The organism is Streptosporangium sp. DT93, assembly GCF_049844535.1.
Taxonomy (GTDB): domain Bacteria; phylum Actinomycetota; class Actinomycetes; order Streptosporangiales; family Streptosporangiaceae; genus Streptosporangium.
On record NZ_JBNCLF010000029.1, the window covers coordinates 1 to 54,752 of the forward strand.

A 54,752-nucleotide genomic window follows, 5' to 3' on the forward strand; every position below is an offset into this window, starting at 1 on the left:
ACTCCACCTCCGGGGCTCGATCATGTGGCTGAAACTCCTCACCTCAACCACATGATCCGAACCTCGAACAGTTCCTAACCCGCTTCGGTCGTGCTGCCCGAAGGCGTGCGTGACTGGCGGCGCATCGCCAGCACGATGTCCCCGATGACGACCACGGCCAGTACGCCCGCGACGACCGTCAGCCAGGGGATGCCCGCCACGACCCCGAGCACTCCGAGTGCGATCACCGCGACCAGCGCGAACGACCCGAATCGGATGTGCGCGACATCGCGCGGGGTGCCCCTGACCATCGGCTTGCCGGACGCCGAGGTCGTCTCGGGCATCTGTCCTTCGGAAGTCATATGTCCCCTCCTTGCTTTTGAATGCACCCTTTACCCGGATGTGCCCCTCTCATGTGTCCGGTTCACACCTGGCGTGCCCGTTCGAGGGCCTCGGCCAGTTCTTCGGGAGCCGACACCGTCAGGGTTGCGCCCGGATGCGTCAGGAAACCACCGGGGACCAGAGCGGGCACCGGGGTACGGAACCGGACGCACAAGCCCTTCCTGGCGTTGGTCCCGAACGTCACGCCCCGGTCGGCCAGCGACAGGTGCGGCCCGATGACCTTCCAGGACGTGTACGGGCCGGTCACGGTGGTGTCCAGGACGTTGGACAGCGGCGTCCGCAGCGACCAGTGGCCGAAGCGGACCACGAACGCGTCCTCGTGGATCTCGGCGAAGGCCCTGTCGGGGGTGATCCCGATCAACGAGAGCGGGGTCCGCCAGGCCGGGTCGAAGTCGAAGCCGAAGCGTGTCATCGCCGTCAGCGTTCCCAGGGGGCGGTCTCGCCCATCTTTGCGTAGTACTTGGCCAGGTGCGCCTTGATCCTGCCGAGTTCCTCCTCGGGCACGTTCACCCCGCCGCGCGCGCCCTGCAGGACGCCCCCCGCCGCCCGTACGGCATGCGGGACGACCTTGAGTTCTCCGCCGATCACGTCGGCGATGGGCAACTTGTAGCTGCCGAACTCCTCGGGCTGGTCGCCGTCGTACCAGAGGTGCGCCTCCCGGTAGCGGGCGTTGGGCTCCTCCTCGGCGTCGGCCCAGGAACGGACGCGCTTCTCGGCAGCGTCGCCGTCCCACGCCCTGTCGCCGTCGGCCAGCGGCAGGTCCTGAAAACGGGTGACCGTCATGTCCTCGCTCCTTTCGTCGGTGATTCCCTACCCGATCAACCGGTCCCATGCCTGGCGGCGACATATTTAGGGTTTGCCGGGGGAGGGGGTCGCCATGACCGAGAACCCTGAGATCAGCGAAGACCCGACCCGGCGCGACGTCCCGGAGGAGCAGGTTCACGAGGGCGACGTGCCGGACGGGGCGCCCGAGGGGGAGCCTCGGGCGGGGGCAGCGGAGCGGGCATCCGAGGAGGAGGCATCCGAGGGGGCCACACCGGAGCGGGCATCCGAGGGGGAGACGCCGGAGCGGACGCCGCCTCCCGCGGGACCGCGAGGCCCCGACGGGGAGAGCCGGGTCGTGGCGGAGCGGTCGGGCTCGGACACCACCTTCCCGGCGCGCCCGCTGCTGGCGGATCCGGACGACGCGCGCCGCCTCCCCGGGGAGGAAGGCCCCGAGATCGAGGACGACTCCGAGGACGCCTCCGCCGAGCGGGAGCCCGGCGAGCACAGCGAGCAGGAGTCGGGCGGGACGGACGGTGCGACAGCCGGGGACGGCGGGGACGGCGGGGACGGCGGGGACGACGCGGAGAGCGCGCCCGAGGGCGGCAAGGGTGCCGGTGGCGCCGACGGCTCCGGTGGGACGGCCGAACCAGAGGTGGGCCCGGCCTCCTGAGGGTTCTCGGCGCGGGTCTGGGCACCGGAAGCTCCCCGGGGGCTCCGGGGGCCGTGTTCCTTCAGGGGCTGGGCCGGTGGTCCCGGGAACGTCTGTCATGTCCCCCGCAGGACGGTGTCCCTGGAACGCATGTCACCGGCTCCCGGAGCACGGTGTCCAGGGAACGTCCGTCACGGCCCCCGCGACCCGGTGTCCGTGGAGAACGGCGCGATCGTCGCCGGCACCGCCGAGGGGAATGTCCGTCACGGCCCCCCGCGACCCGGACACGGCGACGGGGGTCCCGGAGTCTCCGGGACCCCCGTCACGGGGCTGGCTCAGGTCAGCTCTTGAAGGCGTCCTTGACCTTCTCCGCGCCGTCCTTCAGCTTCTCGCCCGCCTGCTTGAGGTGGCTCTCGCTCTGGTCGGTGCGGCCCTCGGCCTCGAGGCGCTCGTCACCGGTGGCGCGACCCGCGCCCTCCTTGAGCTTGCCCCCGATTTCCTCGGCCTTGTTGGAGATCTTGTCGTCGGCACCCATGGTGTCATTCCTCCCGTTTGTGGAACTTCGTCCATGCACCTGTAACCCCTGTCCTGCATCGAGGGAGGTAAACATGCCCGGTCGCGACCCCCGCCGCGACAGGGCCTGAGCGACGAGATTCAGGACGGCCTGACGGCCGGGGGGTGGGGCCGAGAGGCGGAAGACGGGGTCGGGAGAGCAGGGGAGTGACGGGGAGACCGAGGAGGGACCGGAGGAGGCGCGGGGAGACGAGAGGAGAGGGAGGCGGCCGGACGAGGATGAGCGAGGACGGGGAGACAGGGTGACGCCGGGACGGAATCGACGCGTTCCCCTCCTCCGCCGAACGATCCCGGCCGGACCGGAAGGCGACCCCGTGAAAACGGGACAACGGCGCTGCGCTTTCGGCGAAAAGCGCTCACAGCGAACGAGCGGAAATCACCGCCCCGGCCGGGACTATGGTCGCGGGTGTTCGTTGTTCCGCAGACCATGGGTCCGGAGTGGGTGGAAGACATGAGTGGTCCACAGATCGTCCCCGAAGATCAGCTTTACCAGCGGTTGCTGCGCAAGCGGATCGTCGTGCTCGGCAGCGAGGTCGACGACGAGGTCGCCAACAGGATCTGCGGCGAGCTGCTCCTGCTGGCCGCCGACGACGACCGGCGTGACATCTGGCTCTACATCAACTCGCCCGGCGGTTCCGTCTCGGCGGGCATGGCCATCTACGACGTGATGCAGTACGTGCCCAACGACGTCGCCACCGTGGCCATGGGCATCGCGGGATCGATGGGACAGTTCCTGCTCTGCTCGGGCGCGCCCGGCAAGCGCTTCATCCTGCCGCACGCCCGGGTGATCATGCATCAGCCCTCGGGAGGGCTCGGCGGCACGGCCGCCGACATCGCCATCCAGGCCGAGCAGATGCTCCACACCAAGCAGACGATGCGCGAGCGGATCGCCTTCCACACCGGGCAGCCGCTGGAGCAGATCGAGCTGGACTGGGACCGCGACCGCTGGTTCACCGCCACCGAGGCCAGGGACTACGGCCTCGTCGACCAGGTCATCCAGAACACCAACGAGGTCGTCCCGAACGGCTGACACGCTTTTCCGGGGTGATTTCCCGCCGGAACGACTTCCGGCGGAGACCGACGTCGCCGGGGCGATTCCGCGTCCCGCGACATCACTTTCGAAATGCGATGGCGGTCATTTCCGATATCGGCCTGGAATGACCGCCACGCCATGGGACGTCCTCGGCGGGGCGCCCCGCGGCCGTCTCAGTGGTGGCAGAGCAGGCAGCGCACGGCGTGTTCGAGCGATCCGGCGTCCACGATGGGCGAGGGCCAGGGCAGGCGGATCAGCGTCGGATCGTCGATGCCGCACCGGACGGTCGCGCCGAAGCGGTCGAGCTCCCACAGCCATGCCCCGGGCACCGGAGAGGCCAGCAGCGAGCTCAGGGCGGTCTCGAGCTGCCTGCGGTGCGCGCCGTTGACGTGGTGGAGCATGCGTTCGGCCTCGCCCATCAGCGGGTCGGGGGTCGCGCCGAGGTACTCCTCGGCGTCCAGCACGCCCGACTCCGGCCCGGTCAGGTAGATCACCCGGCCGACGTCGACGCGGAGCAGCCGGGGTCCCGCCGTCCCCTCCAGCACCTCGAACAGCGCCTCGTCGGGGCAGCGTTCGGCGATCTCCACCGCCGTCTCCCGTACCTCGTCGGCGGGCACCGCCTGCACCCAGCCCTGCACCTTGAGCAGGCCGCGCGAGAGCTCGTGCTCTCCCAGGGAGCGCGTCGACGTCAGGTCCACGGTCACCACCGGCTCGTCCCGCGCGTCGTAGATCGGGTCCCCCGGCAGGACGAGCAGCACCGGACGGCCCGCGCCGTCGACCCCTCCGCGGGCGGGCGTCGCGGGGCCGTCGGCCCCGGAGATGGAGACATGGGTGGGGGCGGCGGTGGCGGCGAGGGTGCGGACCCGCTCGGGGACGGGCGGGGCGGTGACGGGCTGCATGGACAGGCTCTCCTTGAGGTGAGGGAGATACTTCTGTATAAGATAAGCCTTGCCTAACTAAGGCAAACCTAACCACACAGGAGTGAGCATGCGCTACACCGGACCCAAGGTGCGCCTGTCCCGCAGGGCCGGCGTCCCCCTCACCCGCAAGGCGGTCCGATACTTCGAGCAGCGCCCCTACCCGCCGGGCGAGCACGGACGTAAGACCAACCGCCGGCAGACGGGCGACTACGGGCTCCGGTTGATGGAGAAGCAGAAGCTCCGCTGGTACTACGACGTCTCCGAGCGGCAGATGCGCCGTTACTGGGACCTGGCGCTGCGCAGCCCCGGCCGCTCCGGCGCCGAGCTGGTGGTGCTGCTGGAGACGCGCCTGGCCTCGCTGGTCCTGCGCTCCGGGCTCGCCCCGTCCATCTACGCCGCCCGCCAGTACATCGCCCACGGGCACATCACCGTGGACGGCCGCAAGGTCGACATCCCCAGCTACCTCGTCAAGCCCGGCCAGGTCATCGCGGTCCGCGAGAAGTCACGCAGGATGCAGCCCTTCGTCGCCGCCTCCGAGGGGACCTACGCCGACGACCGGATCGCCCCCTATCTCGACGTCGACCACGCCGAGCTGCGCTTCACGCTGTTCAGCCGCCCGCTGCGCGAGCAGATCGCGGTACCCGTGGACGAGCAGATGGTGGTCGAGTTCTACTCGCGCTGACCCGCCGCCGACCCGCGACGCCGGCCCGCTGCCCTCCGGGCGGCGGGCTCACCGGTGCGACCTCCCGCCTCCGCGCCCGTCGCGGGCAGCCGGTCCCGTAGTTCCCGTACCTCGGCCCGCAGCGCGGCCAGCTCGGTGAGCACGGCCCGCCCCACGTCCTCGGTCGCCTGTACGGACTCCTCGGCGTGCTCCTCCTCCATGGCGCTGACCACCACGGCGATGAACAGGTTCAGCACCACGAAGGTGCAGACCAGCATGAAGGCCACGAAGAACACCCAGGCCCAGGGGTGGGTGTTCATGACCTGGCGGGTGATGTCGGACCAGGCGTCGCCGGTCATCATCTGGAACAGCGTGAACAGCGAGGTGGGCAGGTCGCCGAAGTAGGCCGGCGCGGTGACGTGGTAGAGCTTCGTGCCCATCACGGCCGCGACGTAGAGCACGAGTGCCAGCAGCAGCACGATCGAGGTCATCCCCGGCATCGCCGTCAGCAGCGCGGTCACCACCCGGCGCAGGCTCGGCACCACCGAGATCAGCCGTAGCGCCCGCAGGATGCGTAACGCCCGCAGCACCGAGAGCCCGCCCGCCGTGGGCAGCAGCGAGACCGTCACGATCGCGGTGTCGAACAGGTTCCAGGGGTTGCGGAAGAACCTCGGGCCGTAGGCGTACAGCTTGCAGCCCAGTTCGGCGACGAAGACGTAGAGCGCCAGGTGGTCGACGACCGTGAGCGCCGTTCCGTACCGCCGCACGGCCCCGGCCGAGGTCTCCAGCCCCAGCGTGGCCGCGTTGATCACGATGACCGCGACGATGAACCGCTGGAAACCGGGCGTTTCAAGGGTGGCGCGGAGACGCTCGCGCACCGGCACGAAGGCTCCCGGGGGTCGGAACGGCCGAGGACAAGCCAAGATCATAACGGTTCGGTGCAGACCCGGATCCGCCACCCGGGCGCGTTACCCGGATCCATCGCCGGAACGGCGCCGTCCTGACACGTGACCCGAACAGAGCCATCCGGACACGTCACCCGGACGCGTCACTCGGACACGTCGTCTGGGACCGTCACCCGATCTCGTCACTCGGATTCGCCGTCGGGACGCGCCGCCGAAGCCGGGACCGGAGAGCCGGGGTGCCGGGCGCCGTAGTCGCCGATGCCCGACTCCAGCATCTCGAAGGCGCGTTCGGCCTGCCGGCGCAGGCCGGGGGCGATGGCGTCCACGGTCTCGCCCGCCAGCATGCGCTCGACGGCGTGGGTCACCAGCCGGTCGACCACCGCGCTGACCTGCGCGGCGACGAGCGCCGGGGTGAGGTCGCCGGGGCCCGCGCCGACCTCGTCGGCGAGCGTCGCGGCCAGGGCCCGTTCCCGGGCCTCGTTCATCTCCCGCAGCCGCGCGTTGAGCGAGGGGCTCCGGGACGTCATGAGCATGCGCGCGAAGGCGTCGCCCCCCTCGTGGAACCCGTAGCGGTGGTGGCGGGTGTCGATCGCGTCCAGGAAGTCGCGGCGCAGCGCCTGCAGCGCGCTCTCTCCGGGGTGGCGCTCCCGGACGACCCCGCTCAGCAGGTTCTCGACCTCCCCCTGGCGGTCCAGGAGCAGGTCCTCCTTGGTGCGGAAGTAGTTGAAGACCGTGTTGACCGACACGTCGGCGGTCCTGGCCACCTCCGCCACCGTCACGTTGTCGAAGCCCTTCGTCACGAAGAGCCACGTGGCGATGTCGGAGATGCGCTGCCTGGTCTCTCGCTTCTTGCGCTCCCGCAGGCCCTCGCTCATGAACTCATCCTAGGTGCCGAACAAATTTTGTAGTGACACCAAGTTTGGTGTTACTTTACTTACGGAGGCGATCACATGATCAGGACATCAGCTCTGAGCAAGACCTTCCCCGGGGGCGTCGAGGCCGTCCGGGGCATCGACCTGGCCGTGGAGGCGGGGGAGATCGTCGGGTTCCTCGGCCCGAACGGAGCGGGGAAGACGACCACGATGCGCATGCTGACCACGCTGCTGCGCCCCACCGGTGGCGGCGCCACGGTCGCCGGGCACGACCTGCTCGCCGACCCCGCCGGGGTGCGGCGGCACATCGGCTACGTGTCCCAGAAGGGCGGGATCGCCCCGGCGAACCCCGTGGGGGAGGAGCTCGAACTGCACGCGACGCTGTACGGCATGCGCCCGGCACGGGCGCGCGAGCGGGTCGCGGAGGTGCTCGACCGGTTCGGGCTCACCGGCCTGCGGGACCGGCCGGGCGGGGCCCTGTCCGGTGGCCAGCGCCGCCGGTTCGACCTCGCCTTCGGGCTGGTCCACGACCCGGCCCTGCTCTTCCTCGACGAACCCACCACCGGCCTGGACCCGCAGACCAGGGCGGGCCTGTGGGACCACATCAGGGCCCTGCGCGACGGAACGGGACTGACGGTCTTCCTGACCACGCACTACCTCGACGAGGCGGACCTGCTGGCCGACCGGCTCCTCGTCATCGACCACGGCGTCATCGTCGCCGAGGGCACCCCGGCCGAGCTCAAGGGCGACACCGGAGGCACCCTCGACGACGTCTTCCTCGCCATCACCGGCCGTTCCATGAGGGACGACCCGCCGGAAGGCGATCCGCCCGCCACCGACCCGTCCGCCACCGACCCGTCCGCCACCGACCCGTCCGCCGCCGGTCCGTCCGGTGACCGGCGCGTGGCACAGGTGGCCGGTGAGGAGCGGTGAACGGGGCGATGAGCGTCTTCAGGGAGACCTGGCTGATCTTCCGGCACAACGTCCGGATATCCCTGCGGCAGAAGGCCGGGATCGTCTTCGGGGTCCTGCAGCCCATGCTCTACCTGGTGCTGTTCGGCCCGCTGTTCGCCACGATCGGGACCTGGGAGACGCTCATCCCCGGCCTGCTGGTCCAGGTGGGACTGTTCAGCGCGGGCCTGGCCGGTTTCGGCATCGTCTTCGACCTCCAGTCGGGCGTGCTGGAACGGCTGCGGGTCACCCCGGCGCACCGGATCTCCCTGCTCCTCGGCCGGGTGCTGTCCAACTCGCTCACCCTGCTGATCCAGTCGACACTCCTGATCGCGGTGGGCTACGCCTTCGGGCTGCGCGCGGCGCTTCCCGGCGTGCTGCTCGCGCTGGCCATGATGACCCTGCTCGGCGTGAGCCTGGCCGCCCTGTCCAACGCGATCGCGCTCACCATGAACCCCGACGCCTTCGCGCCGGTCATGAGCACGGCGATCGTCCCGCTGCTCCTGCTCTCCGGCGCGTTCCTGCCGATGTCGATGGCGCCCGGCTGGCTGGACGCGCTCTCGCGCGTCACCCCCTTCCGGTACGTGCTGGAGGCCATGCGCGAGCTGTTCGCCGGTCACTACGCGACGTGGACCGTGGGGGTGGGGGTCGCCGTGACCGTGGCCCTGTCGGTGGCCTGCGTGACGGTCGGGACCCGCGTCTTCAGCCAGGAGAACGCCTGACCGTCCGAACGCCCGGCGCTCCGGGCACCTGAGGAGCCGGGCGTTCACCCGCCCGCCGCGCCGGGATCGGCACGGCGGGCGGCCCCTTCCACGTCCTGCCGAGCGGGCCCCACGGCCCTCTTCCGTTTCCCGACGAGGGGGCGTCTGCCGTGTCCCGATGAGCGGCCCCTCCTGCACCTCTCTTCCACGTCTTCCACGTCTTCCACGTTCCGATGAGTGACCCTTCTCGCGGGCCTCTGCCATGTCCTGATGAGCGGCCCCTTCACCCCCACCCGCTCACCGGGCCGCGACCGCTCATCGGGACGGGGGGCTCACCGGGACGCGCCTACCCCTTCCGGTTCGGCCGGAGCCCGGACCGCGGTCCTCACGAGCGCCAGGACGATCAGACCGGCCACGACGCCCAGCACGCCGGCCGCCAGCAGGGTGACGTTCAGCCCGTGCGCGAAGGCCTCCCGCACGACCTGGCCGTGCCCCTGGCCGACCGGCGCGTGGGCCCGGCCGCTGATCAGGGCACCGGCGGCGGCTCCGGCGCCCGGCGTCCCGCCGTCCAGGCCGTCCGCCACGCCGGAGTGGAAGACCCCTCCCAGGATCGCGACGCCGAAGGCGAACCCGAGCTGCCGGAACGTGTTCACGGCACCCGCCGCCATGCCGCCGCGCTCCTGCGGGACCGCCGCCATCGCCGCCGCCGACAGGGACGGGCTCGCCACTCCCACGCCCAGGCCCACGATCGCCAGGCCGGGAAGGAGGGCGGCCCATCCGGAGCCGGCCGTGAGCACCGCCTGGGCGAACGCGCCCGCACCGATGATCAGCAGGCCGACGCCGACGACCCTGCCGGGCGGGGCGTCGTGGAGGAGCCGCCCGGCGGCGGCCGCGACGACGAAGGCGGTGACGCTCATCGGGAGCATGACCAGGCCCGCCTGGATCGCGTTCAGCTCCAGGACCGTCTGCAACCAGAGCGAGACGTAGGCCAGGTAGGCGAAGGCCGCCGCGGTGAGCAGGGCCGCGCCGATCATGATCCCGGTGAACACGCCTCCCCGGAACAGCGACAGGTCGAGCATCGGGTCGTCGCTCCTGAGCTCCACCGCGACGAACAGGGCCAGGGCCGCGAGACCCGCCGCCAGCAGGCCGAGGACCGCTCCCGAGCCCCAGCCGTCCTCGGTGGCCCGGATGAGCGCGTAGACGATCGCGGCCGTGGCGGCGGTGAACGTCAGCATGCCGGGAACGTCCAGCCCGCGGGCGCGAGGGTTGCGGGACTCACGGAAGACCCTCAGCGTCAGGACGATCGCCACGAGGCTGATCGGCAGGTTCACCAGGAAGATCGAACGCCAGCCGAAGTTCTGGGTCAGCAGCCCTCCGGCGATCGGGCCCGCGGCCGCGGCCGCGCCGTTGACCGCGCCCCAGACGCCGAAGGCGACACCCCGGTCCCTGCCCTGGTAGGTCGTGTTCAGCAGGGCCATGGTGGTCGCGAACATGGCCGCCGCGCCGAGACCCTGCAGGCCGCGCGCCGCGATGAGCGTGCCGATGTTCGGCGCCAGGCCGCAGGCCAGGGACGCGAGCGCGAACAGTGCCAGGCCCGCGACGTAGATCCTGCGCCGTCCGGTCAGGTCGGCCAGCGAGCCCGCCCCCAGCAGGAGCGCCGCCAGGACCAGCGCGTAGACGTCCATCACCCACTGCAGGGCCGAGAACGAGGTACCGAGATCCCCGGCGATGTCGGGCAGGGCGACCATCACGATCGTGACGTCCACCAGCAGCATGAAGGCGCCCGTGCAGACCGCCACCAGCGGCCACCATTTACGCATGACTTCTCTCCTTGGTTCGGCCACCAGGATCGAGCGCGGTGGCGGTTGAAGGAAGCCGGACGCGATATCGCGACGGATACCGACATCTGATACGTCTTGACGATGGAATCCGTCAGGGCCGACGCGCTCGACCGGCAGCTGGTGCACGCGCTGGGGCTGGACGGGCGGGCCTCGTTCAGCCGGATCGGCGAGGTCCTCGGCGTCTCGGACCAGACCGTCGCCCGGCGCTACCGGCGGCTGCGCTCGCGGGGCACCGTCCGGGTCATCGGATCGCTCGACCGCAGGGTGGTGGGCGGGACCCGCTGGTGGCTGCGGCTGCAGTGCGTCCTGGGAGCGGGACCCGCCGTCGCCACGGCCCTGGCCAAGCGGCCCGACACGTCCTGGGTGCAGTTGCTGTCGGGCGGGACCGAGGTGCTCTGCGCGGCCGACCCGAGGTCGGACCAGGAGCGCGACGTCCTGATGCTCGACAGGCTCCAGCGCACCGACCGCGTCGTCGCGGTCTCGGCGTACTCGTTGCTGCACATGTTCGCCGGAGGCCCGACCGGCTGCGGCATGTTCGAGGTGCTCACCGAGGAACAGATCGCCGCGCTGCGCCCGCCGTCCCCGCCGAGCTCCCCGCCCCCACTCCCGTCCCCGTCCCCGTCCCCGTCCCCGTTGCCGTCGTCGGCGTCGGCGTCGGCGTCGGCGCCGTTCGCGCGCGGCCGGGTGGAGCTGTCGGACCGGGACCGCCTCCTGCTCGCCGGGCTCTCCGTGGACGGCCGGACCTCGCACGCCGACCTGGCCGCGGCCACGGGCTGGTCGGAGTCGACCGTCCGGCGCCGGCTCGACCAGCTCCGCGAGTGCGGCGCGCTCTACTACGACCTGGAGGTCGACTGTCCCTACTTCGGCCTGCACACCGTGGCCTGGCTCTGGATGGCGGTGTCGCCCTCCCACCTGGCCGCCGTCGGCGAGGCCCTCGCCACCCACCCGGAGGTCACCTTCGCCGCGGCCACCACCGGCCCGACGAACCTCGCGGTCAACGTCCTCTGCCGGGACGACGAGGCGCTGTACTCCTACCTCAGCGGCCGGATCGCGGGCCTACCCGGGATCCAGAAGCTGGAGACCGCCCCGATCATCCGCAACGTCAAGCAGTCGGGTGCCTTCCTGCCCGTCTGACGCCCGGCCCGCCCGGCCGGTCCGAGCAGCACGGCCCGCCCGGGCTCACTCCGGGGGGCCGTAGGGCTCTATGCGCGGGTCGGCGTAGGGACCCCCGTCCGGCGCGAGGCCGGTGCGGTCGGCGGCGCCCTCGCTCACCCGCAGGCCGTACAGGCCCTGGCCGGGGGCGACGGAGTCGATGAGCACCAGGCCGTACCCGATGTCGACCTCCTCCTCCGGCAGCGCCAGGTGGCGCAGGGCCTGCGCGAGCGTCGCGCCGGAGGGGAGCCGCACCGTGATGAGAACCATCACCTCACGGTACGCGCACCGCCCGGCGCCGCAATGAGGCGAGTACCCCGGAGGGATCCACCACCCCGTAGCCGTAGTCGTCGTCGAACCCGACGTCGCTGCGGTCGTCGGCGGTCCGGCGCAGCAGGGTGCGCAGCTGGGCCGGGGACAGGCGGGAGGCGGGCCAGAGGGTGCGCACGGCCGCCACCAGGCCCGCCGTGACCGGGCACGCGGCCGAGGTGCCCGAGTCGGGCTCGTCGTCGCCGAACGCCCGCGAGCCCGAGAAGTGGGTGTAGGCGCACAGGTCCGGCTTGCGGGCGAACAGGCGGCCGGGCCCCTGGGAGGAGTAGCCGACCCGCTCGCCGCGGGTGTCGACGCCGCCGACCGACAGCACGGCGGAGTGGGAGTTGGCGCCCGTGATCGGCCGCTCGGGGTAGGCGCAGCGGCCGTCCGGGCAGTCGCGGCCGCAGTTGCCCGCGGCGAAGAGCACGTCCGCGCCGGCCCGCTCCAGGCTGGAGACGACGATGTTGAACGGGTGGGCGGGGTTGTCGGAGTAGTTGCCGGGATGGCCCGCGGGGAAGTCCCACTCGGGGGAGAAGGACCCCCAGCTGTTGCTGATCACCAGGGAGCGCGAGGCGGCGGGCTGGGCCTCCAGGACGGTGCGCAGGTGGGCGAAGGCCGCCACCGCGTCCGACAGCAGGCCGTCCAGCGCCGAACCGCCCTGGCGGCGGGAGAGCAGCACGGGCACGTCGACGATCGACGCCCTCGGGGCGGCGATGAGCGCGTCGAAGGCGCACATCGTGCCGTGGTCGACGGGGAACTCGCCCGCCCTGCCCGACACCCCCTGGGGCTTCCAGCTGCGCCCGACGTCGACGATCACCTCCCGGCCCAGGTGACGGGCGACGTGCGCGCGGTTGACGCCGCTGTCGAGGATCGCGAGCGCTACCCCCGACCCGTCGAGGCCCTCGGCGGCCAGGTCGGCGACGCCGAGCAGCCGCTCCACGTCGTGCCAGTCGCCGACCGGGGGCGTGCCGCCGCAGGTCACGCCGGGCTGGATCGCCGGGTCGGCGAAGACCCCCACCACCTCGCGCCGGAGCGCGGGCAGCAGGGTGATCCGGGTGGACACCTCGTCGTCGGAGATCTCCCCGCGTACCAGGACGGAGGCCTCGTCGTCGGCGAAGGAGAACGCCAGCGGCTGGTTCAGCGACAGCGGGTCGCCGCCCCCGGCGGCGGGCACCGGGCGGGGCGCCACGACCGGCGCGAAGGAGGGGTCCAGGACCACCCCGGGCAGCGCGTCGGTGACGTCGGAGGCCGCCGTGCTCACCGCGGGGTCGGCCACGGCCGCGACGACGTCGGGGGAGGGGCGGAGCTGGAGCAGGACCCGCATGACGCACCACCGGGAGTCGAGGGGATCAGGTCCCCCCACATTCCTTCATCCACCCCGGCCGCGTCCAGCCGTCGAAACACGCCCCTAACAGGAGTCGGGTCGCATAAGACCGCAAACAACCGGCGTGGATTTCCTTCCCTGCGCCGGTGCCGATCACTACGTTGGGCGGCATGACCGCAGCGGCGGAGACGACGCCAATCCCTCGCCCCGAAGTCCGGCACACGCACTGGATGCCCACCCGGCCCAGACTGATCGTGGCCAGCGGCTTCATGCTCTTCCTGGAGCTGGCCCTGATCCGGTGGACCGGATCGAACATCGTTCACCTGAGTTACTTCACCAATTTCGTGCTCCTGGGGTCGTTCCTCGGCATCGGGCTCGGCTTCCTGCGGGTGGGCCGCAGCACCCGCCAGCCGTACTACTCGCCGATCGTGCTGGCCGTGCTGGTCCTGGTCGTGCTGTTCTTCCCGGTGACGGTGGACCGCCAGACCGAGGGCGTCCTGTACTGGACGAGCCTCAGCACCAGCGGGCCGCCGCCCTGGCTGATCCTTCCCGTGATCTTCGCCGCGGCGGCGATCGTGCTGATGGGCCCGGCCGAGCTGGTCGGGCGCTGCTTCCCCGAGCTCGACCGGCTGGAGGCATACCGCTACGACCTGATCGGCAGCCTCAGCGGCATCGGGCTGTTCACCGCGCTGTCGTTCCTCAGCGCGCCGCCGGTGGTGTGGGGGACGATCGCCGCGGTCGCCTACGCGGTGCTGCTGTGGCCCCGCAGGGTCTGGGCCCGCGTGGCGCTGATCGTGCCGTCGCTCGTCATCGTCGGCGCCCTCGCCACCGAGACGCTGACGGCCGGGGCGCTGTGGTCGCCGTACTACAAGGTGACCTACGTGCGCGGGCAGTGGGAGGGCGTGCCGCTGATGGACATCAAGGTCAACGGCATCCCGCACCAGCAGGCCTCCCCGGCCAAGAGCCGCCTGGAGTGGGAGCGCCAGTACGCCCTGCCCTACGAGCGGGCCGCCTCCGGCAGGCTGGACGACGTGCTGATCGTGGGCGCGGGCAGCGGCACCGACGTGTCGATCGCCCTGTCCAAGGGGGCCGGGCACGTGGACGCCGTGGAGATCGACCCCAAGCTGCTGGAGCTCGGCCGCTCCTACCACCCGGACCTGCCCTACGGCGACCCCCGGGTCACCGCCCACGTCACCGACGGCCGCGCCTTCCTGGAGGGGACCTCCAAGAAGTACGACCTGATCCTGTTCGCGCTGCCCGACTCGCTCACCCTGGTCTCCGGGGCCAGCTCGCTGCGGCTGGAGAGCTACCTGTTCACCCAGCAGGCGATGGAGGCGGCCAGGGACCACCTCAAGCCCGGCGGCGCCTTCTCGATGTACAACTACTACCGGGAGAGCTGGCTGGTCGACCGGCTCGGCGCCACCATGCAGGCCGCGTTCGGGCACAAGCCGTGCGTCGACATCGTCAGCCAGACCGGCCAGCAGGCGGTCATCACCGCGGGCCTCACCCCGCAGGGACAGCGGTGCGGCGCCGAGTGGGCGGGAGCCACCGCCCAGACCCCGCCGCCCGCCAGTGACGACCTGCCCTTCCTGTACCTGAAGGACCGGACGATCCCGCAGATCTACATCATCACGCTCGGCCTGATCCTGCTGGTCAGCCTGCTCGCCGTCCGGGTCGTGGCCGGTCCGTACCGCAGGATGCGGCCGTACGCGGACCTGTTCCTGCTCGGGGTGGCGTTCCTGCTGCTGGAGACCAAGAGCGTCACCGGCTTCGCGCTGCTGTTCGGCACCACCTGGGTGGTGAACGCGATCGTGTTCGCCGGGGTGCTGGTCGCCGTGCTCGCCGCGGTGGAGGTGACCCGCCGCTTCCGGGTGCCGTCCCTGCCGGTCATGTACGGGGTACTGCTGGCCGGGCTGGTCCTGGCCTGGCTGGTGCCCAACTCCTGGCTGCTGGGGCTGCCGCTGCCGCTGCGCGCGGTGACGGCCGTGGTCGTGGCGTTCCTGCCGATCTTCGCGGCCAACGTGGTGTTCGCCAAGCGCTTCGCCGACTCCGCCGACGCGACCGTGTCCTTCGGCGCGAACCTGCTGGGCGCCATGGTCGGCGGCTGCCTGGAGTACCTGGCGCTGGTCATCGGCTACCAGGCGCTGCTGATCGTGGCGGGCCTGATCTACCTGGGCGCCTTCGCGCTGCTGCCCAGGAGCGCGAAGGTCGCCTGAGGCCGGGGCCTCGATCCTCGGGGCCCCGGCCTCGCTTCCGGTGTCCCGGGACCTTGGTCTCGCTCCCCGTGTTCCGGGCCCCGGTCCCGATTCCCGGCCCCGGGGCAGCCGGGGTTCGACGGGACGGGCCCCGGGATTCCTCGGAGGAACCCCGGGGCCCGTCCCGTCAGGTCAGAATCCGCAGAGCTCGCTGAGGGACTCGCCCGCGGGCTTGCCGTTCGGGGTGGGTGTCCGGCTCGGGCGTACCGCCGTGCTCGCCAAGGGGGTGGGCGTGGCGGCCGGCGTCGCGCCGCTCGCGCCGGGGGAGGCGCTTACCCCGGCGGCCTGCGGCCGGCGGGCGGGCAGCTCCGAGCGGCGCAGCGCCCTGGCGGCGGCGGTGCGGATCTTCTGCCAGTCGGGCGAGCCGGTGTAGAACTCCGGCGGCACGAACTGCAGGCTGGTGATCCTGGCGTCCTTGACCTGCACCGCCAGGTTGGTGAGGTGCTCCACCAGCTCGCGGGGGATGTCGGTCTTGGCCATCTTCTTGGCCACACCCGCGATCTTGGTGAAGTTGAGGAGCACGACCGACGGGGTGGCCTGCTGGGCGAAGGCACCGATGACGCAGCGCTGGCGGGCCATCCGGGAGAAGTCGTCGCTGCCGACGCGGGAGCGCCCGTACCAGAGCGCCTCCTCGCCCGAGAGCGTGCGGTACCCGGCCTTGATCGTCCCGGCCGTGCCGTACAGGCCGCCCCAGGGGATGTCGCGCTCGACCCTGATCTTCAGGCCACCGATCGCGTCCACCATCCTGGCGAAGCCGAACATGTTGACCAGGGCGTAGTAGTCGACCTTCAGGTTGAGCGTGTGGCCGATCGCGTCCATCAGCGCCGCGGGGCCCCGCTCCCCGGCCTTCTTGCCCGGCACGACCTCCGGGTGGTCCTCGGCGTACTGCCAGACCTCGTTGAGCAGGCCGCCGTTGGGCAGCTCGCGCATGAAGCCGTCGGGGAACCGCTTGCCGAGCGCGCTGCCGGGCGAGAAGTGGACGTGCTGGAGGTTGCGCGGGAGGCTGAACATGACCGTGTTGCCGGTCGCGACGTGCACGCTGGCCACGTTCATGCTGTCGGTCCGCACGCCCTCCCGGTTCCCGGCGCCGTCGCCGCCGACGAGCAGGAAGTTCACCCGCTTGCGGCCGGACCAGGGGTCCTCGTGCTTGACGGGGACGGCCGTCGGATCGGTCGAGGCGGGTTTGAAGATGTCGAGGGTCTCCTTGGCGGTCAGCACCGTGCTGGCGGTCAGCGCGAACGGCGCCATCACCGACACGCAGAGCACGCCCACCACGATGCCCGAGACGATCTGCCCCCTGCCGCTGAGCCGGTTCGGCTTCAGCGTGACGTAGGAGAAGAGCAGCAGCAGGAACCAGGCGATCGCCCCGGCCACGGCCAGGACCACCCCGGTCATCAGCGTGTTGTCGCGGGCGAAGAAGCCGGTGTTGCCGCTGAGGTAGGCGATGGCGGCGGTGATCGCGCCGCCCAGCAGCGGCACGCCGAAGACCGCGAGCAGGATGAAGCCGAGACGGCGTTTCCCCGCCCGCAGGTGCGCCGCGCCGGGCAGGATCGCCGAGAGCGCGGTCCAGCCGATGAGGGCGCCGGTCGTCAGCGGCTTGGCGAACCGAGGTCGTCCCCCGGGCGCCTCGGCGGCTCCCGCGGGAGGGCCGCCCGCCGGTGGCGCTCCGAAGGCCGGTGCGCCGGTGGGCGATGCTCCGACGGGCGGTGCTCCCGTGGGGGGTGTACCGGTGGGCGGTGCTCCCGTGGCGCCGGCGGGGGCCGCCGGATCCGCGGGGCCGCCGTTCCCGGCGGTCCGGCCGTCACCCGTCGCGCGGCCGTCACCCACCGGGCCGGACCCCGCCGCCCGGCCGGTCCCCGCGTCCGCCGGTCCTCGCGGGGAGGGGGGCCGCTGCCCGCTCCCCGCCGGGAGGGTGCCCTGCTCGTGGTAGGAGACACCCGCCGGAGGGAGGGTGCCCTGCTCCCGGTAGCCGTTCCCGGCGGTGGGCTGCTCGTGTCCGTGCCGGCCGTCTCGCGCCGCGGGAGCCTCCGGCGCACCGGAGACCTCCTGCGCGCGGGTGGCCTCCGGCCCGCCGGTGGGTCCCTGGGCCTGCGGCGGAGTGGGTACGACGGGCCCCTGTCCGGGTCCGGCCTGATCCGGGCTTCCGCCTTGGCGCGCGCCGGGGCCCCCACCACGACGCCGGGTGCGCCGTTTACCGCTTTCGCCGGCGAGATCCCCCGAATCTTGCCCAAGGCGCATCGTCACACCGCTTCCTGCTGCGTTTTGCCCGGCTTAGCCCTGAGTACATGGCAGGCGTCGGGGTTGAACAGAATTTGCCAGGATTCTAGTCCCCATACCTGGACATGACAGACAGATAGCCAATCTGTGGTGAACGACCCCTTAACCTGCATCATCAGTCAGGAGGCCGGGTGGGCGGGGTGGGGTGGCCGCTGTCCCGGAGCTCTTGACCGACCTCCTGGAACGCCTGATCGTCACGCCGGACGCCGGGGGCTTGACCGTCGCGCCGGGTGCGGGGCCGTCAGCCGGGTGCGGAGTCGTCGGCCGGGTGCGGGGTCGTCGGCCGGACGCCCGGCCCGTGCCGGAACGCCTGTCCCTCGTGCCGGAACGCCCGGCCGCTCCTCGTCGTCCCGGGGGAACCGCCGGTGTCGTCCCGGAGGAGCCGCCGTCCGTCGGGGAGTCGCGGTCGCGGATGTGCCCCGGAGGGCCCCCGTAACCCCCTCCGTGGATTCGGACATCCGGCATGAACGACAAGATCGGACTTTTGTGGAATTTAGGGCGTAAGGATACTGATTTATCATCCGTCACGGATGTCGCTGCATTCGATTACATTCCGAAATCATCCGAGGTGATCTCCGCGATGTACCGGACCGATCCGGCACCCGTGACCTAGCTTCAAGGCATGAATCTGCAGCAGCTCCGCTATGTGGTCGCGACGGCGGAGCATCGCACCATGACCGACGCGGCCAGGTCGCTGTACATCGCGCAACCCGCTCTCTCCCGTGCGATCAGGGACCTGGAACGAGAGCTCGGGATGACGTTGTTCGCCCGTTCCGGACGTGGCGTGGTCGTCACGGCGCAGGGGCGCCGGGTGGTCAAGCTGGCCCGGGAGGCGCTCGACGCCGTCCGCGAGATCGAGTCACTGTCCACACACGGCCAGACGTCCGAGGCGGAGCTCCGCATCGCCTCGATCCCCAGCCTCGAACCGGGGCTGGCAGGGCGTCTCCTTCCCGCGTACACCGCCGAGCACCCGGGAGTACGCATCCACATCGTCCGCTGTGACGGACGGGACGGCGTGGTGAGCGCCATCAGGGACCAGCGGGCCGACCTCGGCCTCACGGACCTGCCCGTCCCCACCGATCTGATCAGCCACCCGCTGGAGCGCCAGGAGATCGTGCTGATCTCCCCGCCCGGCGTGGACCTGCCCGACCCGGTGCCGATGAGGAGACTCCACGGCATGCGGCTGGTGCTGCCGGTGCCCGGCAGCTCCCGGCGCAGGGAGTTCGACGCGCTCTTCGCCAAGCACGGTGTGGCCCCCGTGGTGGCGACGCAGCTCGACGAGCGCGGCAACTGGCTGAACACCGTCCGTTCGGGCACGGCCTCGATGCTCTGGTACCGGGGGATGGCCGAGCAGGCCGCCCGCGCCGGACTGGTGGTCCGTACCCTCGACCCCTCGGTACGCCGGGTGATCGCCCTCGTGCACGCGCGACGGCGGCTGCCCGCTCTCGCCCAGGAGTTCCTGTCCGTGGCCGAAAGTGGGTCGGCCGCGTAGGGACGCCCAGGCTCCTTCGTTCTCCCCCAGAGGTTCGGCGCAGGTGGGAGCGCCGTCCTCTCCGACACCGGGCTATAGGCTCGGTCTCGATGACTATCCTGCGCCTGCGTGGCCGTGAGTTCCGGCCCGGCGAGTTCGCGATCATGGCGGTGGTCAACCGCACCCCCGACTCCTTCTTCGACAGGGGAAGGACGTACGGCTTCACGGCCGCCCTGGAGGCGGTGGACGGTGCCGTGGCCGGTGGCGCGGACATCGTCGACATCGGCGGCGTCAAGGCGGGTCCCGGCGACGAGGTGGACCCCGCCGAGGAGATCCGCCGCGTCTCCGACCTGGTGGACGCGGTCAGAAGGCGCCACCCCCGGCTCGTCGTCAGTGTCGACACCTGGCGCGCCGAGGTCGGCGAGGTCGTCGCCCAGGCCGGGGCCGACCTGCTCAACGACACCTGGGGCGGTGTCGACCCGGATCTGGCCGGGGTCGCCGCCCGGCACGGCATCGGCCTGGTCTGCGCGCACGCGGGCCGCGTCGCCCCGCGCACCCGCCCGCACCGCGTCGCCTACGACGACGTGGTCGCCGACGTCGTCGGCTACACCGTCGGCCTCGCCGAACGCGCGGTGGCCGCCGGGGTGAACAGGGAGTCGATCCTCATCGACCCCGCGCACGACTTCGGCAAGAACACCCGGCACTCCCTGGAGGTCGGCCGCCGCCTGGACGAGATGGTCGCCACCGGCTGGCCGGTGCTCGTCGCGGTCTCCAACAAGGACTTCGTCGGCGAGACCCTGGGCGGCCTCCCCGTGGACGAGCGCCACGCCGGCAGCATGGCCACGCTGGCGGTCTCCGCCTGGCAGGGGGCCCGGGTCTTCCGCGTCCACGACGCCGCCTCGGCCCGCGCCGCGCTGGCCACCGTCACCGCCCTGAGAGGCCGCGACGCGGGAGCGGACGCGCGCTGAGACGCCGTGGCCCGGCAAGGGACGCGCCGGGACACCGTGCTCCAGGAAGGGGCGGGCGCCGGGACGACCGTCGATCCAAGGAGGGACGCGCGCCGTCACCCGGGGACGGCGCGCGCCGCGACGCGGTGTCTCAGGAGTAGATGACGGACAGGAAGCGGATCAGGATCGCCTCCCGCCGGTCGGCGGGCAGGGCGTCCAGGACCGCGTTGACCACGGCCATCTCCGGCTGCCCCGAACCGCCCAGGTCCACCCCGACCGAGGCCGCCAGCTCGCCGAAGGCGGCGTCGTCCAGCGCGTCCAGATCCAGGTCCGCGATCAGCTCCACCAGCCCCTCGGGGAGCCGCGCCGGGCCGCGCTCGCGGGCCGCGTCGGCGGACTCGGCGATCACCTCCAGCATCGCCTCGACGCCGTGCAGGGTCACCCCGGTCACCGTGACGTGGATGTTGGCCGGGATGCCCGCGTACGACAGCTGCGGTTGCAGGAACCACCCGCGCCGCCTGGCCTCGTCCGAGAGCACGAACACGTCCACCTCGTCGGACCCGAAGGCGACCAGTGCCGAGTCCGGGTCGCCCAGCACCCGCAGGCCCGGGATCTTCGCGACCCCCTCGCGGAGCGCGCGGGCCGCCGCGAGGGTGTCGCGGCCGAGTTCCAGGTAGCCCTCCCGGCCCAGGGCCTGGAAGGTGGCCCAGGCGCCCCCCAGCGGGCCCGCGGACTTCGAGCTCTGCACGGTCGCGTTGATCACCGTGTAGCCGGGCCACGACGCCGAGGCGAAGTAGGCCCTGCGCCGCAGCGCCGGGTCGGCGAAGAGCACGACCGAGGCGCCCTTGGGGGCGTAGCCGAACTTGTGCAGGTCGCACGAGAGCGAGGTGACCCCGGGGACCGACAGGTCGAAGGGCGGCACGTCGGCCCCGGCCTCGCGCAGCCACGGCAGCAGCCACCCGCCCACGCAGGCGTCCACGTGGCACAGCACGCCGCGCGCGGCGGCGAGGGCGGCGATCTCGGCGACGGGGTCGATCACGCCCTGCGGGTACGACGGCGCCGAGGCGACCACCAGCACGGTGTCGTCGGTGAGGGCCGCCTCCACCCCCGCCGCCGGGGCCCGGAACGTCACCGGGTCCACCGCGACGGCGTCCACCACGACCCCGAGGTAGTGCGCGGCCTTGTGGAAGGCCGGGTGCGCGGTCACCGGGACCGCCATCCTGGGACGCCCCGCGGTCGGGCGGGAGTCCCGCGCCGCCTTCACCGCCAGCATGATCGACTCGGTGCCGCCGCTGGTGAAGATGCCCGACCCCCCGCCGAGCAGGCCGGCGACCGCGCCGACCACCTGCTTCTCCATCTCCACGATGCTGGGGAACGCCGTGGGGTCCAGGGTGTTGACCTCCAGCATCTCGAAGTAGGCCCGGGCGGCGGCCTCGTGCACCTCGGGCCGCCCGGTGTCGTACACGTACGCGGTCACCTTGCCGCCGCGGACCGGCAGGTCGTCCCGCCTGAGGTGGGCGATCTCGGCGAGCAGCTCGGAGGTGCTGCGGCCCTTGTCGGGCAGGCTCATCGGTCTCCTCGGGGGTACGGCCCGCGCGGGCCGGTGGTACGCGCGACCCTCAGGGCCGCCGGGGGACTGCCAGGATCACACGGATCGCGCCGGTCGTGAGCGGGGGAACGCCGTGGATTCGCGCCAAAGGTGAAAAAATCTCTCATAAAGGGGATCCGGCGGTGCCGGGGACGACCCTCAGGGCGGCGAACAGCCTGGTCGCCACCCGCAGGATCAGCTCCCGGCGGCCGTCGTCACCGGACGTCGTGCATGTGGCGCCGGGTGCCCGCCCGACACCGGCCGAGCAGGCCACGGGCAAGCCCCGGTCAGGACAGGGGAAGCCGGACGACCGCCCGCAGGCCCGGCGAGGCGTCCTCCAGGTGGACCGCGCCGCCGTGCGCGTGCACGGTCTCGCGGACGATCGCCAGCCCCAGCCCGGCTCCGCCCTCGTCGCGGCTGCGCGCGCTGTCCAGCCGGGTGAAGCGGTCGAACACCCGCTCCCGGTCGGGCTCGGGGATGCCCGGCCCGTCGTCGGTGACGGTCAGCACGGCGTCGGCCCCCTCGGCCCGCAGCTCGACCAGCACCGGGGCGCGGGTGTGCCGCAGCGCGTTGTCGACCAGGTTGACCAGCACCCGCCCCAGGTCCAGCGCGTCCCCGGTGACCGTGACCGGAGCGCCGGGGACCCTCACCGCGACGCCCGTGCCGTACCGCTCGGCGGCCTGGGGGACCAGCCGGTCCAGCTCCACCGGCTCCCTGCGCGCCGGAGCGCCGCCCCGCTCGTCCAGCCGGGCCAGCGCGAGCAGGTCCTCGGCCAGGCGGGACAGGCGCATGGTGTCCTCCAGCACGCCCTCGGCCGTCTCCCGCCAGTCCTGCCCCCCGGGGTGGCCCAGCGCCACCTCCAGCTGCAGCCGGATGCTCGCCAGCGGGCTGCGCAGCTCGTGCGCCGCGTCCGAGACCAGGGCCCGCTGCCGGCCGTCGGCCTTCTCCAGCCGGGCCAGCATCGCGTTGAGGGTGGTGGCCAGGCTGTGCACCTCGTCGCGCGCCTCGGGCACCGGCAGGCGGCGCGACCGGGCGGTGTCGGTGATCTCCTCCGCGCCCCGGCGCAGCGCCGCGATCGGCCGCAGCGTCCTGCCGATGATCATCCAGCTCGCCCCCGCGAGCAGCACCAGCAGCAGCGGGGTGCCGACCAGCAGTACGTGCCCGGCCGTGGACAGGCTGGTCTGCACCTCGCTGAAGGGCCTGGCCGCGATCACCTCCAGCCCGTGGTCGGCGCTGAGCACCCGCACCCGCAGCAGGTGCGGGATGCCGTACGGCTCGCCGTCCAGGAAGCGGGCCTCACCGGCGCCGATCGCCGCGGCCCGCGCCGGCCCGTCCAGCAGGGGGACCAGCCGGTCCGTGCCGGGGGTGGCGTGGGTGATCCGCCCCTCGGCGTCGATCACCTGGAGGAGCGTGCCGTCAGGAGAGGTCATCTGGTCGGGCAGCCGCCCGGCGTCGGCCAGCGAGACCGCGTCCCGGGCCCGCTGGTAGATCGACCCGTCGATGGTGCCGATCAGGGCGCTGCCCAGCACGCCGATCATCACGTACGCCGAGACCGCCAGCGCGACCGCCAGCACGGCCGAGGCCGCGGCCGTCAGCCGGAAGCGCAGGCTCCTGCGCCGCCACAGGACGGCAGCGCGGCCTCCCGCGTGCGCGCCCGCGCCGTCGGGCTCATCCGTCACGGTCGCCCACCGGCCCACCCGTCACGCGCACCCGCCCGCCGGGCCATCGTGTCCGGTCGCCGCGTCCGGCCGGCCGCCCGGTCCCGTACGCCGCCGCCCGCTCAGCCACCGTCGCCGGCCAGCCGGTATCCGGCCCCCCGCACCGTCTGCAGCGCGTTCCTGGAGAACGGCACGTCGATCTTGCGCCGCAGGTAGCCGACGTAGACCTCGACCACGTTGGGATCGGTGTCGAAGGTGTCCCACACGTGCTCCAGGATCTCCGTCTTGGAGACCACCTCGTCGTGGTGGCGGATGAGGAACTCCAGCAGCGCGAACTCCCGGGGGGTCAGCTCCACCGGCGTCTCCCCCCGGGTGACCCGCCGCCGCGCCGGGTCCAGGGTCAGGTCCCCGGCCCTCAGCACGGCCGGGCGCCGGTTCGCGCCGCGCCGCAGCAGCGCCCTCAACCTGGCCACCAGCACCACGTAGGAGAACGGCTTGGTCAGGTAGTCGTCGGCCCCCAGGTCCAGGCCGTCGGCCATGTCGTACTCGCCGTCCTTGGCCGAGAGCATCAGCACCGGCACCCAGTTCTCCTCCGCCCGCAGTTGCTTGCAGACGTTGTAGCCGGAGATCTTCGGCAGCATGATGTCCAGCACCACCACGTCGTACCCGCCGTGCCTGGCCTGGTGCAGGCCGTCCTCGCCGTCGTGCGCGAGGTCGACGGCGAACCCCTCGGCCTGCAACCCGCGCTGCAGGGCCGCCGCCATCCGCCGTTCGTCCTCCACGACGAGAATCCGCATCCCTCTCCCCTCCACCACCCGTGACGTCCCGCCCCGGTCGTCCGGGCCGGGGCCGGGACGTCCGCGAGTGCCCCCGGCACCCGCGCCGACGAGGGGAACGTCCCCATCCTGGGTCATCGGAGCTGAGAGACGGCTGAGAATCCTGTGAGTCCTCTCAGTCTGTCTCAGCGTCGGCACAGCGACCGTCACGCAGGCTGCTTCTCGACAGGGTCGACGGCATACCGTGGAGGAATGAGATGTCCGAGCAAGGAAGACGGGGCCGCGCGATGAGGTGGGCCGTGCCGGTCGTCGCGATCGCGGCGGTCGCCGGGGCCATCGGGGCGGGTCCGGTCATCGCCGCCGTCCAGGGGGACCCCGTGCTGCCCGAGCGCACCGCCGAGCAGTTGCTCGCGAGCGCCGCCCAGGCGGCCCGGGCCGGGGTGAGACCCATGTCGGGCACGGTCATGCAGACCGCCTCGCTCGGACTGCCCGGCCTGCCCGAGGTGTCGGGCGTGAGCGGCACCTCGCCCACCGCCCTGCTCGCGGGCTCGCACGAGCTGAAGGTCTGGTACGGCGGCGCCGGCAAGGTCCGCCTCGCCATGCCCGGCCGGATGAGCGAGACCGACCTGATCGTCAACGGCGACCAGGCCTGGCTGTGGCAGAGCGACGTGAACAAGGCCACCCGCGTCAAGGCCGACGGCACCGGGAAGATCGGCGAGCACGGTCCCGGGCGGCGGGCCCAGGATGCGCTGCCCACGGCGACCACGCCCCAGCAGCTCGCCCGGACGCTGCTGGACCGGGTCGTCCGGGACACGGCGGTCGGCGTGAGCAGCGCCGAGAAGGTGGCCGGCCGCGCCGCCTACCAGCTCGTGCTCGCCCCCAGGGACCCCTCCTCCCTGATCAGGGAGGTCAAGCTGGCCCTGGACGGGGAGACGCTGGTCCCGCTGCGGGTCCAGGTGTACGCCAGGAGCGCGGCCGAGCCCGCCTTCGAGGTCGGTTTCACCTCGGTCACGTTCACCCCGCCCGCCGCCGAGAACTTCACCTTCACCCCGCCCGCCGGTGCCAAGGTCGACGAGACCTCGTTCGGCGAGCTCACCGAGAGGAGCAGGGCCGGCCACGAGGGGTTCGAGAGCCGGAAGGAGTTCGACGACAAGGTCAGGGTCGTCGGCGGAGGCTGGACCACGGTCGCGGTGCTGCGCGCGCCCGAGGACCTCAAGGACCTGGCGGCACCGGAGCACAGGCAGGGCACGGAACAGGGGCGGGCCACGGGGCAGGGCGCGGCGGAGCGGGACGCCACCACGATCGCCGACGCGCTGCGAAGGTCGGCCACGCCGATCAGCGGGCCGTGGGGCAGCGGCCAGGTCGTCCGGACCAAGCTGGTCTCCGCGCTGCTGACCGACGACGGCCGCCTGCTGGTCGGCGCCGTCACGCCGGAGAAACTCTCCGAGGCGGCCGGGCAGAAGTGAGGCCGGCCCGGGAGCGGAGACGGTGACGGACGCGGAGACGGGGATGCGTATGAACGCCGGAACGGACACGCGCGGACACGGGAGCGGGGGCGCCGTGACCGCCGTGACGGACGCGCCGGGGGCCGGGGGCACGCGGACCCCCGACGACGACGAGGGGTTCTCCATCGTCACCGCCGGGCTGACCAAGCGGTTCAGGAGCGGCCAGGTGGCGGTGGACTCCCTCGACCTCGCCGTACCCGCCGGATCGGTCTTCGGTTTCCTGGGCCCCAACGGGTCGGGCAAGACCACCACCATCCGCATGCTGCTCGGCCTGGTGACGCCGACGGCCGGGAGCTGGCGGCTGCTGGGCACGCCGATGCCCGGTCCGATGGGCGGCGTGCTGCCCCGGGTGGGGGCGCTGGTCGAGGGGCCCGCCTTCTACCCCTACCTGTCGGGTGAGGCCAACCTGCGCCGCTACGACGCCGCCGACCCCTCGGCCGACCGGCGTACCGTCTCGGCCAGGATCGGGCTCGCGCTGGAGCGGGTGGGCCTGGCCGCGGCGGCCGGGAAGCGCTACCGGGCGTACTCGCTCGGCATGCGCCAGCGGCTGGCCATCGCCGCCACGCTGCTCGGCCCCAGGGAACTGCTGGTCCTCGACGAGCCGACCAACGGCCTGGACCCCCAGGGCACCCGGGAGGTACGCGCGCTCGTCAAGGAGATCGCCGCCGCCGGGACGACCGTGTTCGTCTCCTCCCACCTGCTGGCCGAGGTGGAGCAGGTCTGCTCCCACGCGGCGATCATGCGGGCGGGCCGGCTGGTCGTCCAGGGGACCATCGCCGAGCTGCTGGCGGGGGAGGCGGTACGGATCCGGGTCCTGACCCCCGACACGGCGAGGGCCGCGGCCGTGCTGGCCGCGCTCGGGCTGGCGGGGGTCCGCTCCGGTGACGGAGAGGTCGGCGCCGCGCTGGGGGCCGCCGCACCCGAGGAGGTGTGCGCCGCCCTGGTCGCCGGCGGCGTGGCCGTGCGCGGCCTGGCCGTGCAGCGGCCCAGCCTGGAGGACGTGTTCGTGGGCCTGACCGGGGAGGGATTCGATGTCGACGGTTGACGCGGACAGGACGACGGTGCCCGGCACGGCGGAGCCGACGCCGGGATCGACGCCGGGATCGACGCGAGGACGGGTGCCGGAACCGCCGGTGACTCCGATGACTCCGGCGACTCCGGTGCCCCGGGCGGCGGGGGCGGCGGGGGTGGGCGCCTTCCGGGCGTGGTCGCGGCTGTTCGGGTCCGAGCTGGGCCTGATCTTCCGGCGGCCGAGGAACCTCGCCATGCTCGCGGTGCTCGCCGTGATCCCGGTGCTGGTCGGCGTGGCGCTGCGGACGTTCGGCGGTTCCGGCCAGGGCGAGGGGCCGGGGATCTTCGAGCAGGTCGCCGGGAACGGGCTGTTCCTCACCTTCGCCGCGCTCTACGTGCTGGTGCAACTGCTCCTGCCGGTCGTCGTCGCGATCGTCGCCGGTGACGCGATCGCCGGGGAGGCGGGCATCGGCACGCTGCGCTACCTGCTCACCGCCCCGGCCGGCCGGAGCAGGCTGCTGGCCGTCAAGTACGCCGGAGCGGTCGTCTTCTGCCTGGCCGCGGTCGGCGTGGTGGCGCTGAGCGCCCTGCTCAGCGGCCTGGTGCTGTTCCCGGTGGGGCCGATCACGCTGCTGTCGGGAGGGACGATCCCCTTCGTGGACGGCCTGCTGCGGATCGGCGTCGTCGTGCTGTACGTCACCGCGGGCATGGCGGCCCTGGCCGCCGTGGCGCTGGCCCTGTCGACCCTGACCGAGGTCGCCATCGGGGCCGTCGCCGGGACCGTGGTCCTCGTCATCGTGACCCAGGTGCTGGGGAACCTCCCGCAGCTCGCCGCGATCCGGCCGTACCTGCTCACCGAATGGTGGGGCGGTTTCGACGCGGTGCTGCGCGACCCGGTGGCGGCCGGGGACCTCGGTCAGGGGCTGCTGGTCTTCGCCGTCCACGCCGTCGTGTTCGGCTCCGTCGCCTGGGCCCGTTTCACCGGCAAGGACATCACCGCCTGATCCGCCCTTTTCCGGGGACCTCCGTTCCCGAAGGACCCCGCCTCTTCCAGGGCACCCCGGCCGGCGAGCCGTCGTCCGCCGCCGGGGGCCGTTCAGGGCGGGCCGTCGTCAGGGCCTGGCGACGCGCAGCACCACCAGGTCCGTCGCGGGCACCTCGACCCACCCCCCGGCCGCGTACTCGGTGCCGGTGAGCAGGTCGGTGCCGCCCGCGCGCAGCCACGCCGGGGCCGCGGAGTGGTTGAGGGCGAACAGGAAGTCGTGCTCCGGGCCCCGGCGGCGCACCACCTCCAGGCCGGGCGTGGTCTCGGCGGCCGGGAGCACGCCGGCCTCGGCCCGGACGCGGCCGAGCAGCGCGGCCACGGCCTCCGGGTCGAGCCGGGTGGCGACGTACCAGGCCCGGCCCGCGCCGTGGGAGTTGACCGTGACCGCGGGCACCCCGGCGAGCGGGCCGTCGGCGTAGCGGGCCACGGCCGTGGCGGTGGAGGTCTCCAGCAGCTCGGTCCACTCGGTCGCCGTCCACGCGGGCCCGGCGACGTCGGTGTGCACGGTGGCCGTGACGCCCGGCAGCAGCGGGAAGAACTCCTCCGTCCGCACGCCCAGCAGGTCGCGGAAGGCGCCGGGGTAGCCGCCGAGCCGGACGTGGTCGTTCTCGTCGACGATCCCGGAGAAGTACGTCGTGAGCAGGTGGCCGCCCGCCTCGACGTAGCCGGCCAGACGGCGGTTGGTCTCGTCGGTGGTCAGGTGCAGGGTCGGCGCCAGCACCAGCCGGTAGCCGTCCAGATCGGTGCCGACGGGCACCACGTCGACGGGCACGCCCGCCCGCCACAGCGCCTCGTACCAGCCCAGGGCGAGCTCGCGGTAGCGCAGCCGGTCGCTGGGATGGGAGTCCAGCTCGGAGGCCCACCACGACTCCCAGTCGAAGAGGAGGGCGACCTCGCCGACCACGCGGGAGCCGGCGATCTCGGCGAGCGCGGCCAGGTCGCGGCCCAGCCCCGTCACCTCGCGCCAGATCTTGGACCGGGTGCCGGCGTGCGGCACCATGCCCGAGTGGTACTTCTCCGCGCCCGCGCGGGAGGCGCGCCACTGGAAGAAGCAGGCGCCGTCCGCGCCGCGCGCCACGTGCGCCAGGCTGCCCAGCCGCATCGCGCCGGCCGGCCTGGCGACGTTCACCGGCTGCCAGTTCACCGCGCCGGTCGCGTGCTCCATCAGCAGCCACGGCGCGCCGCCCGCCACGCCCCGGGTCAGGTCGGCGGAGAAGGCCAGCTCGATCTCGGGCCGCTCCCTGGCCCTGACGGGATAGTGGTCGTTGGAGACCAGGTCCACGTCGCCCGCCCATGAGGCGTAGTCCATGTTCCTGCTCTCGCCCATGATCATGAAGTTGGTGGTCACCGGGACGTCGGGGGTGATCCGGCGAAGCACGTCGCGCTCGGCGCGGAGCTGGTCGCGCAGCGCGTCCGAGCAGAACCGGGCGAAGTCGAGCTGCTGGGTCGGGTTGACGTACGAGGCGGCCAGGCGCGGGGGCAGGATCTCCTCCCAGTCGGAGTAGACCTGGCTCCAGAAGTCGGTGCCCCAGGCCGCGTTGAGGCCCTCCAGGCTCCTGTGCCGCTCGCGCAGCCAGACCCGGAACGCCGCCGCGGAGACGTCGCAGTGGCAGCGGGCGTTGTGGCAGCCCAGCTCGTTGGAGACGTGCCACAGGGCCAGGGCGGGGTGGTCCCCGTAGCGCAGGGCCATCTCCTCGGTCAGCCGCAGCGCGTGCTCGCGGTAGACCGGCGAGCTGGGACACCACGCCTGGCGCCCGCCGTGGTGCAGGCGCCGCCCCTCGTGGTCCACCGGCAGGACCTCGGGGTGGGCGTGGGTCAGCCACGGCGGGGGAGAGGCGGTGGCCGTCGCCAGGTCGACGGCGACACCGCCCTCGTGGAGCAGGTCCAGGACCCGGTCCAGCCAGCCGAAGTCCCACCGGTCCGGTGCGGGCTGGAGCCGGGCCCAGGAGAAGATCGCGACGCTGACCAGGTTGACCCCGGCCTCCCGCATCAGGCGGACGTCCTCGTGCCAGACCTCCTCGGGCCACTGCTCGGGGTTGTAGTCGGCCCCGTAGGCCAGGCCGGTGGGCCGGGGCCAGCGGATCCAGCGCTGCGGCATGTCCATCCTTCTGATGATATTTCTGGATTCCCGGGGGTGGGCCGGGACGCGGGAACGGGGTGCGGGGTCAGGAACCGGAGACCGTGAAGCCCTGCTGCTGAGCGTAGGTGGAGATCTGCCGCTGCCACGCGGTCAGGGCCGCGCCCAGGTCGGTGCCGCCGGCGATCGCCTGGCCCACGCTGTCCTTGAAGACGCTGTTGGCGTACACCTGGAACGGCAGGTACTGCCAGCCCGTGCCCACCTGGGCGGCACCCTCGGCGAACACCTTGTTGGCCTGCTGGTCACCCAGGACCGGGATCTTCGCGTCGAGGAACTCGGGGCTCTCCAGCAGCTCCCTGGTCGCGGGGAACAGGCCGGAGGCGGTGTTCAGCGACCTGATCGCCTCGGGGTCGCTGTTCAGCCACCGGGCGAAGCCCACGGCCGCGAGCGGCTTCTTGCTCTGCGCGAGCACGGACACGCCCGAGCCGCCGTTCTCGGCGTTCGCCGGCGCGGAGGCGTCCCAGACGGGCATGGGCGCGGCGCGCCACTTGCCCTTGGACTGCGGGATCGTGCTCTCGATGGCGCCGGGCGCCCAGGCCCCCGCCATCCACATCGCGTACTTGCCGCTCGCCATGTCCTTCCACCACGCGTCGTTCCAGCCGGCCACCGGGTCGACGAGCTTGTCCCTGGTCAGCCTCGACCACATCTCGGCCCAGCGCTTGCCGCCCTCGTCCAGGAAGTTGATCCGGGTGGTGGTGGCGTTCTCGATGGCGAACGGCCGCCCGCCCGCCTGCCAGATCAGGCTGTCGACGCCGCCCGCGTCACTGGGGTCGAGGCTGGTGATGAAGTTGGCGGGATCGTCCTTCTTGATCTTCTCGGCGGCGGCGACGAACTCGTCCCAGGTCTTCGGCGGCTCCAGCTTCAGCCGGTCGAAGACGTCGGTGCGGTAGAACATCGCCATCGGGCCGGTGTCCTGCGGGATCGCGTAGACGCCGCCGTTGACGTTGACCTGTTCCCAGGCCGAGGGGCTGAACTTCTCCTTGAGGCCGGCCGCGCCGTAGGCGTTGAGGTCGACCACGGCCTTGGAGAGCGCGAACTGCGGCAGCGCGAAGTACTCGAGCTGCGCCACGTCCGGCGCCCCGCTGCCGGCCTTCACCGCCGACTGGAGCTTGGTGTAGTGGGTGGCGCCCTGCCCGGCGTTGACCAGTTCGATCTTGACCTTGGGGTACTTCTGCTGGAACAGCGCCACCGTCTTGTCGATGTTGGGCACCCACGACCAGAACGTCAGCGTGGTGTCGGTCTGCAGGGCCTTGTCGATGTCGGCGGCGCCGGTGCTCGCCCCGGCCGCCGGAGCGCCGGAGGGCGGGACGGGCGAGCCGCCGCAGGCGGCCAGGGTGAGCAGGGAGAGGCAGAGCGCGGTGGCCGAGGCCGCCCGCGTGGTGGGACGCACGATGAAACCTCCGGAGGCGGTGATGAGGGGTGCTACTTGACGGCGCCGGCCGACAGGCCGGACTGCCAGTAACGCTGGAGGAGGAGGAAGGACACGACGAGCGGGACGATCGCGACGAGCGACCCGGTGAGCACCAGGTTGTAGACGGCCTGACCGCCCGCAGCGCTGCCCGCCTGGCTGTTCCACTGGTTCAGCCCGACGGTCAGCGGGTACCAGGCCGGATCGCTCAGCACGATCAACGGCAGGAAGTAGTTGTTCCAGGTGGCGACGAGGGTGAACAGCAGCACGGTCACCAGGCCCGGCCGCAGCAGGCGCAGCGAGATGGACAGGAAGATGCGCAGCTCCCCGGCCCCGTCCAGCCGGGCCGCCTCCATCATCGAGGTCGGCACCGCGTCGGCGGCGTAGACGCGCATCAGGTAGAGGCCGAACGGGCTGGCCAGCGCCGGGATCAGCACCGCCCACGGCGTGTTCACCAGGCCCAGCCGGGTGAACAGCAGGAACGTCGGAACGGCGAGCGCGGTGGTGGGCACCGTGATCGCGCCCAGCACGACGGCGAACAGCACCCGCGACCCGGGGAAGTCGTACTTGGCCAGGGCGTAGCCGCCCAGGGCCGCGATCACGGTGGCGCCGCCCGCCCCGGCGACCGCGTAGAGCACGGTGTTGAGGAACCAGCGGCCGTAGACGCCGTCCTGGTAGGCGAAGACCTGGCGGACGTTGTCGACGAGGGCGAAGTCGTCGGCGAACCACAGGCCGAAGCTGTCGAACAACCCGGCGTTGGTCTTGGTCGCGCTGAAGAACAACCAGACCAGCGGGAGCAGGCAGTACAGCAGCATCGCCAGCATCGGGACCGTGAGCACGGCGCGCTTCACGACAGGCGCTCCCTTCGGGCGGTGACCAGTTGCACGGCGTAGGCCACGACGATGGTCACGCCGCCGAGCACCACGGCGACCGCGGCGGAGTAGTTGTACTGCTGGCCGTTGAAGGCCAGGTTGTAGGCGTACATGTTGGGCGTGTAGTACGTGGTGATCTCCGCCGGGGCCAGCGTGGTCAGCACGTTCGGCTCGTTGAAGAGCTGGAAGCTGCCGATGATCGAGAAGATCGAGGCGAGCAGCAGGGCCGGGCGCAGCGCGGGCAGCTTGATGCTGACCGCCTTGCGGATCTCGCCGGCGCCGTCGATCGCCGCCGCCTCGTACAGCTCGACGGGGACCGCGCGCAGCGCGGCGTAGAGGATCAGCACGTTGTAGCCGGTCCACTCCCAGGTGACGATGTTGCCGATCGAGGCGAGGATCCACGAGCCCGACAGCGCCTGGCCGCCCAGCAGGCCGAACTCGTCGCCGTAGAGGTAGCCCCACATCAGGGCGGCGACCACGCTCGGGACCGCGTACGGCACGAAGACCCCGAGGCGGTAGGCGCCGGCGAAGCGGAGCCACCCGCTGTCCAGCGCGAGCGCCACCAGCAGGGCGAGCGCGAGCATGACCGGGACCTGCACCGCCAGGAACAGCGCCACCCGCAGCAGGCCGACGTGGAAGAGCCGGTCCTGGAAGGCGGCGGCGTAGTTGGCCAGGCCGACGAAGACGTTCCCGCCGACCAGCCGGTCCTGGAAGAGGCTCAGGTAGAGGGCGTAGAACAGCGGCGTCACGATCGCGAACAGGAAGACGACGCAGAACGGGGCGACGAAGGCCCAGCCCACCCAGGGGCGTCGTACGGAGCTGTGGCGCCGGCGCGTCCGGGGGGTCGCGGGCCGTGCCGCCCTCGCGCCGAGGGGCGTGTCTGTCATATGACGTCTGCCCTCCTTGTCCATGTTAGCGCTGCCATGGCTGCACGGCATGAGCATCACAGTGAGCGATCGGGCGCGTCAAGAGATTGCCGACGTGAGCAGGAAACGTTTCCGTAACACGAACTCGCCGCTGTCGGGCACCGGGGCGCTAGTGTGTTAGCGCTGCCACAGCTCGGTCGGGGAACCGCGGCGACGTGACACCATTCTGCGGGGAGAGGGGAGGTCGGGTGACGGCGGTCGACGACGGATCACGGGCCGGCAGGGGACGCGGCCACGGCGCTCCGTCCATGGCGGACGTGGCCCGGCTGGCCGGGGTGTCGCCCCAGACGGTCTCCCGGGTGGCCAACAACCGCACCAACGTGGAGGACGCCACCAGGGAGCGGGTCCTGAGCGCGATGCGGGCGCTGGGGTACCAGCCCAACAGCGCCGCCCGCGCGCTGGCCACCGGCAGGTTCGGCACCATCGGGGTGATCAGCTTCACGCTCAGCCGGTACGGCAACGTCCGCACCCTGGACGGCATCGCCACCGCGGCCCGCGCCGCCGGCTTCTCCATCAACCTCGTCGGGGTCACCGCCCCCACCCACCAGGAGTTCCGGGACGCCTTCACCAGGCTCAGCACCCAGGCGATCGACGGAGTGGTGATCATCGAGTCCGAGGTGCTCGACATGCGGACGCTGCGTCTGCCGCCGGGCGTGCCCGTCGTGCTGTCGGACGGCTACGGCGGCCACAGCTACCCCGTGGTCGACTCCGACCAGGCGGCCGGAGCGCGCCTGGCCACCGAGCACCTGCTCGGCCTCGGCCACCCCACCGTCTGGCACGTGGCCGGCCCGCACGACTCCAACTCCGCCCGGCACCGCCACGCCTCCTGGCGCCAGACCCTGGAACGTGCCGGGCGGCCGGTCCCCCAGGTGCTCTTCGGCGACTGGACCGCCGACTCGGGCCACCTGGTCGGCGGCTATCTGGCCCGGCGGCCCGAGGTGAGCGCCGTCTTCGCCGCCAACGACCAGATGGCCCTGGGTGTGATGCGCGCCATGCACGAGGCGGGCCGCGCGGTCCCCGGCGACGTCAGCGTGGTCGGCTTCGACGACATGCCGGAGTCCGCCTACTTCTGGCCCGGCCTGACCTCGATCCGGCAGGACTTCGACCGCAACGGCCAGCTCTGCGTGGACATCCTGCTGGAGCAGATCCGCACCCGGGCCGAGGCCCCGGGCCAGACGCACCTGGTCCCGGTGGAACTGGTCGTCCGCGGCAGCTCCGGCCCCTGGCGGGGCCGCTGACGTGAGCCGCCGCGGGCGACCGGGGGAGCGGGCAGGGGGCGGTCCGGGACCCGATCACGCGAGGTGATCGGGACGGCCGGGGCGGGCGGGAGGCGAGGGGCGGCTCAGGAGGCGCGGCCGCGGCGCAGGCCGAGCGCCCCGATCGCGACCCCGGCCAGCCCGAGCACCAGGCCGGCCCCGCCGAGCAGGCGGGCGGTGCCGTCCTCCCCCTGGGAGGAGGCGGCGGGCGCCACCGAGGGGGCGGCCACGGCGGCCGAGGGCACCGCCGACGACGAGGGTGCCGTCGTGGGGGAGGCGTCCTCGGCGGCGGGCGTGAGGGTGAGCACCGGGGCGGGGTGCTCGGGCTCGGAGCCGTCGGTCGTGGGCTCGTCGTCCCACCGGACGACCTCGCCGCCGCTGTAGGTCTGCACCGCGGGGAAGGTCAGCCGGTCGGTGTCGGTGGGCAGCGCGCCCATCGAGACCTCGAACTCCTGGAACTGGCCGGGGGCGATCTTCCCGCCCGACCAGGTGACCCTGGTGACCGCCTCGGTGAGCTCTCCGTACTCGGTGGTGACCGGCTTGGGCAGCTTGCCCTCGACCACCTTGACGTCCCAGCCGGGGACCGGCTTGACCGAGACGAACGCCAGCGGGTGGTCGGAGGGGAAGATCACCTCCAGTTTGGTCGTGGAGGCGTCGTCGCGCTCGTTCGGCACCCGGAAGGCGACCTTGGTGAAACCGCCCTGCTGGGCACTGGAGGGGTTGATGGTGACGTGCGCCAGGGCGGGCAGGGCGAGCCCCAGGGTCAGGGCGGTGGCACCGGCGGTGACGGCGGCCAGGCGGCGGCAGGCACGGGAAAACGACATGGTGGATCTCCACTTCGGCGACGCGGGAGACCGGAAGGGGATCCGGTCGCGGACGAACTTCTGGGCCGGTTCAGCCGGTGGGCAGTGGAGGACCACGCCGGCTGACACAGTGACGCAGGACGGTTCGTACGACACGGGAGGCGTCGTGAGGACGCGCGCGCGGGGTCCCGTCCCCCGCCGGGGGACGGGGCGCGGAGAGCGTCGCGAGCCCGAGCAGCGCGCCGAGGCGGTGGGCGGCCGAGCGCAGCAGCGCCCACAGCACGGTCTCGCCGCGGGCCAGCCACCAGCCGGTGATCAGCGTCGCGGTGAGGTGCGCCAGGAGCATGCCCAGGCTCTCGCCCAGCCCGCCGCCGTGCGCGTGCCAGTGCGGCGGCGCGGCGGGGTCGCTCAGCGCGAACAGCTCGTGCGACGACAGCTGGAGCACCGACAGGCCGACGCTGATCGTCGGAGTGGACCGCTCGCGCCCGGCGAGCGGCACGGCCACCGCCATGACCGCCGACCCGCCGGCGGCCACCGCCCACACGGCGGGTATGGAACCGCCCGCGACCGCGTGGCCGAGGACGGCGAGCGTCGTGCAGACGGCCGAGAAGGCGGCCGCGCGCAGGAGTCGCAGGGGTGGCCGGGCACGCATGGTGAGCCATATGTTCTCACGTCCCCGGCCCCCTGCCACCGGTGGGTTTTTGCCGCTATCGTGGCCGCGACCGCGACTCGTCCCTCAGGACCGGGGTGGTAGGCATGCGGCACGTGCTTGGACTTCTCACCGGCCTGGTCGTGACGGCGGTGCTGCTGCCGGGAGCCGGCTGGGCCGTGACGGAGGCGGGCACCGCCCTCTTCCTCCCGGGTGCGGACCCGCCTTCCGCCTGGCCGGAGAGCGGGCCGTCGACCTGGGTCACCCTGGGGGTGATGGCCGGGATCGGGCTGGTGGTCGGGCTGGTGGTCGCCGGTCGCGCCTCACCGCTGGCCACCTTCGTCCCCTCGATGGTCCTGCTCGCCTGGAGCGTGGTCTACGCCCTGGACGCGCGCCGCGCCATCGCCCTCGCCCCCGCGGACCCGGCCCTGCCCGAGGTGATCGTGCAGGCCGGGCGCGGCATGGGGGTGCTGCTGGCCACCGGGGTCTACACCCTGCTCGGGGTCATGCTCTTCCTGCCGGCGCTGATGCCCTCCCGCTGGTCGTCCCGGCCGCACGACGAGGAGGAGTACGCCGACGAGGAGTACTGACCGGGGCGGCGTCCCCGCACGGGCCCGGTCACTCCCGCGCGGGGACGCCGGCCGCCGATCCGCCGGAGCGCCGCTCCAGGTCGGCGCGCGCCCATGACGTCCTGCGCGGCGCGCTTAATGGAATGATCGGTCGCCCCGTGCCCGATCCGTCGCGCGGAGAGCACGTCGGTGAACGCTCGCCGGTTCCGGCGGGGTCGTCAGTGACCGGTTACCGGTTCCGGCGGGCCGGAGCCGGCGTAGAGGCGGGCGACCACGTCCTCCATGGACTCCGCCCCGGGGGCGGTGGCGCGCAGGGCGTCGAGGGTGCCGTCGAAGGCCAGGGTGCCGTGGTCGATCAGTATCACCCGGCGGCAGAGCTTCTCGATGTCACCCAGGTCGTGGGTGGTGAGCAGGACGGTGGTGCCGCGCTCGGCGTTGAGACGGCGCAGGAAGTCGCGCATGGCGACCTTGCTGACCACGTCCAGCCCGATCGTGGGCTCGTCGAGCACCAGGACGGCCGGGTCGTGCAGGAGTGCGGCGGTGATGTCGCCGCGCATCCGCTGGCCCAGGCTGAGCTGGCGGACCGGCGTGGTCAGGAACCCGCCCAGCCCGAGCAGCCCGGTGAGCTCGTCCAGCCTGCGCTGGAAATCCTGTTGATCTACTTTGTAAAGGTGACGGATCAGCTGAAAGCTGTCCCGTAGCGGCAGGTCCCACCACAGGGTGGTCCGCTGGCCGAACACCACCCCGATCCTGCGGGCCAGTGCGACCCGGCGGTGCGCCGGGTCGAGCCCGGCCACCCGGATGCTCCCCGAGGTGGGCGCCAGGATCCCGGTGAGCATCTTGATCGTCGTGGACTTGCCGGCGCCGTTGGGGCCGAGGTAGCCGACGAACTCCCCGGCCCCGACGGTGAACGACAGCTCCCGTACGGCGTGCACGGTCTTCCTGCTCCCGCGGCGGCCCACGGTGAACGAGCGGCCGACCCGGTCGAGTTCGATCATGTGTCAACTTCCCGTCGAGCGGTAGCGGCGGATGCCCGCCCGCCAGGCGAGGGCGGCGACGGCGGACAGGGCGACGGCCGCCAGGGGCGAGGCGAAGCGGAGCCAGTGGGGCAGGCCGAGGGGGTCGGCGCGATCCAGCACGAACAGCGCGGGCTGCCAGTTCACGAACGCCAGCGGCACCGTGAAGGTGACGGCCCGCACGAGCTCGGAGCCGTACACGCTCAGCGGGTACTGGGTGAGGGTGACGCCGCCGTAGGTGAAGGCGTTGGCCACCTCGGGGGCGTCGGTCAGCAGGAACTGCACGGCTCCGCCGAGGGTGAAGACCGCGGTGAAGATGACGGTCCCGCACACGACCATCGGCGGGATCATCCAGGCCCGCTCCCAGGGCGGGCCGAGCGCGGACACCGCCATGCCCAGGACGACGGCGGCCTGGAGCGTCCTGCCGAAGCGGTGCACGCCGAAGCGGTCGACGGCCATCTGCACGAACGCGCTCGCCGGGCGGATCAGCATGGTGTCGAAGTCGCCGGTCCTGATGTGCCTGCTGAGCCGGTCGACGTTGCCGAAGAGCATGTCGGCCAGGGCGAAGGACAGGCCGGCGGTGCCGTACAGGAACATCACCTCGGCCAGGTCGAAGCCGCCCAGCGAGGCGGTGTGCTCGAAGATCACCCAGATCGCCACCACGTCGAGCGCGTTGACCACGAGCGAGCCCAGCATCATCATGACCAGCGGCCCCGGGTACTGCGCCGAGGCCCTCAGCCAGGTCCAGGCCAGCAGGAGGTAGATCCTCACCATCGGGGGCCCCCGGCAGGTGTCCCGGCGGACGTCCCGGGACGGTCGTGGTCAGCCACCCTGGATCACCACCTTCCTGCGGGCGGCGGCGGTGGCCAGGGCCCCCAGGAGCATCAGGGCCACCACCCAGGCGGCCTGGAACGCCAGCGCGTCCAGGACGTCCCGCTTGCCCAGGTAGAGGTCGGCGGGAACCTGCACCATGGCGGACCAGGGGAGGACGGCGGCCACGGTCCCGAGCCAGCCGGGGAAGAGGTTCAGCGGCAGGATCATGCCGCTGAAGAAGAGCGTCATGACCAGCGAGATGGACTGCACGCCCCGGTCGTCGAGCACCCAGCAGGACGACAGCGCGACCAGGTAGCGCAGGGAGAAGCTGACGAGCACCCCGAGCAGGCACCCGGCCGTGAAGGCCGCCCAGGTCGCCGGGGCGGCCGGGACCACGAACCCGAACAGGGCCGCGCCGACGAACGTCGGGGGCAGGCTGCGCAGCAGGACGAGGTAGGCGGCCCGGCCGAGGTCGTCGGCGAGGCACCACAGCTGCAGGGACGCCGGGCGGACCAGGTCGAGGGCGACGTCCCCGCTGCGCACGCGCTCGGACAGCTCCAGGCCGCCCCCGAAGACCTGCATCGGGCCGATGAAGGCCTGGCTGAGGAAGCAGAAGGTGACGGCGTCGAGGACGTCGTACCCGGCGAGGCCCGGCCGGGCCTGCCAGAGGGCGATCAGGACGTAGGCGCGGAGGATGCCGAAGACCGTGTTGGTGAAGGCTCCGGCGACGGCGGCGGCACGGTAGGCGGAGTGGCGGCGGAAGCCGTACCCGGCGATGCGCGCGTAGAGCAGGAAGACTGCCTCCCGGTGGGGCGTGAACAACCGTCCCATCTTCCTGGGTGCCCTGGTCGCGGGCAACGGGTTTTCGATCCCCGGCGCCGTGGGCGAGGGGCCGGCGGCGCCTCCCAGGATGCTCGGGCGTCTCTCCCGGCATCCTCGGGCGTCCTTCCCGGCGTTCCCCGAAGCCTTGCCCGGCATACCTCCGGAGCCTCGACCGGCATACCTACTGGCCGGTAGAAAAACCTCTGGCGGGGAATATCTCCTCAAGGAGGTCCCCATGCGCGACGAGATCGATGTGGACGTCACCCCGGCCTACCCCTTCAGCTGGCAGGCGGCGGCCCTCAACGCGATCATGCGCGGTACCTTCAAACCCGCCTCCGGCCTGCTGCTCAGGACCGACCTGGGGTTCCTCGCGGCCTCCCGGATCACCGCGCTGGCGGGCCGGGTCCCGCTCCGGCTCCCCGTCCACGTCCGGGTGACGCCCGCCGCCGTTCCCTGCCCGGGTGAGTGGGTACGCGCGGGACAGGAGCTCGACGAGAGCAAGGTCCTGCTCTACTTCCACGGCGGCGGGTACTTCTCCTGCTCCCCGGCCACCCACCGGCCGATCACCTGGCGGCTGTCGGCCGCGACACGGCGCCCGGTGCTGGCCGTCGACTACCGCCAGGGCCCGGTGCACCGGCCCGCCGAGGCCCTGCAGGACGCGATCGCCGCCTACCTGTGCCTGCTGGAGAACGGCCACCGGCCGGCCGATGTGGTCCTCGCCGGGGACTCCGCCGGCGGCCACCTCACCCTGGTCACGCTCCTGGCGCTCCGCGACCGGGGGCTGCCGGTGCCGGCCGCCGCCGTGTGCCTGTCGCCGTGGGCCGATCTCACCGGCGACCCCCGCACGGTCAACCGGCTGCTGGACCCGATGATCTCGGCCGGCCGCGTCGAGTGGCTCGCCCGCCGCTGGACCTCCGGCCGCGACCCCCGCGACCCCCTGCTCTCGCCGGTGCTCGGCGACTACACCGGTCTGCCCCCGCTGATGGTCGTCACCGGCTCCACCGAGGTCCTGCGCGACGAGGGCCGCCGGGTGGCGGAGCGGGCCCGCGCGGCCGGGGTGCCGGTCACGTACGAGGAGTGGGCCCGCATGCCGCACGTCTTCGCGATCCTGGCCGACCTCGTCCCGGAGGCGCGCCAGGTCTACGCGCACATCGCCAGGTTCGTCACCGCCGCCCAGAACCTGTCGTCGATCCCGAAGGTCGCCCAGGACCCACCGCCGGAGGGCTCACGGGCGGAGCCCTCCGCCGGTGAGTTCCCGTCCCCGGTGTCCTCCGCCCGGCGCGACTCCGCCGCCTAGGGTCTGTCTCGAAGACGGGTGAGCCGGTCGTCGACGGCGGCGTGGCGGACGGTCGTTCCGTGGCGGACGGCGAGTCCGCCGAAGCGGGTCGCGATGCCGCGGTGACGCCTGACGGGGCGCCCGCCCTGCTCGCCCAGGCCCTGCGCCGAGACGTCCCTTGGACGGGCACCGGAGAAGTGAGTACCGTGAGGCCGGTGCCCCGAACCTCTCTTCTGGCCGCCGCGCTCACGCTGTCGGCCTGCCTCGCGAACGCCTCCGTGGTGAACGCGTCCTCATCGTCGACCCAGGCGTCGGCGGGTCCCGCCCACGCATCGACGTCAGCCGGAACGGGCCTGCTACAGGGCCCGCAAACCCTGGTCACGTCCAAGCAGACGGCCATCAACAAGATCAAAACCCTGCTGACGACATTCTTCACCGATCAGCAACTGTCCAGGATCCTGGATGAACTGGCGGAGGACGTCTACGCCGGCAAGCCTTTCAAGGAATCCTTCGGCACCCTCGTCGCCCCGGGTGGTCTCACCCAAGGTCAACTGGCGATCCTGGTGAAACTGGGCGGCTCGCAGACCGGGTCGGCCTCCGGGGTTCCGCTGACAAAGGCCCTCGCAGTTCTTTCCCGTAAATTCGAACCACATTACAATGACATGAGCAAGAAGATTTTTGCGATGAAGAGCAGTCCGAAGACGAAAGCGGACTGTTTCAATCAGGTTTACGTGATGGTGACCGGCCATCTCACCAAAGCCAATGTCGCGCCGGTTCTGACCGGCATCAAGAGCGGCCTGACGTCGAAGGAATGGCAGTCCATGAGGACTCATGGCGCGACGCTGTTCCTTTGGAGCAGGTACGGGTTGTAGGCCGCCCGGTCCGCGCCGGCCGAAGTGACGGTCGTCCAGGCGCGCCGGAGGAGCCGGCGAGGCGGTTCGGTGCTCCACGGAGCGGCCGAGCCGCTCCGGCGACCTCGTCGCCGATCCGCACCTACGGCGTTCCTGGACCCGTACACCCCTCATCCACCGCGGCACCGCGACCCGCTCCGGCGAACTCGCCGTCCGCCACGAAGCGACCGTCCACCTCGCAGCCGTCGACGACCGGTTCACCCGCCTTCGAGACAGGTCCCCGCGCCGTGACCGTTGACGTCGTCGGCCGAGTCCACGCCGGTCGAGTCCACACCGGCCGCCTGCCACACCCACCGGGCCGAGCGGGCACCGCTCCCCGGTGCGGGGCCGGGCGACTTCCCGCCGGTCACGGCCTTCCGTCCTGTCCCAGGGGGCATCCTCCGCCCCGGGGATGCCTTACCCGGAGGGATCATTGGCCTTACCTCTTCATATCCCTTCTGGCCTGTCGGGAGCGAACGACACCGGGATCCCGTCACAGTGTGCTTGCAGTGGCCCGCGCACGAGAGGCTCAACGAGGATGGCACGTGGGGGAACAGGTCCCGTGAACGGCATGCCGCCCGGTGTGCGGCCGCTGACGGTCGGGGACCCGGTCGTCATCGGCAGTTACCTGCTGCTCGGCCGGCTCGGCGTGGGCGGCATGGGCGTCGTCTACCTGGCCGAGCATCCGCAGGGCGGGGTGGTGGCGCTCAAGACGCCACATCCCGTACATCTCAACGATGCCACGCTTCGCGCTCGTTTCGCCGAGGAAGTGAGATTCTCCCGGCGGGTGGTGCCCTTCTGCACCGCGGCGGTGGTCGAGGACGGCACCGACGGGGACCGCCCCTACCTGGTGTCGGAGTACGTGCCGGGACCCGCGCTCTCCCAGGTGGTCTCCACGCACGGCCCGCTCACCCCCGACCTGGCCTACGGCGTCGCCCTGGGGGTCGCGGGCGCGCTGGTGGCGGTGCACGAGGCGGGGCTGGTCCACCGCGACCTGAAGCCGGCCAACGTGCTGCTGTCGCACACCGGCCCCCGGGTGATCGACTTCGGGATCGCCAGGGACGTCGACGTCCACGGCGCGCACACCCAGGCGGGACAGGTCATGGGCAGCCCCGGCTGGGTCGCGCCGGAGCGGCTCACCGGAGGGCTCGCGCTGCCCGCCTCCGACGTCTTCGCCTGGGGCTGCCTGATCGCCTACGCGGCCACCGGCCACCATCCCTTCGGCGCCGGCGAGACGGACGTGCTGACCCGGCGCATCCTGGTCGAGCCGCCCCGGACGGCCTCGGTCCCCGCGCTGCTGCGCCCGGCGGTGGAGGCGTCCCTGGCCAAGGACCCGGCCGACCGGCCCGCGGCCGCCGACCTGCTCGGCGCGCTGCTCGCCGCGGGCGGGGTGGGCGACCCGTGGGACCCGCGCGAGGCGGTCGCCGAGGTGCTGGCGGAGATCTGGACGCCGGTGCCGTACACGCCGGTGAGGGGGCGGCTCGCGGCCGGAGCCGCGCCGCCCGCGCCGTCCTGGTCGTCGGAACCGTCCATGCCGTCCCTGTCGTCGCCGTCGTCCCTGTCGTCGCCGTCGCTGTCGGCGTGGTCCTCACCGGTGCACCCCTCGCCGGCCGGGCGCCCGTCCTCGGTGCACGACGAGCCCTCGGTCCCGGCGGAGATCGCCCGGCGTCCTCGCCGGGCCACCTCGCGCGGGGTCGCGTACCTTCCGCAGGCCGGGTTCGCGGCCCTGGCCACGATCTCCATGGCGGCGGTGACCGTGGTGGCGGCGACCGGCGGCGGTGGTGGGACGGGCTCCTTCGGCGGCTTCGGGGCCCCCGGGCGGGTGCCGGTGGTCGTCCCGGCCGAGACGCCCTCCGGCCCCGCGCTCCCCGGCCGCACCCGGCCGCCCGACGGCACCGACGGCACCGACGGCAGGGTGCGGACGCCCTCCCCGGCCACCCCCTCCACCGTGCGGGTCACCACCACCCGGACCGTTCCACCGCCCGGCGAGGACGGAGTGGACGGCGGGAACGGCGAGGACGGCGGGAACGGCGAGGACGGCGGGAACGGCGCGGAGAGCGAGGAGCGTCCCTCGGAGCGTCCGCGCGGCCCCGGCGACCCGCGCGGCGACGGCGATCCGCCGCGCGACTGCGCGGACACCACCGCCAGAGGCAGGGGCGGGCCCGGCGGCTGCCCCACGGGAACGAGCGGGCCCCGGCCCTCGTTCACCCAGATCCCCCAGACCGGCGACGGGGAGAGCCCGTCCCCGACACCGACCGCCCCCGCCCCGTCGGGGACGACCATCACCCCCGACCCGAGCCCCGGCCCCTCGCTGCAGATCGGCTGACCGGCCCGCTCCGGGTGCCTCACGGCCGGTGCCGGCGCATCGGTTACAGTGAGCGCCGCGGATCGAGGCGGAGGGGGATCGATGGGCGAGCCCATGCCGGGTGCGGTGGAGCTGGAGGGCGTCGGTGTCCGGGTGGTCGGCCGGACCCTGCTGGACGGCATCGACTGGCGGGTCGCGTACGGGGAGCACTGGGCGGTGCTCGGCCCCAACGGGGCGGGCAAGACCACGCTGCTCTCGCTGACCGCCGCCGTGCGGCATCCCACCGAGGGGACCGTCACCGTGCTGGGCCAGAGGCTGGGCCGGGTCGACCTGCGGGAGCTGCGCCGCCACATCGGTCTCGTCGCGGCCAGCCAGCGGCTCGTCGACGAGGAACTGCTGGAGGAGGAGGGCGCCACCGCGCACACCGTCGTCCTGACCGGCCACACCGGGACCAGCGCCCCGCTGTGGGACCGCTACGGTCCCGGCGAGCACGAACGCGCCCACCGGCTGCTGGCGGACATGGGATGCAAGGACCTCGCCGACCGGCCCTTCCGCGTCTGCTCCCAGGGAGAGCGGGCCCGCGTCCGGATCGCCAGGGCGCTGATGGCCGACCCGGTGATCCTGCTGCTGGACGAGCCGTTCGCCGGGCTCGACCTGCCCGCCCGCGAGGATCTCATCACGGCCGTGGAGGACCTGGCGGAGACCCGTCCGGCGCTGACGACGATCACCGTCACCCATCATCTGGAGGAGGTCCCGGCCACCACGACCCACGCGCTGCTGATGCGCGACGCCCGCGTGCGGGCGGCCGGGCCGGTGGGGGAGATCCTCACCGCGGAGAACCTGTCGGAGTGCTTCGGCCGCCCGCTGCGCGTCGACCGTGCCGACGGCCGCTGGTCCGCCCGCGCCGTCCGAGGCTGAACGTCTTCGGCAGGACGCCCGAAAGCCACCCGGCACGTCTTCTGGCGAGTCTTCGCCTACGCGGAGCCGTCCCGCGGGTCCGGAGCCTTCACCCCGCTGAAGATCCGAACCCCGTACGGACCCCGGGACCGCCTTCCCTCAGCGATGCGTGCCGTGCGTGCGGTGGGCGCCGGGGGTGTGGCCGAAGGCGCGGCGGAAGACGTCGATGAAGGCGCTGCTGGAGGCCCAGCCGCACCGGGACGCGACGGTCGTGACCGGAACTTCCTCGGCCAGCAGCCGCAGGGCGTGGTGCAGGCGCACCTGGGTGCGCCACTGCGGGAAGCTCATCCCGAGCTCGGCCCTGCAGAGCCGGCTCAGGGTACGGTCGCTGACGCCGACCACGGCGCCGAGTCGCGCCAAGGTCCGGCCGTCGGCCGGATCGTCACGGAGGATGGCGCACACCGCGGCCAGACGCGGGTCCTCGGCGGCGGGCACATGGACGGGTCGCTGTGTGGAGCGGCGGAGCCGGTCGAGCAGGACGGCCCGCAGGCGGAGTCGTTCGGCCGTCAGGCCGTCAGGCCGCTCGGCGGGTCGCCCGGTGCGTTGCTCCGCGGGCCGCTCGCCGGGGTGCTCCGAGGGCCGCTCGGTGTAGGCGATGATCAGCTCGCGCAACAGCGGGTCGACGCCGATGACCGCGGGCCGGTCCAGGCGCAGCGGGTTGTCCTCCACCGGCAGTCCCACCAGGTGCAGGACGGTGTCCCCGTAGGCGCGATGCTCGTGGACGGCCCCGGCGGGAACCCAGATGGCCCGGGTGGCGGGGGCGATCCAGCTCCCCGCGTCGGTGGTGACGGACAGTACGCCGCGACCGGCGTAGACGATCTGGTTCTCGTCGTGGCGATGAGCATCGATCCCGGCGCCGGCGGGCAAGGGGCGCAAACCCGTCATCGCAACCGGCGTATGGCGGATTTCCGACATCAATTGTCATTTTATCGGAAGCGGGACGCCGGCCGTGGCGCCGATCATCGAAAGGGCGGATCCAGGAAGGCCCGCACCTGAAAACCCGCCCCCGAAAATCCGCCCCCGGGAGACCCCTCCCCGGAAAGCCGATCAGGAGCCCTCATCATGGACGATCTCTCGATCCCCTCCCTGGCGGAGCTGCGAAAGCGTCGCAGCGCGAAATGGCGGACCTTCCCCGGTGACGTCCTGCCCCTCACGGTGGCGGAGATGGACCTCCCGCTGGCGGAGCCGATCGCCAGGGCCCTGCACGAGGCGGTCGACCGGTCCGACACCGGCTACGCGGCACCGACCCGTGACCTCGCGGACGCGGTCAGCGGCTATGCCCGGCGTACCTGGGACTGGAAGATCGACGCCGACGGCGTGCGCACCGTCGCGGATGTCGGGATCGGCATCGTCGAGATCCTGCGTCGCGTCGCCGGCCCCGGAGACCGTGTGGTGATCAGCCCGCCGGTGTACGAGCCGTTCGCCTGGTGGGCGCGCGAGGCCGGGGCCCAGGTCGTCGAGGCGCCGCTGGCCGAAGGGCCGCGGGGATGGCGGCTCGACCTGGAGGCCCTGGAACGCGCCTTCGCCGACCGCGCCACGGCGTATCTGCTGTGCAATCCGCACAACCCCGTCGGCCTCGTCCACCGCCGCGAGGACCTGGTCGCGCTCGCCGAGCTGGCCGACCGGTACGGCGTCCACGTGTTGTCCGACGAGATCCACGCCCCCCTCGTCCTCCGGGAAGCCGAGTTCGTCCCCTTCCTGGAGGTGTCGGACGCGGCCAGGCGCCGGGGGTTCTCGTTCCTGTCCGCCAGCAAGGGCTGGAACCTGGCCGGGCTCAAGGCGGCCGTCGTCATCACCGCGGACCCGGCCCCCAGGCGGTACGCCGACCGCCTGCCCTCGCACTCCCTCTACCGCACCGGCCATCTCGGGGTGATCGCCACGGTGGCCGCGTTCAACGACGGTGAGCGATGGCTCGCCGGAGCCCTCGACATCCTCGACCGCAACCGGAGACTGCTGGGCGAGCTGCTGGCGGAGTCGCTCCCCGAAGCCCGCTACGGACGGCCGGAGGCGGGCTTCCTGGCCTGGATCGACTTCCGCGCCCTCGGCTGGGGCGACGACCCCGCCGGGCACATTCTCGACGCCGCTCGGGTCGCCCTGAACGCGGGGCACCGCTACGGCGCCGCCGGCGTCGGATTCGCCAGGCTGAACTTCGGCTGCTCCCCGCAGACCCTCACCGAGGCCGTCGCCCGTATCGCCGCGATTCGCTGAGAGGCATCGCGAGATCAGGGAAACGCGGGCCGCGTCATCCCGGCGGCGGCGCGCCGTCCCGGGAAGCACGACCTCGAAGGAGTGAACGGCCGGCCTGTCGTAAAAGTGGTGTAATGCAGGTGATCTTCCCGGTACGGTGTCACGCATGGCGACCAAGCTGAACCAGATCCTCGCCGTCGAGAAGGGCGTCAAGTCCGACACCCAGCGCAAGGTGACCGACGCGTACCACACGATCCAGAAGAACGCCCTGCTGTCGGGCATCTCCCGGACCTACCAGCCCATCGACGACGAGGGCGAACGGCTGCCCCCGGAGTCGACCCGGGTGCAGGTGCAGGGGGAGGACCTGCTCAAGCAGGTCGGCGCGGCGCTGGTCCGCCTGTTCGACGTCACGGCCACCAAGGACTGGGCCAACTGCTCGGCGCGGGCCGACGTGAAGGTCGACGGCTCGACCCTCCTGGAGGACGTGCCCGTCACCTACCTGCTCTTCCTGGAGAAGCAGCTCGTCGACCTGCAGACCTTCGTCGCCAAGCTGCCCGTCCTGGACGCGGCCGAGACCTGGGCGCCGGACCAGTCGACCGACTGCTGGCGGACCGAGCCGGTCAAGACGACCCGCACCAAGAAGGTGCCCCGCAACCACGTCAAGGCCGAGGCCACCGAGAAGCACCCGGCCCAGGTCGAGGTCTACCACGAGGACGTCGTGGTGGGTTTCTGGACGAAGGTCACCTTCTCCGGAGCCGTTCCGCAGAAGCGGGTCAACGAGCTCCTGGAGCGCATCGGCAGGCTGCAGAACGCCGTGAAGTTCGCCCGGGAGGAGGCCAACGGCACCGAGATCACCTACCAGCGCGTCGGTGAGAAGGTGCTGGGCTACCTGCTCGGGTAGACTCCAAGAACTCCCCGTTCGAGCGCGGGGACGCGTGAATGCGCGAAAAACTGAAACTGAAACGTCAGACTGACACGCGGTCCAGTGGGGGTTCGATTCCCTCTCCCGGCACCATCGCGCCGGGATGGCCCAATCGGTAGAGGCGCCGCTCAAGCTCAGGCTCTCGCTCCAGATTCAGTATTCGCCGCCGGGCGCCGGATCGACCGGGTGCGGGCGAAGATCGTCGAGTGCGGGTTCGAGTCCCGCTGGATGCTCCACATGCGTCCATAACTTAATGGCAGAGTGCGACATCCTCATGAATGACCCGCATCCTTAAACGCGCCGGTGCCGCGACATGGCGGCACTCCAGGCCCTCGGGGAATGGATACTTCCCCGGGGGCCGCCGCCTTTCCCGGCCCGTGCCCTCGCGAACCCGCACGTGTTCTCGCGCGGGTCAGTCCTTCTTGCGCTGGCGGATGAGGCCCATGAACCCCGGGCTGGGCTTGAACTTCGCCGTCCAGGTCTCCGCGATCTCCAGCGGCTCGCCGGTCTGCGGGTTGCGCCCGGTGCGTGCGGGCTTGTGCACGATCTCGAAGGCTCCGAAGCCCGGGATCGCCACCTTCTCCTCGGCCGCCACGGCCGCCTGGATCGTCTCCAGGATCGCATCGAGAGCCGCGGCCGTCTGCCGCCGGGTCAGCCCGGCCTCGGCGGCGGCCTTCTCGATCAGCTCGCGCTTGTTCATGGGGACAGTTAACGCCATTCGGGCCCGTCACATCGAGCCCCGGCCCGGCACACGGGTCAGGGCGGGTGCCCGCCGGTCCCGGATCAGGTGACGGGCACCCGCCCTCGCTCAGCGGTCGGGCCGGGCGGCCAGCCGTTCCGCTTCGGTGTGCAGTGCCTCGACGAGGATGAGCTCCAGACGGAGGTCTTCGTCAACGAGGCCGATCAGGACATCCATCGAGCCTCCCTGGTACAGGGACGCCCCGGCGGTCACGGAAGTTGACAGTCGTGACCGACAGAACCCGGCCGTGACGCAAACTTGATCGTTCGAGGAGGGTCGCCAGGGCGCCGGGAAGGATCCTCAGGTGCGTCGAGGAGGTGCGCCAGGTGGGCCGGGGAGGATCGCCAGGTGCGATCGACCGCGTGTGCCGGTGTTCTGCGCGCGTGGTCCGCGCGGACGATCCGCCCGGACGGTCTACGCGGGGACCAGTTCGGCCAGGTCGACGTGCTCGCCCACCTCGCGGATGTTCATGCAGTACGCCACCAGGACCCGCCGCCCGCCGACACGGCGGGTGACCAGCAGGCAGGGACCACCGGACGCGACGATCGCCTCGACCTCGATGCCCTGGGGCCCTCGCCAGATACCCATGAGCTCGAGGCTACGGAGCAGGGGGTAAGGGCGGGGTAACTAAACGGGCATATCGTGATGCACGGTGTGAGGCCGGGATCTATCCCGCAGGCTCGTTGATGATTAATCCAATCGCTATGGGTAACAGGACGCTGGAATTACCGTCATCAGGGAGATAACACCATGGCTTTGCCCAAGCTCACCCCCGAACAGCGTCAGGCCGCACTGGTCAAGGCCGCCGAGACCCGGACGGCACGCGCCAAGTTGCTCGCCGAGGTCAAGGCCGGCGCGCTCAGCCTGGAGCAGCTCCTTGGCCGCGAGGACGACATCGCCAAGCGCATCAAGGTCTCGCAGGCACTGCGGGCCCTTCCCGGCGTCGGCACGGTCAAGGCCGCGCAGCTCATGGCCCAGGCGGACGTGGACGAGGCACGCCGCCTGGGCGGCCTCGGCGCGCAGCAGCGCCGTAAGCTCATCGAGGCCGTCGGCCGCTGATATGGGCCGCGTCGTCCCCGCGGTCCCGCTCCCGGAACGAAACCGGGAACGGGGCCGCGGGCGGGCGGGCCCCGCCGCACGGACCCGGGGGAGATCCGTGCGGCGGGGCCCCTCGTCGACGACCTGGTCGTCGGGCTCGCGCGGGGAACCGTCCCATGCCCTGGACGTCGTCCTCGCGAGCCCGGTCCGGAGAGTCAGTGAGCCTCTGCGAACTGCTCCTCCTCCGTCGACCCCCTCAGGGCCGTGGTGGAGGAGTCCGGCGCGATGGCCGTGCTGACCAGGTCGAAGTATCCGGTGCCGACCTCGCGCTGGTGGCGGGTGGCGGTGTAGCCGCGCGCCTCGGCGGCGAACTCGGCCTCCTGGAGCTCGACGTAGGAGGTCATGCCGTCCTCGGCGTACCCGCGGGCGAGGCTGAACATCGAGTGGTTCAGCGAGTGGAAGCCCGCCAGCGTGATGAACTGGAACTTGTACCCCATGTGGCCGAGCTCGCGCTGGAACTTGGCGATGGTGGAGTCGTCCAGGTGCTTCTTCCAGTTGAACGAGGGCGAGCAGTTGTAGGAGAGCATCTGGTCGGGGTACTCGGCCTTGACGGCCTCGGCGAACGCGCGGGCCACGTCCAGGTCGGGGGTGGAGGTCTCCATCCACAGCAGGTCGGCGTGGGGGGCGTAGGCCAGCCCGCGCGCGATGCAGGCGTCCACGCCATTGCGGACCCGGTAGAAGCCCTCGGCCGTACGGTCGCCGGTGGCGAAGGCCCGGTCGCGGGGGTCGACGTCGGTGGTCAGCAGGGTCGCGGCCTGTGCGTCGGTCCGCGCGATGACCAGGGTCGGCACGCCCAGCACGTCCGCGGCGAGCCGCGCGGCGCTGAGGGTCTTGACGTGCTGGGAGGTGGGGACGAGCACCTTGCCGCCCAGGTGGCCGCACTTCTTCTCGGAGGCGAGCTGGTCCTCCCAGTGCACCCCGGCCGCACCGGCGGCGATCATGCCCTTCATCAGCTCGAAGGCGTTCAGCACTCCGCCGAAACCCGCCTCGGCGTCGGCCACGATGGGCGCCAGCCAGTGCGGCGCGTTCGCGTCGCCCTCCGACCAGGTGATCTGGTCGGCGCGCAGCAGCGCGTTGTTGATGCGGCGCACCACGGCCGGGACCGAGTTGGCCGGGTACAGGCTCTGGTCGGGGTAGGTCTGGCCGCCGAGGTTGGCGTCGGCGGCGACCTGCCAGCCGGACAGGTAGATGGCCTTCAGCCCGGCCTTGACCTGCTGCACGGCCTGGTTGCCGGTGAGGGCGCCCAGCGCGTGCACGTAGTCCTCGGTGTTCAGCAGCTGCCACAACCGCTCGGCGCCGAGCCTGGCCAGGGTGTGCTCCTCCTGGACCGAGCCCCGTAGCCGGATCACGTCCTCGGCCGTGTAGGTGCGCTCGGTGTCCTTCCAGCGAGGGTCGGTCTCCCACTCGCGCCGCAGCTCGTCTGCGGCTCCCTTGAGGCGATCATTCATCGGTTAACTCCTTTTCGTCCCCTGGGTGCCTTGCTTCGAGTCTGTGCGCCGTACGAACACCTGAACAGGTGGATATGTCCGAAAAAATCACTATTTTTCTTCCTGTGGCAATACCGACGGGTATTCGAGTGAGAATAAAGTCGGAGTTTTCTCGATGGACTAGACCAATCAATGGACTAGACCACTGACCGGTGCCCTCGGGGACGGAAGCCCGTAAGAGTGAAATTTCATGGAAAATTTCGTTTACCATCGTGGTATGGCATCTTTGGTGGGTGAAGAACCGCTGTCCTTGACGCAGGAGCTCGATCTCATCGCCTTCGGCCAGCGGCTGAGGCACCTGCGCAAGCAGCGCGGCCTCACCCTCGCCGACCTCGGCGGGCGGGTGAGCCGCGCTCCCAGCCAGCTCTCGCTGCTGGAGAACGGCAAGCGCGAGCCCAAGCTCTCGCTGCTGAAGTCGCTGGCCGCCGCGCTCAACGTGCCGGTCGAGGAGCTGCTGCGCCGGCAGGCCCCCAACCGGCGGGCCCAGCTGGAGATGGCCCTGGAGGAGGCGCAGCGCGACCCGCTCTACGCCGGGCTCGGCCTGGCCCGGCTGAAACTGTCCGCCCGCGTCCCCAACGACGTGCTCGAACACATCCTCGGCCTGTACGAGGAACTGCGCTCACGTCAGGCCAGGGGCACCGCCACCCCCGAGGAGGCGCGCGCGGCCAACGCCGAGCTCCGCCGCAAGCAGCGCGAGCAGGGCAACTACTTCGCCGAGATCGAGCAGGCCGCCGCCGAGGCGCTCGCCGCGGTCGGCTACCGCTCCGGGGCGCTCTCGCAGAGCACCGTCCAGGCGCTGGTCGGCCACTTCGGCTACACCGTGCAGACGGTCCAGGACCTGCCGCGTACCGTGCGGTCCATCTCCGACCTGCGCAACCGGCGCATCTACGTCAAGCACGAGCAGGTCGGCATGCACACCCCGCGCACGATCCTGCTGCAGACCCTCGGCCACCTGTCACTCGGCCACCACAAGCCGCGCGACTTCGCCGACTTCCTGCGCCAGCGGACCGAGGCCAACTACTTCGCCGCCGCCGTCCTGGTGCCCGAGGCCGCGGCCGTGCCGTACCTGCGCGACGCCAAGAAGGACCGGGCGCTGAGCGTGGAGGACCTGCGCGACGTCTTCGCCGTCTCCTACGAGATGGCCGCGCACCGCTTCACCAACCTGGCCACCCACTTCCTCGACCTGACCTGCCACTTCGTCCGCAACGACGCGGGCGGGATCATCTACAAGGCGTACGAGAACGACGGCATCGTCTTCCCCGCCGACGAGCAGGGCGCGATCGAGGGCCAGCGCATGTGCCTGCAGTGGTCCGGGCGTCAGGTCTTCGCCCTGCCCGACCGCTTCTCCGTGCACTACCAGTACTCGGACTCGCCCACCGGGACCTATTTCTGCGTCGCCCACGTGGACCCGTCGCGCGAGCGCGACTTCGCCATCACCCTGGGCGTCCCCTACCGGGAGTCGCGCTGGTTCCGGGGGCGCGAGACCACCATCCGGACCAGGTCGGACTGCCCCGCCGGGGACTGCTGCCGCCGTCCCCCCGCCGAGCTGACCCAGCGCTGGGAGGGCTACGCCTGGCCCTCGGCGCGCGGCAACTCCCACGTCCTGGCCGCGCTGCCGCCGGGCTCCTTCCCGGGCGTCGACGAGGCCGACGTCTACACCTTCCTGGAGCGCCACGCCGCCGGCTGATCCCGGGGCGCCAGTCCACCGCCCGGGAAAACCCGTCGGCCCGCGTCCCGGGCCGGGAGAGCGGCCGGGGGCAGGAGCGCCTCACACCGGGGCGGGGCCTTCTGGCGGCGGGGGCGGGGCCGTCCGGTGCAGCCGCAGGCCGGGGTGGCCGTGGAGACGGTAGGCGCCCGCCTCGTCCGGCGAGCGCCCGCGCATCGACCGCAGCACCTCGGCGACGGGCTCACCGGCGAAACAGCGCCCGTAGAACTCACGGGCCAGGCCGTCACCGTCGACGGGCCAGAGCGGGGCGACCACCGCGCAGGCTCCCGCGAGCAGGAAGGCCTGCGCGTCCCCCGGTTCCTCCAGGAAGACGAACGGAGCACCGGCCAGGTCGCGGGCCGGCACCTCGGACGCGGAACCGCCGGCCGCGAAGTGGACGATGTCGGCGCCCTGTTCGAGCACGCCCAGGACCTCACCCAGCGCGGGCGACACCCGCAGGGCGCCGTACTCCGTCAACAGCGGGTGCGCCCGGCCCTCCTCGCACACCACCGCGACGCGGTCGGCGCGGGCGCCCGTCGGAGGGGGAAGCTCGGGACGCCGGCCGCCGAACGGCCAGCGCCCGGTCACCGCCTGGCAGCTCAGATGGCTCGGGAGCGACGGGTCGTAGGGCTGCTCCAGCGCGGCCAGCTCCCAGGGCACGTGCGGCTCCTGGGAGAGGAACAGCACGCTGGGACGCCGCGGCGCCACCCGGGCGGCCACCGCGTTCAGCAGCTCCCAGAACCCCCACGGCACGCGCGAGCCGATCTCCCGCCCCAGGTCCTCCGACAGGTGCCCCCGCCCGGTCAGCCGCCGGCCGAACTCCGAGGTCCGCGTGCCGAGGTCGCAGAGCTCCGCCCGGTCGGGGGTGACGAAGTGCGGCGACCGGTAGGTCCACCAGAGCCGCCCCGGCTCGTCGCCGTGCACGATGACCGCCGTGACGTCCGCGGCCTCCCCCATCAGGGCCGGGCGGATCCGGGTGCCCGCGACCGTTCCAGACGTCTCCTGCCCGCCGAGCCTGCCCGGTGAGTCGTGAACCGTGATCGCGTGCAGGCCGAACCCGGTCACCTGACCGCCCACCGAGTAGATCGCCTGGACCTGCCGGGTGATCTCCGGCTCCTCCTGGGCCGGCGCGACCAGGTTGATCGTCGCCCGCGGGTACGGTGACGCCGCGTCGGCGCGCAGCCGCACCCGCCACCCGCCGGGCGCGTCGAACCCCTCGGCGACGACCTGAACCTCCAGCTCCACCGGTTCGGCCGGTGCCGTGGTGCCGCCCGCTCCCTGGCCGGGGTCGACGCCGATCGCGATCCCGACCCCCCAGCCCGCGACCGCCTCGGCGGGCGCCTCGATCAGCGGGACCGCCTCCCACGGCGGCCCCGGCGGTCCCGGTGGCCCGGAGGGCGTCTCCTTGCGCCGCTTGCGGAACGCCCCGGTCAGGCGTCCCAGCACCGAGGGCCCCCGGTCCCCGGCAGGCGCCGGGGGAGGGCCGGAGGGGCCTGGCGTTCCGGGCTGCCCGTGTTGCCCGGACGGCTCGTGTGCCCCGAAGACCACGTGCTGCCCGGACGATCCGTGCTGTCCGGACGGCTCGTGCGGCGCGGACGAGAGGTGTTGTCCGGAGGGTGCGCTCTGTTCGGACGGTGCGGGCGCCCCGTGGGATCCGGGTGTGTCGGAGGGGCCGGAGTGGCCGGAGTGGCCGGACGGCATCCCGGGCGACCGATCGGCCTCCGCTCCCAGCGGCTCCCAGTGCGCCGTTCCCGACGGCGAGGTCCCGTGGAACGCCTGCGACGGCCCCTCCTGACCCGGGTGCGGTGGCGGTGCCCAGGGCGAGGGGGCCGCCCAGGGGGAGGGCGGCATCGCGGCCGCCGGGGGCGCCGCGGGCGAGGCCCCCGGCGGGGGCGAGGGGTCCGCCACCTGCCCGGGAGCCGACCAGTCGAAGCTCATCGCGCCGGTCGACGGAATGTCGTCCTCACCGGCATGCCCGGGGCGGCCCCACCCGGCGGGAGGCCCTCCCGGCTCGGGAGGGCCGTACCCGCCGGGACCGGTTCCACCGGTCCCGCTCTCGCCCGCCCCGGGTCCCGTACCGCCGGCGGCCCCCGACGCGCCGATGCCGCCGATGCCGCCGGTGCGGTCGGGGCCACCGGTGTCGCTCGGAGCACCGGTGTTCCTCGGAGCGCCGGTGGCGTTCGAGCGGGGGAGCAGCCAGGCCGGGGTGTAGGCGCCGGTCGAGGGCGCGTCGAACGCGTCCGGGTCGCGCGGGGCGGCGCCGGTGCCGGCCGTACGGGAGAGCAGGGGGATCACCTGCTCGGCGGTGAGGCCGCGGTCGAGGCTCAGCAGCGCGGTGAACC

At 72.4% G+C, this 54,752-nt stretch carries 52 protein-coding genes (1 of these 52 running past the window's edge); 23 read left to right on the top strand and 29 right to left on the bottom strand.

Features of this window, described 5'->3' with window-relative positions:
* Positions 1 to 74 precede the first annotated feature (74 nt).
* The 3 genes from ACLQ2R_RS36835 to ACLQ2R_RS36845 all read right to left on the bottom strand — a co-directional run bounded on the left by ACLQ2R_RS36835 (position 75) and on the right by ACLQ2R_RS36845 (position 1,164).
* Positions 75 to 341: a hypothetical protein gene (locus tag ACLQ2R_RS36835; protein ID WP_386237288.1), complete on the bottom strand. Its 267-nt coding sequence runs from the start codon at positions 339 to 341 to the stop codon at positions 75 to 77.
* Positions 342 to 403: 62 nt separating this feature from the next.
* The gene (locus tag ACLQ2R_RS36840) at positions 404 to 793 is read right to left on the bottom strand and encodes a hypothetical protein (RefSeq protein ID WP_425966052.1); all 390 of its coding nucleotides are present in this window, start codon (positions 791 to 793) and stop codon (positions 404 to 406) included.
* 5 nt (positions 794 to 798) lie between these two features.
* Positions 799 to 1,164, bottom strand: a complete 366-nt coding sequence (locus ACLQ2R_RS36845) for a hypothetical protein (protein ID WP_386237284.1) — start codon at positions 1,162 to 1,164, stop codon at positions 799 to 801.
* 94 nt (positions 1,165 to 1,258) lie between these two features.
* Here ACLQ2R_RS36845 and ACLQ2R_RS36850 point away from each other — a divergent pair, with 94 nt between their 5' ends.
* On the top strand, positions 1,259 to 1,816 hold the full coding sequence (locus ACLQ2R_RS36850) for a hypothetical protein (RefSeq protein WP_425966053.1): 558 nt from the start codon (positions 1,259 to 1,261) through the stop codon (positions 1,814 to 1,816).
* A gap of 319 nt (positions 1,817 to 2,135) precedes the next feature.
* On the opposite strand, the gene ACLQ2R_RS36855 is transcribed toward ACLQ2R_RS36850, so the two are convergent.
* Positions 2,136 to 2,330 (bottom strand): CsbD family protein, encoded by a 195-nt coding sequence (locus ACLQ2R_RS36855; protein ID WP_386237280.1) that lies wholly within the window; start codon positions 2,328 to 2,330, stop codon positions 2,136 to 2,138.
* A gap of 489 nt (positions 2,331 to 2,819) precedes the next feature.
* Between ACLQ2R_RS36855 and ACLQ2R_RS36860 the strand changes: the two genes are divergently transcribed.
* Positions 2,820 to 3,398: a ClpP family protease gene (locus ACLQ2R_RS36860; RefSeq protein ID WP_425966054.1), complete on the top strand. Its 579-nt coding sequence runs from the start codon at positions 2,820 to 2,822 to the stop codon at positions 3,396 to 3,398.
* Positions 3,399 to 3,574: 176 nt separating this feature from the next.
* Here ACLQ2R_RS36860 and ACLQ2R_RS36865 read toward each other — a convergent pair whose 3' ends face one another.
* A complete protein-coding gene (locus ACLQ2R_RS36865; protein WP_425966055.1) occupies positions 3,575 to 4,300 on the bottom strand; it encodes a DUF2470 domain-containing protein in 726 nt (241 codons plus the stop codon).
* Positions 4,301 to 4,388: 88 nt separating this feature from the next.
* Here ACLQ2R_RS36865 and rpsD point away from each other — a divergent pair, with 88 nt between their 5' ends.
* Positions 4,389 to 5,003 carry a 30S ribosomal protein S4 gene (gene rpsD, locus ACLQ2R_RS36870; protein WP_425966056.1) on the top strand — a complete coding sequence of 205 codons (615 nt, stop codon included), beginning with the start codon at positions 4,389 to 4,391 and terminating at the stop codon, positions 5,001 to 5,003.
* Here the strand turns inward: rpsD and ACLQ2R_RS36875 are convergent.
* Together ACLQ2R_RS36875 and ACLQ2R_RS36880 are read right to left on the bottom strand one after the other, a co-directional pair.
* Positions 4,991 to 5,860 carry an ion transporter gene (locus ACLQ2R_RS36875; RefSeq protein ID WP_425966057.1) on the bottom strand — a complete coding sequence of 290 codons (870 nt, stop codon included), beginning with the start codon at positions 5,858 to 5,860 and terminating at the stop codon, positions 4,991 to 4,993. The two genes, rpsD and ACLQ2R_RS36875, sit on opposite strands and share 13 nt — an antisense overlap.
* 209 nt (positions 5,861 to 6,069) lie before the next feature.
* Positions 6,070 to 6,762: a TetR/AcrR family transcriptional regulator gene (locus ACLQ2R_RS36880; protein WP_425966058.1), complete on the bottom strand. Its 693-nt coding sequence runs from the start codon at positions 6,760 to 6,762 to the stop codon at positions 6,070 to 6,072.
* 75 nt (positions 6,763 to 6,837) lie between these two features.
* On the opposite strand from ACLQ2R_RS36880, the gene ACLQ2R_RS36885 reads away from it, so the two are divergent.
* Positions 6,838 to 7,692: an ABC transporter ATP-binding protein gene (locus tag ACLQ2R_RS36885; RefSeq protein ID WP_425966059.1), complete on the top strand. Its 855-nt coding sequence runs from the start codon at positions 6,838 to 6,840 to the stop codon at positions 7,690 to 7,692.
* Between the two features lie 8 nt (positions 7,693 to 7,700).
* A complete protein-coding gene (locus ACLQ2R_RS36890; protein WP_425966060.1) occupies positions 7,701 to 8,432 on the top strand; it encodes an ABC transporter permease in 732 nt (243 codons plus the stop codon).
* Positions 8,433 to 8,743: 311 nt separating this feature from the next.
* On the opposite strand, the gene ACLQ2R_RS36895 is transcribed toward ACLQ2R_RS36890, so the two are convergent.
* Positions 8,744 to 10,231: an MFS transporter gene (locus tag ACLQ2R_RS36895; protein ID WP_425966061.1), complete on the bottom strand. Its 1,488-nt coding sequence runs from the start codon at positions 10,229 to 10,231 to the stop codon at positions 8,744 to 8,746.
* Between the two features lie 102 nt (positions 10,232 to 10,333).
* Here ACLQ2R_RS36895 and ACLQ2R_RS36900 point away from each other — a divergent pair, with 102 nt between their 5' ends.
* Entirely contained in the window at positions 10,334 to 11,386 is a 1,053-nt protein-coding gene (locus ACLQ2R_RS36900; protein ID WP_425966062.1) for an Lrp/AsnC family transcriptional regulator, read from the top strand.
* A 45-nt stretch (positions 11,387 to 11,431) separates the two neighbouring features.
* On the opposite strand, the gene ACLQ2R_RS36905 is transcribed toward ACLQ2R_RS36900, so the two are convergent.
* Both ACLQ2R_RS36905 and ACLQ2R_RS36910 read right to left on the bottom strand, forming a co-directional pair.
* Positions 11,432 to 11,674: a hypothetical protein gene (locus tag ACLQ2R_RS36905; RefSeq protein ID WP_425966063.1), complete on the bottom strand. Its 243-nt coding sequence runs from the start codon at positions 11,672 to 11,674 to the stop codon at positions 11,432 to 11,434.
* Positions 11,675 to 11,678: 4 nt separating this feature from the next.
* Positions 11,679 to 13,040: a S8 family peptidase gene (locus tag ACLQ2R_RS36910; protein WP_425966064.1), complete on the bottom strand. Its 1,362-nt coding sequence runs from the start codon at positions 13,038 to 13,040 to the stop codon at positions 11,679 to 11,681.
* Between the two features lie 170 nt (positions 13,041 to 13,210).
* On the opposite strand from ACLQ2R_RS36910, the gene ACLQ2R_RS36915 reads away from it, so the two are divergent.
* The gene (locus ACLQ2R_RS36915; RefSeq protein WP_425966065.1) at positions 13,211 to 15,256 is read left to right on the top strand and encodes a spermidine synthase; all 2,046 of its coding nucleotides are present in this window, start codon (positions 13,211 to 13,213) and stop codon (positions 15,254 to 15,256) included.
* Between the two features lie 171 nt (positions 15,257 to 15,427).
* Here ACLQ2R_RS36915 and ACLQ2R_RS36920 read toward each other — a convergent pair whose 3' ends face one another.
* Positions 15,428 to 17,122, bottom strand: a complete 1,695-nt coding sequence (locus ACLQ2R_RS36920; RefSeq protein WP_425966066.1) for an LCP family protein — start codon at positions 17,120 to 17,122, stop codon at positions 15,428 to 15,430.
* A gap of 913 nt (positions 17,123 to 18,035) precedes the next feature.
* Here ACLQ2R_RS36920 and ACLQ2R_RS36925 point away from each other — a divergent pair.
* From ACLQ2R_RS36925 to folP, 3 genes are all read left to right on the top strand, one after another.
* Positions 18,036 to 18,185, top strand: a complete 150-nt coding sequence (locus ACLQ2R_RS36925) for a hypothetical protein (protein WP_425966067.1) — start codon at positions 18,036 to 18,038, stop codon at positions 18,183 to 18,185.
* A 9-nt stretch (positions 18,186 to 18,194) separates the two neighbouring features.
* Entirely contained in the window at positions 18,195 to 19,064 is an 870-nt protein-coding gene (locus ACLQ2R_RS36930) for a LysR family transcriptional regulator (protein WP_386237248.1), read from the top strand.
* A gap of 89 nt (positions 19,065 to 19,153) precedes the next feature.
* A complete protein-coding gene (gene folP / locus ACLQ2R_RS36935; protein ID WP_425966068.1) occupies positions 19,154 to 20,011 on the top strand; it encodes a dihydropteroate synthase in 858 nt (285 codons plus the stop codon).
* A gap of 130 nt (positions 20,012 to 20,141) precedes the next feature.
* Here the strand turns inward: folP and ACLQ2R_RS36940 are convergent, their stop codons facing one another.
* From ACLQ2R_RS36940 to ACLQ2R_RS36950, 3 genes are all read right to left on the bottom strand, one after another.
* A complete protein-coding gene (locus ACLQ2R_RS36940; RefSeq protein WP_425966069.1) occupies positions 20,142 to 21,560 on the bottom strand; it encodes a pyridoxal phosphate-dependent decarboxylase family protein in 1,419 nt (472 codons plus the stop codon).
* Positions 21,561 to 21,865: 305 nt separating this feature from the next.
* The gene (locus tag ACLQ2R_RS36945; RefSeq protein WP_425966070.1) at positions 21,866 to 23,257 is read right to left on the bottom strand and encodes a sensor histidine kinase; all 1,392 of its coding nucleotides are present in this window, start codon (positions 23,255 to 23,257) and stop codon (positions 21,866 to 21,868) included.
* A 101-nt stretch (positions 23,258 to 23,358) separates the two neighbouring features.
* Entirely contained in the window at positions 23,359 to 24,033 is a 675-nt protein-coding gene (locus ACLQ2R_RS36950; protein ID WP_425966071.1) for a response regulator transcription factor, read from the bottom strand.
* Between the two features lie 266 nt (positions 24,034 to 24,299).
* Between ACLQ2R_RS36950 and ACLQ2R_RS36955 the strand changes: the two genes are divergently transcribed.
* From ACLQ2R_RS36955 to ACLQ2R_RS36965, 3 genes are all read left to right on the top strand, one after another.
* On the top strand, positions 24,300 to 25,478 hold the full coding sequence (locus tag ACLQ2R_RS36955; RefSeq protein ID WP_425966072.1) for a LolA family protein: 1,179 nt from the start codon (positions 24,300 to 24,302) through the stop codon (positions 25,476 to 25,478).
* Positions 25,479 to 25,572: 94 nt separating this feature from the next.
* A complete protein-coding gene (locus ACLQ2R_RS36960; RefSeq protein WP_425966073.1) occupies positions 25,573 to 26,562 on the top strand; it encodes an ABC transporter ATP-binding protein in 990 nt (329 codons plus the stop codon).
* A 97-nt stretch (positions 26,563 to 26,659) separates the two neighbouring features.
* Positions 26,660 to 27,532 carry an ABC transporter permease gene (locus ACLQ2R_RS36965; RefSeq protein ID WP_425966074.1) on the top strand — a complete coding sequence of 291 codons (873 nt, stop codon included), beginning with the start codon at positions 26,660 to 26,662 and terminating at the stop codon, positions 27,530 to 27,532.
* Positions 27,533 to 27,640: 108 nt separating this feature from the next.
* On the opposite strand, the gene ACLQ2R_RS36970 is transcribed toward ACLQ2R_RS36965, so the two are convergent.
* The 4 genes from ACLQ2R_RS36970 to ACLQ2R_RS36985 form a co-directional block, all read right to left on the bottom strand.
* Positions 27,641 to 29,677 (bottom strand): beta-galactosidase, encoded by a 2,037-nt coding sequence (locus ACLQ2R_RS36970; protein WP_425966075.1) that lies wholly within the window; start codon positions 29,675 to 29,677, stop codon positions 27,641 to 27,643.
* A 61-nt stretch (positions 29,678 to 29,738) separates the two neighbouring features.
* Positions 29,739 to 31,100, bottom strand: a complete 1,362-nt coding sequence (locus ACLQ2R_RS36975) for an ABC transporter substrate-binding protein (RefSeq protein WP_425966076.1) — start codon at positions 31,098 to 31,100, stop codon at positions 29,739 to 29,741.
* A 32-nt stretch (positions 31,101 to 31,132) separates the two neighbouring features.
* A complete protein-coding gene (locus ACLQ2R_RS36980; RefSeq protein ID WP_425966077.1) occupies positions 31,133 to 31,969 on the bottom strand; it encodes a carbohydrate ABC transporter permease in 837 nt (278 codons plus the stop codon).
* Positions 31,966 to 32,877: a carbohydrate ABC transporter permease gene (locus ACLQ2R_RS36985; RefSeq protein ID WP_425966078.1), complete on the bottom strand. Its 912-nt coding sequence runs from the start codon at positions 32,875 to 32,877 to the stop codon at positions 31,966 to 31,968. The genes ACLQ2R_RS36980 and ACLQ2R_RS36985 overlap by 4 nt, the downstream gene beginning before the upstream one ends.
* Before the next feature lie 227 nt (positions 32,878 to 33,104).
* Here ACLQ2R_RS36985 and ACLQ2R_RS36990 point away from each other — a divergent pair, with 227 nt between their 5' ends.
* Positions 33,105 to 34,154, top strand: a complete 1,050-nt coding sequence (locus tag ACLQ2R_RS36990) for a LacI family DNA-binding transcriptional regulator (RefSeq protein ID WP_425966079.1) — start codon at positions 33,105 to 33,107, stop codon at positions 34,152 to 34,154.
* Positions 34,155 to 34,258: 104 nt separating this feature from the next.
* Here ACLQ2R_RS36990 and ACLQ2R_RS36995 read toward each other — a convergent pair whose 3' ends face one another.
* Both ACLQ2R_RS36995 and ACLQ2R_RS37000 read right to left on the bottom strand, forming a co-directional pair.
* Positions 34,259 to 34,996 (bottom strand): YcnI family protein, encoded by a 738-nt coding sequence (locus tag ACLQ2R_RS36995; protein ID WP_425966080.1) that lies wholly within the window; start codon positions 34,994 to 34,996, stop codon positions 34,259 to 34,261.
* 70 nt (positions 34,997 to 35,066) lie between these two features.
* The gene (locus ACLQ2R_RS37000; protein ID WP_425966081.1) at positions 35,067 to 35,627 is read right to left on the bottom strand and encodes an MFS transporter; all 561 of its coding nucleotides are present in this window, start codon (positions 35,625 to 35,627) and stop codon (positions 35,067 to 35,069) included.
* Between the two features lie 104 nt (positions 35,628 to 35,731).
* On the opposite strand from ACLQ2R_RS37000, the gene ACLQ2R_RS37005 reads away from it, so the two are divergent.
* Positions 35,732 to 36,214, top strand: a complete 483-nt coding sequence (locus ACLQ2R_RS37005; protein WP_425966082.1) for a hypothetical protein — start codon at positions 35,732 to 35,734, stop codon at positions 36,212 to 36,214.
* 197 nt (positions 36,215 to 36,411) lie between these two features.
* Here ACLQ2R_RS37005 and ACLQ2R_RS37010 read toward each other — a convergent pair whose 3' ends face one another.
* From ACLQ2R_RS37010 to ACLQ2R_RS37020, 3 genes are read right to left on the bottom strand one after another with little or no spacing between them, the layout of a single operon-like run.
* The gene (locus ACLQ2R_RS37010) at positions 36,412 to 37,191 is read right to left on the bottom strand and encodes an ABC transporter ATP-binding protein (RefSeq protein ID WP_425966083.1); all 780 of its coding nucleotides are present in this window, start codon (positions 37,189 to 37,191) and stop codon (positions 36,412 to 36,414) included.
* A 3-nt stretch (positions 37,192 to 37,194) separates the two neighbouring features.
* On the bottom strand, positions 37,195 to 37,983 hold the full coding sequence (locus ACLQ2R_RS37015; protein ID WP_425966084.1) for an ABC transporter permease: 789 nt from the start codon (positions 37,981 to 37,983) through the stop codon (positions 37,195 to 37,197).
* A 48-nt stretch (positions 37,984 to 38,031) separates the two neighbouring features.
* The gene (locus tag ACLQ2R_RS37020; protein WP_425966085.1) at positions 38,032 to 38,844 is read right to left on the bottom strand and encodes an ABC transporter permease; all 813 of its coding nucleotides are present in this window, start codon (positions 38,842 to 38,844) and stop codon (positions 38,032 to 38,034) included.
* 235 nt (positions 38,845 to 39,079) lie between these two features.
* Here ACLQ2R_RS37020 and ACLQ2R_RS37025 point away from each other — a divergent pair, with 235 nt between their 5' ends.
* Positions 39,080 to 40,141: an alpha/beta hydrolase gene (locus ACLQ2R_RS37025; RefSeq protein ID WP_425966086.1), complete on the top strand. Its 1,062-nt coding sequence runs from the start codon at positions 39,080 to 39,082 to the stop codon at positions 40,139 to 40,141.
* 59 nt (positions 40,142 to 40,200) lie between these two features.
* Positions 40,201 to 40,992, top strand: a complete 792-nt coding sequence (locus ACLQ2R_RS37030; RefSeq protein WP_425966087.1) for a hypothetical protein — start codon at positions 40,201 to 40,203, stop codon at positions 40,990 to 40,992.
* Between the two features lie 236 nt (positions 40,993 to 41,228).
* Here ACLQ2R_RS37030 and ACLQ2R_RS37035 read toward each other — a convergent pair whose 3' ends face one another.
* Entirely contained in the window at positions 41,229 to 41,381 is a 153-nt protein-coding gene (locus ACLQ2R_RS37035) for a hypothetical protein (protein WP_425966088.1), read from the bottom strand.
* Between the two features lie 200 nt (positions 41,382 to 41,581).
* Here ACLQ2R_RS37035 and ACLQ2R_RS37040 point away from each other — a divergent pair, with 200 nt between their 5' ends.
* Positions 41,582 to 43,336 carry a protein kinase domain-containing protein gene (locus ACLQ2R_RS37040; protein ID WP_425966115.1) on the top strand — a complete coding sequence of 585 codons (1,755 nt, stop codon included), beginning with the start codon at positions 41,582 to 41,584 and terminating at the stop codon, positions 43,334 to 43,336.
* Positions 43,337 to 43,417: 81 nt separating this feature from the next.
* The gene (locus ACLQ2R_RS37045; RefSeq protein ID WP_425966089.1) at positions 43,418 to 44,233 is read left to right on the top strand and encodes an ABC transporter ATP-binding protein; all 816 of its coding nucleotides are present in this window, start codon (positions 43,418 to 43,420) and stop codon (positions 44,231 to 44,233) included.
* Between the two features lie 138 nt (positions 44,234 to 44,371).
* Here the strand turns inward: ACLQ2R_RS37045 and ACLQ2R_RS37050 are convergent, their stop codons facing one another.
* Complete coding sequence (locus ACLQ2R_RS37050; RefSeq protein WP_425966090.1) at positions 44,372 to 45,157, bottom strand: AraC family transcriptional regulator; 786 nt, start codon at positions 45,155 to 45,157, stop codon at positions 44,372 to 44,374.
* Positions 45,158 to 45,334: 177 nt separating this feature from the next.
* Here ACLQ2R_RS37050 and ACLQ2R_RS37055 point away from each other — a divergent pair, with 177 nt between their 5' ends.
* Positions 45,335 to 46,480, top strand: a complete 1,146-nt coding sequence (locus ACLQ2R_RS37055) for a MalY/PatB family protein (RefSeq protein ID WP_425966091.1) — start codon at positions 45,335 to 45,337, stop codon at positions 46,478 to 46,480.
* A gap of 145 nt (positions 46,481 to 46,625) precedes the next feature.
* Positions 46,626 to 47,360: a hypothetical protein gene (locus ACLQ2R_RS37060; protein WP_386237199.1), complete on the top strand. Its 735-nt coding sequence runs from the start codon at positions 46,626 to 46,628 to the stop codon at positions 47,358 to 47,360.
* Positions 47,361 to 47,793: 433 nt separating this feature from the next.
* Here the strand turns inward: ACLQ2R_RS37060 and ACLQ2R_RS37065 are convergent, their stop codons facing one another.
* Positions 47,794 to 48,081 carry an HU family DNA-binding protein gene (locus ACLQ2R_RS37065; protein WP_425966092.1) on the bottom strand — a complete coding sequence of 96 codons (288 nt, stop codon included), beginning with the start codon at positions 48,079 to 48,081 and terminating at the stop codon, positions 47,794 to 47,796.
* A 453-nt stretch (positions 48,082 to 48,534) separates the two neighbouring features.
* Positions 48,535 to 48,708, bottom strand: coding sequence for a hypothetical protein (locus tag ACLQ2R_RS37070; RefSeq protein WP_425966093.1), 174 nt, complete (start codon positions 48,706 to 48,708; stop codon positions 48,535 to 48,537).
* Positions 48,709 to 48,870: 162 nt separating this feature from the next.
* Here ACLQ2R_RS37070 and mihF point away from each other — a divergent pair, with 162 nt between their 5' ends.
* On the top strand, positions 48,871 to 49,179 hold the full coding sequence (mihF, locus tag ACLQ2R_RS37075; RefSeq protein WP_386237188.1) for an integration host factor, actinobacterial type: 309 nt from the start codon (positions 48,871 to 48,873) through the stop codon (positions 49,177 to 49,179).
* 194 nt (positions 49,180 to 49,373) lie between these two features.
* Here the strand turns inward: mihF and aceA are convergent, their stop codons facing one another.
* A complete protein-coding gene (gene aceA / locus ACLQ2R_RS37080) occupies positions 49,374 to 50,666 on the bottom strand; it encodes an isocitrate lyase (protein WP_425966094.1) in 1,293 nt (430 codons plus the stop codon).
* Between the two features lie 256 nt (positions 50,667 to 50,922).
* On the opposite strand from aceA, the gene ACLQ2R_RS37085 reads away from it, so the two are divergent.
* Positions 50,923 to 52,392, top strand: coding sequence for a helix-turn-helix domain-containing protein (locus ACLQ2R_RS37085; protein WP_425966095.1), 1,470 nt, complete (start codon positions 50,923 to 50,925; stop codon positions 52,390 to 52,392).
* A gap of 81 nt (positions 52,393 to 52,473) precedes the next feature.
* Here ACLQ2R_RS37085 and ACLQ2R_RS37090 read toward each other — a convergent pair whose 3' ends face one another.
* Positions 52,474 to 54,752, bottom strand: the 3' portion of a protein-coding gene (locus ACLQ2R_RS37090) for a hypothetical protein (RefSeq protein WP_425966096.1). The gene runs 190 nt beyond the window's last position; only the last 2,279 of its 2,469 coding nucleotides appear in the window; its start codon lies beyond the right edge, outside the window — the gene reads right to left on this strand; its stop codon occupies positions 52,474 to 52,476.

Excerpts from the sequence above, each read along its gene's own strand:
- ACLQ2R_RS36835 (WP_386237288.1), bottom strand. The coding sequence starts at position 341 with ATGACTTCCGAAGGACAGATGCCCGAGACGACCTCGGCGTCCGGCAAG.
- ACLQ2R_RS36840 (WP_425966052.1), bottom strand. The coding sequence starts at position 793 with ATGACACGCTTCGGCTTCGACTTCGACCCGGCCTGGCGGACCCCGCTC.
- ACLQ2R_RS36845 (WP_386237284.1), bottom strand. The coding sequence starts at position 1,164 with ATGACGGTCACCCGTTTTCAGGACCTGCCGCTGGCCGACGGCGACAGG.
- ACLQ2R_RS36850 (WP_425966053.1), top strand. The coding sequence starts at position 1,259 with ATGACCGAGAACCCTGAGATCAGCGAAGACCCGACCCGGCGCGACGTC.
- ACLQ2R_RS36855 (WP_386237280.1), bottom strand. The coding sequence starts at position 2,330 with ATGGGTGCCGACGACAAGATCTCCAACAAGGCCGAGGAAATCGGGGGC.
- ACLQ2R_RS36860 (WP_425966054.1), top strand. The coding sequence starts at position 2,820 with ATGAGTGGTCCACAGATCGTCCCCGAAGATCAGCTTTACCAGCGGTTG.
- ACLQ2R_RS36865 (WP_425966055.1), bottom strand. The coding sequence starts at position 4,300 with ATGCAGCCCGTCACCGCCCCGCCCGTCCCCGAGCGGGTCCGCACCCTC.
- rpsD (WP_425966056.1), top strand. The coding sequence starts at position 4,389 with ATGCGCTACACCGGACCCAAGGTGCGCCTGTCCCGCAGGGCCGGCGTC.
- ACLQ2R_RS36880 (WP_425966058.1), bottom strand. The coding sequence starts at position 6,762 with ATGAGCGAGGGCCTGCGGGAGCGCAAGAAGCGAGAGACCAGGCAGCGC.
- ACLQ2R_RS36885 (WP_425966059.1), top strand. The coding sequence starts at position 6,838 with ATGATCAGGACATCAGCTCTGAGCAAGACCTTCCCCGGGGGCGTCGAG.
- ACLQ2R_RS36890 (WP_425966060.1), top strand. The coding sequence starts at position 7,701 with ATGAGCGTCTTCAGGGAGACCTGGCTGATCTTCCGGCACAACGTCCGG.
- ACLQ2R_RS36895 (WP_425966061.1), bottom strand. The coding sequence starts at position 10,231 with ATGCGTAAATGGTGGCCGCTGGTGGCGGTCTGCACGGGCGCCTTCATG.
- ACLQ2R_RS36900 (WP_425966062.1), top strand. The coding sequence starts at position 10,334 with ATGGAATCCGTCAGGGCCGACGCGCTCGACCGGCAGCTGGTGCACGCG.
- ACLQ2R_RS36905 (WP_425966063.1), bottom strand. The coding sequence starts at position 11,674 with ATGGTTCTCATCACGGTGCGGCTCCCCTCCGGCGCGACGCTCGCGCAG.
- ACLQ2R_RS36910 (WP_425966064.1), bottom strand. The coding sequence starts at position 13,040 with ATGCGGGTCCTGCTCCAGCTCCGCCCCTCCCCCGACGTCGTCGCGGCC.
- ACLQ2R_RS36915 (WP_425966065.1), top strand. The coding sequence starts at position 13,211 with ATGACCGCAGCGGCGGAGACGACGCCAATCCCTCGCCCCGAAGTCCGG.
- ACLQ2R_RS36925 (WP_425966067.1), top strand. The coding sequence starts at position 18,036 with ATGAACGACAAGATCGGACTTTTGTGGAATTTAGGGCGTAAGGATACT.
- ACLQ2R_RS36930 (WP_386237248.1), top strand. The coding sequence starts at position 18,195 with ATGAATCTGCAGCAGCTCCGCTATGTGGTCGCGACGGCGGAGCATCGC.
- folP (WP_425966068.1), top strand. The coding sequence starts at position 19,154 with ATGACTATCCTGCGCCTGCGTGGCCGTGAGTTCCGGCCCGGCGAGTTC.
- ACLQ2R_RS36940 (WP_425966069.1), bottom strand. The coding sequence starts at position 21,560 with ATGAGCCTGCCCGACAAGGGCCGCAGCACCTCCGAGCTGCTCGCCGAG.
- ACLQ2R_RS36950 (WP_425966071.1), bottom strand. The coding sequence starts at position 24,033 with ATGCGGATTCTCGTCGTGGAGGACGAACGGCGGATGGCGGCGGCCCTG.
- ACLQ2R_RS36955 (WP_425966072.1), top strand. The coding sequence starts at position 24,300 with ATGAGGTGGGCCGTGCCGGTCGTCGCGATCGCGGCGGTCGCCGGGGCC.
- ACLQ2R_RS36965 (WP_425966074.1), top strand. The coding sequence starts at position 26,660 with ATGACTCCGGCGACTCCGGTGCCCCGGGCGGCGGGGGCGGCGGGGGTG.
- ACLQ2R_RS36970 (WP_425966075.1), bottom strand. The coding sequence starts at position 29,677 with ATGGACATGCCGCAGCGCTGGATCCGCTGGCCCCGGCCCACCGGCCTG.
- ACLQ2R_RS36985 (WP_425966078.1), bottom strand. The coding sequence starts at position 32,877 with ATGACAGACACGCCCCTCGGCGCGAGGGCGGCACGGCCCGCGACCCCC.
- ACLQ2R_RS36995 (WP_425966080.1), bottom strand. The coding sequence starts at position 34,996 with ATGTCGTTTTCCCGTGCCTGCCGCCGCCTGGCCGCCGTCACCGCCGGT.
- ACLQ2R_RS37000 (WP_425966081.1), bottom strand. The coding sequence starts at position 35,627 with ATGCGTGCCCGGCCACCCCTGCGACTCCTGCGCGCGGCCGCCTTCTCG.
- ACLQ2R_RS37005 (WP_425966082.1), top strand. The coding sequence starts at position 35,732 with ATGCGGCACGTGCTTGGACTTCTCACCGGCCTGGTCGTGACGGCGGTG.
- ACLQ2R_RS37010 (WP_425966083.1), bottom strand. The coding sequence starts at position 37,191 with ATGATCGAACTCGACCGGGTCGGCCGCTCGTTCACCGTGGGCCGCCGC.
- ACLQ2R_RS37015 (WP_425966084.1), bottom strand. The coding sequence starts at position 37,983 with ATGGTGAGGATCTACCTCCTGCTGGCCTGGACCTGGCTGAGGGCCTCG.
- ACLQ2R_RS37025 (WP_425966086.1), top strand. The coding sequence starts at position 39,080 with ATGCGCGACGAGATCGATGTGGACGTCACCCCGGCCTACCCCTTCAGC.
- ACLQ2R_RS37040 (WP_425966115.1), top strand. The coding sequence starts at position 41,582 with ATGCCGCCCGGTGTGCGGCCGCTGACGGTCGGGGACCCGGTCGTCATC.
- ACLQ2R_RS37045 (WP_425966089.1), top strand. The coding sequence starts at position 43,418 with ATGGGCGAGCCCATGCCGGGTGCGGTGGAGCTGGAGGGCGTCGGTGTC.
- ACLQ2R_RS37050 (WP_425966090.1), bottom strand. The coding sequence starts at position 45,157 with ATGACGGGTTTGCGCCCCTTGCCCGCCGGCGCCGGGATCGATGCTCAT.
- ACLQ2R_RS37055 (WP_425966091.1), top strand. The coding sequence starts at position 45,335 with ATGGACGATCTCTCGATCCCCTCCCTGGCGGAGCTGCGAAAGCGTCGC.
- ACLQ2R_RS37060 (WP_386237199.1), top strand. The coding sequence starts at position 46,626 with ATGGCGACCAAGCTGAACCAGATCCTCGCCGTCGAGAAGGGCGTCAAG.
- ACLQ2R_RS37065 (WP_425966092.1), bottom strand. The coding sequence starts at position 48,081 with ATGAACAAGCGCGAGCTGATCGAGAAGGCCGCCGCCGAGGCCGGGCTG.
- ACLQ2R_RS37070 (WP_425966093.1), bottom strand. The coding sequence starts at position 48,708 with ATGGGTATCTGGCGAGGGCCCCAGGGCATCGAGGTCGAGGCGATCGTC.
- mihF (WP_386237188.1), top strand. The coding sequence starts at position 48,871 with ATGGCTTTGCCCAAGCTCACCCCCGAACAGCGTCAGGCCGCACTGGTC.
- aceA (WP_425966094.1), bottom strand. The coding sequence starts at position 50,666 with ATGAATGATCGCCTCAAGGGAGCCGCAGACGAGCTGCGGCGCGAGTGG.
- ACLQ2R_RS37085 (WP_425966095.1), top strand. The coding sequence starts at position 50,923 with ATGGCATCTTTGGTGGGTGAAGAACCGCTGTCCTTGACGCAGGAGCTC.